The 55,849-nt window shown below is 66.9% G+C and carries 32 protein-coding genes and 1 tRNA gene (1 of these 33 only partly in view); 16 read left to right on the top strand and 17 right to left on the bottom strand.

Annotated features, from left to right (window positions below):
- The 3 genes from R5W23_RS27355 to R5W23_RS27365 all read right to left on the bottom strand — a co-directional run.
- Nucleotides 1-483: the start of an ABC transporter ATP-binding protein gene (locus tag R5W23_RS27355; RefSeq protein WP_320689099.1), read on the bottom strand. It extends 1,740 nt beyond the left edge of the window; only the first 483 of its 2,223 coding nucleotides appear in the window; the start codon lies at nt 481-483; its stop codon lies off the left edge, out of view.
- A 231-nt stretch (nt 484-714) separates the two neighbouring features.
- Nucleotides 715-1,995 (bottom strand): ABC transporter permease, encoded by a 1,281-nt coding sequence (locus R5W23_RS27360; protein ID WP_261186457.1) that lies wholly within the window; start codon nt 1,993-1,995, stop codon nt 715-717.
- Between the two features lie 165 nt (nt 1,996-2,160).
- The gene (locus R5W23_RS27365; protein WP_320689100.1) at nt 2,161-3,597 is read right to left on the bottom strand and encodes a hypothetical protein; all 1,437 of its coding nucleotides are present in this window, start codon (nt 3,595-3,597) and stop codon (nt 2,161-2,163) included.
- 342 nt (nt 3,598-3,939) lie between these two features.
- On the opposite strand from R5W23_RS27365, the gene R5W23_RS27370 reads away from it, so the two are divergent.
- The 3 genes from R5W23_RS27370 to R5W23_RS27380 all read left to right on the top strand — a co-directional run bounded on the left by R5W23_RS27370 (nt 3,940) and on the right by R5W23_RS27380 (nt 8,152).
- The gene (locus tag R5W23_RS27370) at nt 3,940-4,947 is read left to right on the top strand and encodes a hypothetical protein (protein WP_320689101.1); all 1,008 of its coding nucleotides are present in this window, start codon (nt 3,940-3,942) and stop codon (nt 4,945-4,947) included.
- A gap of 295 nt (nt 4,948-5,242) precedes the next feature.
- Nucleotides 5,243-6,610, top strand: a complete 1,368-nt coding sequence (gene thiC / locus R5W23_RS27375) for a phosphomethylpyrimidine synthase ThiC (RefSeq protein ID WP_407936168.1) — start codon at nt 5,243-5,245, stop codon at nt 6,608-6,610.
- Nucleotides 6,611-6,994: 384 nt separating this feature from the next.
- Nucleotides 6,995-8,152, top strand: a complete 1,158-nt coding sequence (locus tag R5W23_RS27380) for a hypothetical protein (RefSeq protein WP_320689103.1) — start codon at nt 6,995-6,997, stop codon at nt 8,150-8,152.
- Nucleotides 8,153-8,398: 246 nt separating this feature from the next.
- Here the strand turns inward: R5W23_RS27380 and R5W23_RS27385 are convergent, their stop codons facing one another.
- From R5W23_RS27385 to R5W23_RS27400, 4 genes are all read right to left on the bottom strand, one after another.
- Nucleotides 8,399-9,691, bottom strand: a complete 1,293-nt coding sequence (locus tag R5W23_RS27385) for a metallophosphoesterase (RefSeq protein WP_320689104.1) — start codon at nt 9,689-9,691, stop codon at nt 8,399-8,401.
- A gap of 232 nt (nt 9,692-9,923) precedes the next feature.
- The gene (locus tag R5W23_RS27390) at nt 9,924-11,516 is read right to left on the bottom strand and encodes a TolC family protein (protein WP_320689105.1); all 1,593 of its coding nucleotides are present in this window, start codon (nt 11,514-11,516) and stop codon (nt 9,924-9,926) included.
- Between the two features lie 215 nt (nt 11,517-11,731).
- The gene (locus tag R5W23_RS27395; protein ID WP_320689106.1) at nt 11,732-15,280 is read right to left on the bottom strand and encodes an efflux RND transporter permease subunit; all 3,549 of its coding nucleotides are present in this window, start codon (nt 15,278-15,280) and stop codon (nt 11,732-11,734) included.
- Nucleotides 15,281-15,418: 138 nt separating this feature from the next.
- Nucleotides 15,419-16,525 carry an efflux RND transporter periplasmic adaptor subunit gene (locus tag R5W23_RS27400; RefSeq protein ID WP_320689107.1) on the bottom strand — a complete coding sequence of 369 codons (1,107 nt, stop codon included), beginning with the start codon at nt 16,523-16,525 and terminating at the stop codon, nt 15,419-15,421.
- A gap of 1,065 nt (nt 16,526-17,590) precedes the next feature.
- Here R5W23_RS27400 and R5W23_RS27405 point away from each other — a divergent pair.
- The 5 genes from R5W23_RS27405 (at nt 17,591) to R5W23_RS27425 (ending at nt 28,558) form a co-directional block, all read left to right on the top strand.
- A complete protein-coding gene (locus R5W23_RS27405) occupies nt 17,591-18,175 on the top strand; it encodes a sigma-70 family RNA polymerase sigma factor (protein WP_320689108.1) in 585 nt (194 codons plus the stop codon).
- On the top strand, nt 18,153-20,351 hold the full coding sequence (locus R5W23_RS27410) for a serine/threonine-protein kinase (protein WP_320689109.1): 2,199 nt from the start codon (nt 18,153-18,155) through the stop codon (nt 20,349-20,351). The genes R5W23_RS27405 and R5W23_RS27410 overlap by 23 nt, the downstream gene beginning before the upstream one ends.
- Before the next feature lie 141 nt (nt 20,352-20,492).
- Nucleotides 20,493-21,800, top strand: a complete 1,308-nt coding sequence (locus R5W23_RS27415) for an efflux RND transporter periplasmic adaptor subunit (RefSeq protein ID WP_320689110.1) — start codon at nt 20,493-20,495, stop codon at nt 21,798-21,800.
- 30 nt (nt 21,801-21,830) lie between these two features.
- On the top strand, nt 21,831-25,190 hold the full coding sequence (locus tag R5W23_RS27420) for an efflux RND transporter permease subunit (RefSeq protein ID WP_320689111.1): 3,360 nt from the start codon (nt 21,831-21,833) through the stop codon (nt 25,188-25,190).
- Complete coding sequence (locus tag R5W23_RS27425; RefSeq protein WP_320689112.1) at nt 25,190-28,558, top strand: efflux RND transporter permease subunit; 3,369 nt, start codon at nt 25,190-25,192, stop codon at nt 28,556-28,558. Before R5W23_RS27420 ends, R5W23_RS27425 begins: the two co-directional genes overlap by 1 nt.
- Before the next feature lie 198 nt (nt 28,559-28,756).
- Here the strand turns inward: R5W23_RS27425 and R5W23_RS27430 are convergent, their stop codons facing one another.
- The 8 genes from R5W23_RS27430 to R5W23_RS27465 form a co-directional block, all read right to left on the bottom strand.
- Complete coding sequence (locus tag R5W23_RS27430) at nt 28,757-30,586, bottom strand: sigma-70 family RNA polymerase sigma factor (protein WP_320689113.1); 1,830 nt, start codon at nt 30,584-30,586, stop codon at nt 28,757-28,759.
- A 157-nt stretch (nt 30,587-30,743) separates the two neighbouring features.
- Nucleotides 30,744-32,057 carry a TIGR02996 domain-containing protein gene (locus R5W23_RS27435; protein ID WP_320689114.1) on the bottom strand — a complete coding sequence of 438 codons (1,314 nt, stop codon included), beginning with the start codon at nt 32,055-32,057 and terminating at the stop codon, nt 30,744-30,746.
- Nucleotides 32,058-32,119: 62 nt separating this feature from the next.
- Complete coding sequence (locus tag R5W23_RS27440) at nt 32,120-33,871, bottom strand: TIGR02996 domain-containing protein (protein ID WP_320689115.1); 1,752 nt, start codon at nt 33,869-33,871, stop codon at nt 32,120-32,122.
- Nucleotides 33,872-33,873: 2 nt separating this feature from the next.
- Nucleotides 33,874-35,580 carry a TIGR02996 domain-containing protein gene (locus tag R5W23_RS27445; protein WP_320689116.1) on the bottom strand — a complete coding sequence of 569 codons (1,707 nt, stop codon included), beginning with the start codon at nt 35,578-35,580 and terminating at the stop codon, nt 33,874-33,876.
- Between the two features lie 45 nt (nt 35,581-35,625).
- Nucleotides 35,626-36,012 (bottom strand): hypothetical protein, encoded by a 387-nt coding sequence (locus R5W23_RS27450; protein WP_320689117.1) that lies wholly within the window; start codon nt 36,010-36,012, stop codon nt 35,626-35,628.
- Nucleotides 36,013-36,252: 240 nt separating this feature from the next.
- The gene (locus R5W23_RS27455; RefSeq protein ID WP_320689118.1) at nt 36,253-37,329 is read right to left on the bottom strand and encodes a calcium-binding protein; all 1,077 of its coding nucleotides are present in this window, start codon (nt 37,327-37,329) and stop codon (nt 36,253-36,255) included.
- Nucleotides 37,330-37,619: 290 nt separating this feature from the next.
- Nucleotides 37,620-37,781, bottom strand: coding sequence for an RNA polymerase sigma factor (locus tag R5W23_RS27460; protein WP_320689119.1), 162 nt, complete (start codon nt 37,779-37,781; stop codon nt 37,620-37,622).
- A 312-nt stretch (nt 37,782-38,093) separates the two neighbouring features.
- Nucleotides 38,094-39,422 carry a nucleotide sugar dehydrogenase gene (locus R5W23_RS27465; RefSeq protein ID WP_320689120.1) on the bottom strand — a complete coding sequence of 443 codons (1,329 nt, stop codon included), beginning with the start codon at nt 39,420-39,422 and terminating at the stop codon, nt 38,094-38,096.
- A gap of 476 nt (nt 39,423-39,898) precedes the next feature.
- On the opposite strand from R5W23_RS27465, the gene R5W23_RS27470 reads away from it, so the two are divergent.
- The 4 genes from R5W23_RS27470 (at nt 39,899) to R5W23_RS27485 (ending at nt 46,990) form a co-directional block, all read left to right on the top strand.
- Nucleotides 39,899-41,344, top strand: a complete 1,446-nt coding sequence (locus tag R5W23_RS27470; protein ID WP_320689121.1) for a WD40 domain-containing protein — start codon at nt 39,899-39,901, stop codon at nt 41,342-41,344.
- Nucleotides 41,345-41,381: 37 nt separating this feature from the next.
- A complete protein-coding gene (locus tag R5W23_RS27475) occupies nt 41,382-44,708 on the top strand; it encodes a DUF1549 domain-containing protein (RefSeq protein ID WP_320689123.1) in 3,327 nt (1,108 codons plus the stop codon).
- A gap of 132 nt (nt 44,709-44,840) precedes the next feature.
- Nucleotides 44,841-45,920, top strand: coding sequence for a type IV pilus twitching motility protein PilT (locus R5W23_RS27480; protein ID WP_320689124.1), 1,080 nt, complete (start codon nt 44,841-44,843; stop codon nt 45,918-45,920).
- A gap of 86 nt (nt 45,921-46,006) precedes the next feature.
- Nucleotides 46,007-46,990 carry a histone deacetylase family protein gene (locus R5W23_RS27485; RefSeq protein ID WP_320689125.1) on the top strand — a complete coding sequence of 328 codons (984 nt, stop codon included), beginning with the start codon at nt 46,007-46,009 and terminating at the stop codon, nt 46,988-46,990.
- Between the two features lie 272 nt (nt 46,991-47,262).
- On the opposite strand, the gene R5W23_RS27490 is transcribed toward R5W23_RS27485, so the two are convergent.
- Complete coding sequence (locus R5W23_RS27490; protein ID WP_320689126.1) at nt 47,263-47,442, bottom strand: hypothetical protein; 180 nt, start codon at nt 47,440-47,442, stop codon at nt 47,263-47,265.
- A gap of 5 nt (nt 47,443-47,447) precedes the next feature.
- Nucleotides 47,448-48,071 carry a 5-formyltetrahydrofolate cyclo-ligase gene (locus R5W23_RS27495; protein ID WP_320689127.1) on the bottom strand — a complete coding sequence of 208 codons (624 nt, stop codon included), beginning with the start codon at nt 48,069-48,071 and terminating at the stop codon, nt 47,448-47,450.
- A gap of 117 nt (nt 48,072-48,188) precedes the next feature.
- On the opposite strand from R5W23_RS27495, the gene R5W23_RS27500 reads away from it, so the two are divergent.
- From R5W23_RS27500 to R5W23_RS27515, 4 genes are all read left to right on the top strand, one after another.
- Complete coding sequence (locus R5W23_RS27500; protein WP_320689128.1) at nt 48,189-48,545, top strand: hypothetical protein; 357 nt, start codon at nt 48,189-48,191, stop codon at nt 48,543-48,545.
- Between the two features lie 179 nt (nt 48,546-48,724).
- Entirely contained in the window at nt 48,725-51,571 is a 2,847-nt protein-coding gene (locus tag R5W23_RS27505; RefSeq protein WP_320689129.1) for an alpha/beta hydrolase family protein, read from the top strand.
- A 278-nt stretch (nt 51,572-51,849) separates the two neighbouring features.
- Entirely contained in the window at nt 51,850-54,594 is a 2,745-nt protein-coding gene (locus R5W23_RS27510) for a M14 family metallopeptidase (protein ID WP_320689130.1), read from the top strand.
- Between the two features lie 852 nt (nt 54,595-55,446).
- Nucleotides 55,447-55,535: transfer RNA gene (locus R5W23_RS27515), tRNA-Ser, on the top strand.
- The last annotated feature ends 314 nt before the right edge of the window (nt 55,536-55,849 follow it).

Below are 55,849 nucleotides of genomic sequence, written 5' to 3' on the forward strand. Positions count from 1 at the left end.
GTCGGAACTTTCGGCCTTATCAGCCCGTTCCGCGCTCGGGAGGTACGCATCCGCGGCGGCTTGGTTCACGCGCTCACGGAGCGTGAGGTAAACCCCGGCGTGCCATCGGGCGTCCCACTCGTCGGCGAAGAGATGTTCTTCGGCCTGCGACCGCGCCAGCGGCTTCAACTCTTCGTCGCTTTTGGCGGCGAGCCGCTTCACGCGCAGAGGGTCCGTACCGTTGAGCCGGGCGACCGCGGCGTTTCGGTCGGCGTCGGAGTGCTCCGCCCACTCGGCAGCGAATTCCTTCTTTTGCGCCGGCGTCAGTTGCCCGTAGTGCGGGATCTCGCCGCGCCACACCAGGAGGTCCACGAACAGGTACAGCAACAGCACGAGCAGGGCGCACGTTACGGCGGCGCCGATGGAACTCAGGACCGCGCCCCGCCGAGCCGCGGGGGATTTGACGAAATCGGTGCGGAGCCGGGTGAGTGCGTCGCCGTTCACGTGAGCCCTCGACACGGTGCTAAGGGTGTACCCGGGCGGGCGCCGCAGCCAGCACCCTTCCAGTCAGCCTATCACGGTTCGCGCAAGTGTGTGAGTGGCGGAACGACAGAAACGGCGAGCGGGGGGCACAAGCCCCCCGCGAAACCGTAAACCGAGTGCCTTACCGCCTGGACCGGGTGTGCCGGTTGCGATGGCACACTGTTCGATCGCTACGCTCCGCGAGCGCGCCGATCACGCAAGGTCGCGGTCTTCGAACAGCAGCAGGCCGCCGAGCAGTGCGATGACCGTGTAGATCAACGAGTACCCGGTAACGGTCAGGACGTACACGCCGAACTGCCACAAATCGAGCGGGCTCTCGCGGATGATCGCCCGCCCCATGTTGAACGATTCGAGGGACGGGAGTAGGGCGTCGAAGAGTTGCCCGAGGAACCCGATCAGCCGCACCCCGACCCCACCGCCTTGGGCCTGCTGCGTCACCTGCACGACAACGGGCGCGAGGTGGCCGAGGAAGTACAGCATCAGGCACAAAACGAGGTTCACGACGAACGTCACCCGCGTCGCCAGAGCGGACGCCACCGCGACCAGAATCATGACCTGCCCGAACCCGAGCGCCACCCCGAACGAGTGGGCGAGGGCGTCCGAGAACCGCAACCCCGCACCGGTCGCGACCGCCTTCCCCAGCGCGCTCGGCACGGCCGCCCGGAACGGCGGGACGACCGTCCGCTGGGCCTGGAACGTGAGCGGGTCCACAACCTTTTCGGCGGTGCCGAGCGGGTCCGCGGGGTCCGCGGTGTTGTTGATCGGGTCGAACTCGCGCATCGCCCGCAGCGCGTCGGTGAGCGTCCAGCTCAGGAGCAGCGACATCACCAGACAGGCCATCAGGATGCCGAAGAACTTGCCCAACAGGAACTGGCGGCGGTTCACCGGCTTGCTCATCAGCGTGACCGCGGTGCGGCCCTCGATCTCTTCGCTGATGGACATGCTGGCGGCCAGGACGCCGAACAGGGTCGCCGAGAGCATCACGATGTCGAAGCCGATCTGCTTCATCATCTTGTAGTCGTCGCCGAACGTGAAGTACGGGATCGTGATGGAGATCCAGATGGCGATGGCGGCGGCGCCGGTGATGAGCCAGAACATCGGCTGGCGGCAGCTCTCGCGGAACGCGGCGAACGCGACCACGCCCCCCTTGGGCCACACCATGATGAGCACCTGCGGCAGCAGGAGAAACACGGCGAAGATGAGCTGGAGGTGCAGGACCGCGCCGTAGATGTACCGGCCGTTCCAGGCGAGGACCGTGGCGTCGCCTTTGTAACCGAGGAAGGTGGCGATCCCGACCCCGGCCACCAAGAGGCCGAGCAAGACGTACAGGAACGCCATCGGGCTGCTGGACGCGGCCTTAAACCCTTTCGGGTCGATGGCCCAGAGCCACGGCAGCGCGGCGACGAACTGTACGGCTGCCAGCACCACACCGGCCAGCAGAACGGTGGGATCGTTGATCCAGGTCGAAAACATCGCGAGGCCCGCGGTGGGTCGGAACGAGTCGGTGCGTTACCCGCCATACGCCGCACGCGGTCCGGCGGTTCGCTGTCTGTGTAGGAGTTCCCGGACCCAAGTTCCAGATTCCGGCGCAACACGGAGCGCCGCCCGCGCCGGCGCAGGCGGCACCGGGAGCCCGGTTCACACCCACAACTCCAGCGCCCGCAGCACGACGCTCTGCCACAGGTCGAACGCGTCCTCGCCGTCCAGGTTGTCCGAAAGCGCGCTGCCGGTTTGGATGACCGGGTGCGGCCCCTTGACGACCAGTTTCGTCACCACCACCGTCTCCAGGTCCAGCGCGACCGGTTCGGTCGCGACGGCAAGACAGTGGACCTGCGCGCTCCGCGACAGGTTGCCCAGGTGCTTCTCAACCGCCTCCTGGTTGGGCAGCTCGAGCACCTCGCCGTCGCCGCGCTCGATCGGCTCGCGCAGCAGCAGCTTCAGCAGCGCCGCCTCTTCGGTCAGCGGGTTCTTCCCGCCCTCTTGCACGAACAGCACCTCGAAGCGGATGGCGTCCGTGCTCAGCCACTCGGTCAGCCGCCGCACGAGCGCCAGGATCGTGGCCTGGACCAAAACGATCCGCTGGTAGGGCAGTTCGGCGTCTTTGAAGCGGGCGGAAACCAGGTCCGGGTACAGCACGAACACGAACGCCCGCCGCCGCCGGAGGAACTGGTTCTCGTCGCGCGAGTAGTAGAACAGCTCGTCCCGCACGAACTTCATGTCGAACAGGTCGGGGCTCTCCGGCTCCATGTACGCCAGTTGCGAGTGCAGCAGACTTTCGATCGAGCCCTTCGTGGAGATCGACGTGTACCCGCCGACCGGGTACTGGTCCTCGTCCATCACGCGGGTCGGAACCTCTTTGCGGCCCGCGAGCGGCTTCACCGGGCGGCCCGGGAGCTTCGCTTCGAGCCGGGCCGTCGTTTGCACGATCTGCCGGTGCGCGACGTAGTGCGCCTTGTCGGCGATCGCGGTGCCCTGTTCGATCGCGAGGATGTCTTCGAGGGCCAGCACCTCGGCGGTGCGCCGCCCGGCCGCCACGAGCGCCTCGTAGAGCTGGACGAGCAGCGGGAGCGGGCCGTCGCGGACGAGCTCGTCGTAGGACGACTTGACGATCTCGTCGGGGTTCGTGGTCTGGAGGGACCGGATCACGGCCGGCGGGAGCAGCACACCGGGGAACCCGGCCCGGTCGCAGATCTGGCGCACGAGGTAGGCGAGCCCGCGGACGCGGTCGCGGTCCTTGTACTTCCGCAGCGCGTCGCCGGCGCGCTCGAACGTCCAGTCGGCGTAGAGCTTACCAAGGACATGGTCTTCGTAGCTGCGGCCCAGCGCCGGAGGCCACCCGGGCACCGGCTGCGCTTCCCGGACCCGCTGGTCCGCGTCCACCCCCAGCGCGACGTGCCCGACGTCGGCCACGAACCCGATCGGCGGGAGCGGGTCACCTTCGGACGCGATTTCCATCGCCCACTCGAGGGCGCGCCGGACGGTGTGGGCGGTGGGCTTGACCGCGCGCTGAAGCAGCAGCCCGTCCAGAATGTACCGGCGGGCCGCGTCCAGGTCGCGGAGTTCGGTCGGTTCCATGAAACCTTCCCAGGTGCGCAGCTTGTGCTGAACCACTTATAGCAGGTCCGGCCGGCAGCACCAAACCCCGTTACCCCTGCCGACATGGCGTCCGCGGCGGCCGGGCGTGAGGTCCCTGTGCCCGCACAATTCAGTTGGTGCGGCCGTTCGGCGGGATGGAGAGTGCCGCGGAACGGGCGCAATACAGGCGAGGCGCGCGACCCGCTTCTTTGGCATATTCGAATCAACCGTGCAGGTCGCTAAAGTTTGCCCGGGCGCGCGCCGATACTATTCGCGACGTGGGTCGGGATCGAGCTGTCTGCGGTCGCCACCTTCGTGTTCGCAAAGGCTTGCGAGGGGCGAATGACTAGCACGCGCTTCCTGCTGACTGGGTTCGTGGTGGCGCTGGGCACCGGACCGGTCGTCGCGCAGCCCCGAACGGCCGGGTTCGGGGACTACTCTTCACTGGTGCCATCGGTGCGGCCGGTTGCGGCTGCCGAGCCGGAGACCCCGCCCCCCGCTCCGCCCGTGCGGACGCCGGCGGGGGTGACAAGCTTGCAGCAGATGCAGGCGGCACCCGGGGCCGGTCCGGCGGGGTGGTTGGACGGGGAGTCGGCGGCGCCGCCCGCGTACCCGCCCGGCAGTTACCCCAGCCCATATTACGTTGACGGTCCGGGGTGCTGCGGCCCGCTCGGCCGCGCCGGCCGGGTCGGGTACGAACTGTACAGCTTCACCGGGCTGAACTTCACCATCGGCAACGGCCTCCCGGACCGACTGAACGCGGTCGGCTGGACGGTCGGCGGCGGGGTCCGCACGCTGTTCTTCGACGCTACCCACACCGCCGCGTGGACGATCGACCTCGGCGGCAGCTACACCTACAACCGCGGGCAGGGGGCGCAGTCGCCGACCAACCTGTTCCTCCGCACCCCTGCGGCGGACCCGAACCCGAACGACGGGCGAACGGAACTCCAGCCCCAGCCGGACCGGCTCGTGCTGAGCGGCATCCGGGGGATCCGCCGGTCCAGCTTCAACTACGCGTTCGGCCGCGACGTGTGGCTCCTGGGGAACGGCAGCGCCGGCGGGCAGAACGGGACCAACTGGCGGGTCGGCGGGTGGATCGGGGGCCGGTACGGCACCTCCTCCGTGGACGTGAACCCGCTGACCGAGGTCGACGGCTACGCCCGGCGGCAGAACGTGTTCCACGGCATCTACACCGGCGTCCACACCACCTTCGACATCCCGGTGGGGGCGTGGATCTGGACCAACGGGGTGCGGGTCGAGTACGGCCACGACTGGACCAACCTGGTGCCGCCGATCCAGGGGAACATACACAACATCAACATTCAGTTCACGACCGGCATCCGGTACTAAATGCCGACCGGTCCGAGTCGGGGTGTATGGGGGACGCCCCGACGCGACCCCGCGATGCAACGCATCGCGGGGTCGTTCTCATTGAACGGCCGGGGCAAACCGGCTACAACGAACCGCATCGCCGGGGGTGCCCGCGCCGGTTGCGCGGGCTGAGAGCAAACCCTTCGAACTTGGGCGGGTTATGCCGTCCAAGAAGGCGATAGTGGGCACGCGGGGCGCGGAACTCGGAGCGCAGGGTTCGGAGCGGGAGGCCGTTGGGCGCCCCGCTCCGCATCGACGTTACGGCTTCTATCGTTTGTCCCGCGTTCCAAATTCCGCACCCCGCATGTCTTCCATGACTCAACTGGAATCGGCCCGCAAGGGCACCGTTACGCCCGAGATGGAGTTCGTCGCGAAGCGCGAAGACCTCCACCCGGAACTGGTCCGCTCCGAAGTGGCCCGCGGGCGCATGGTGATCCCGGCGAACGTGGTTCACCTGTCGAAGAAGCTGCAACCGATGTGCATCGGCGTCGCGGCCAAGTGCAAGATCAACGCGAACATCGGCAACTCGGCCGTCACCGGCAAGGCCGCGGACGAGCTGGAGAAGCTCCGCACCGCCGTCGAGCTCGGCTCCGACACCGTGATGGACCTGTCGACCGGCGGGAACATCGACGGCATCCGGCAGGCGATCATCGACGAGAGCCCGGTGCCGATCGGCACCGTCCCGTCGTACCAGATCATCCAGCAGGTGAAGGACCCGCGCGACATCACCCCGCGCATGCTGCTGGACATGGTCGAGCACCAGGCCAAGCAGGGCGTCGATTACATGACGATCCACGCCGGCGTGCTGCTCGAGTACGTGGCGCTCACCAGCGACCGCGTGACCGGGATTGTGAGCCGCGGCGGGTCCCTCATGGCCGGGTGGATGGTGGCGCACCACCAGCAGAACCCGTGGTTCACGCACTTCGGCGAGCTGTGCGAGATCATGCGGCGGTACGACGTGACGTTCTCGCTGGGCGACGGGATGCGCCCCGGGTGCCTCGCGGACGCCAACGACAAGGCGCAGTTCGCGGAGCTGAAGACGCTCGGCGATTTGACGCTGAAGGCGTGGGAGATGGGCTGCCAGGTGATGATCGAGGGGCCGGGCCACATCCCGATGCACCTGGTGAAGATGAACATCGAGAAGGAGCGGGAGCTGTGCCACGACGCCCCGTTCTACGTGCTCGGGCCGCTGGTGACCGACATCGCGCCGGGGTACGATCACATCACGAGCGCGATCGGGGCGGCCCTCGCGGCCGAGGCCGGCGCGTCGATGCTGTGCTACGTGACCCCGAAAGAGCACCTCGGGCTGCCGAACAAGGACGACGTGCGCCAGGGGGTGATCGCGTACAAGATCGCCGCCCACGCGGGCGACATCGCCCGCGGCCGGAAGAACGTCCGGCAGCGCGACGACGCACTCTCGAAGGCCCGGTTCGAGTTCGACTGGAACCGGCAGTTCGAGCTGTCGCTGGACCCGGAGACCGCGCGCCGGATGCACGACGAGACGCTCCCCCAGGACGTGTTTAAGAGCGCCAAGTTCTGCTCGATGTGCGGGCCGAAGTTCTGCTCGATGCGCATCACGCAGGACGTGCGCAAGCTCGCCGCCGACGCGAAGAAGCTGAGCCTCGAACTGGCCACGGTGTGAGGGCTGTGAGGCGATAACCGGTTCGGCCGGGGGCACGTCGCCCCGGCCGACGCATACGCGACCGGCTTTTCGGACGCGCTGCGACTGTTATGGGGCGGTACCAACCGTTCCGCCTCGGCGGTCACGGCTCGTCAAGAAGCGTGACACTTCTGCCGTCCGCATGTGCCGGGGCGTCCCCCCGCCGTCGTCAGACGCGCGGCCTGCACCTGCGGTCGTACTTATTGAGGCTCCGATTTGCCCATGCGGTTGATCCGCTCCGTTGAGTTCTGCGGACGGCGGTGCGAGCAGCTCCACAGACGCGACCGAAAGCGGGGCTGAAACGACGCGCGCGGGGAGGCGTCCGTATGCTGTCTGCGGCTCTCGCGCGCCGTTTCGGAGTGTACAGTGGTAGACCTTCGCGCCCTCATATTTGTGCCCGCGCTGGTCGGCAGCACCCTGCTCGGGTTCTTGTTCTTGCTTCACGCGGCGAGTTACTACCTGTCGGTTTTGGAAGGCACCGCGGCCGGGGCCAAGGAGATCCCCTGGCAGAGCGAGGCGCTGACCGACAACTTCCTCAAAGTGTTCTACCTCGCGTGGCTGATCGGGCTCTGGGCCGGACCGGCGTACCTCATCGGCCGGGCGGTGGGGCCGAGCGAGCCGTGGCTGAAGTTCGTGATCCCGCTGCTGGTGATGTGGGCGCTGTACCCGGTGAGCCAGCTCACGTCACTGAGCGCATCGACCGCGTGGATGCCCCTCAACGCGGACGTGTTCGCCCGGTTGGTGCAGAAGCCGGCGGTAACGGCCGGTTTCTTCGCTTTGACTGTCCCGGTGTACGCGGTATTCGGTTTGGCCTTCAAGTGGGCGTTCCTGACGAAGGGTGAGTACCCGCTGCTCTTTGTCGGGATGCCGTTGCTGGCGGTCTCGATGCTCCTCTACGCCCGGCTGTTGGGGCGGTTGGCGTTCGCACTGCTGTTCACCAAGGATCTGCTCCGGCGCCGGAAGAAGAAGCCCAGACCGGAGCCGGTAAGGCGTGCGCGCGTGGAGGAGGCCGAAGAGCCGGCCGCGCTCGCTCCTCAGCCAAGTGACCTTCAGCCGATTAGCACGCCAGACGGCGAACTGGTGGGGTACAACGTGCTGATCGCGGACGACGACCCGCCACGACCGCCCCGCAAGCGGGTGAAGGCACAGATCGCGGACGACGGCCTTCCGGAACCGCCGCCCGCGCACGAACCCCCAGCGCCCGCGCACCGGCTCGAACGGGCGCGAACCTGGGCCGATGAGGATGAGGACGCTCTACCCTACGAGATGAAGGCCGCTGAGGGGAAAGAGCCGGAAAAGGCAACGCGGCCGTCCGAGGTGTTAAAGCCGCGTGCGGACGAGGTGGCGCTCCTCGACCGGCACGACGCACCGAAGGCGCCGAAACAAGTGTGGTCCGGTGAACTGTTCGTGTTTCTGGGGCAACCGGGCACGGTCTATGCCATTCTCGTGCTGACCGCGCTGGGCTTGCTGGCAGGAATGATGGTGCGGGTCGCTCGCACGTTTGATCCGACCGCCGGCGAGTGAATCCGAGGCGGCCGGCTCGGTACGACTCGCAACAAGCGGAGATCGTAACTGGCCTGCGCGAGCTAAAGCCCTTTGTGCCACGCAGAGGCGTCGGTATCAGGACGAGGCTTACTTAGGTCGCTGCGTGGCTCGTGCGGGCTTGACGGGCGTGCCCACGGTCGGACGCGGACCGCGGAACGGTTCGCGATCGGTCCAGCGGCGGCCCCGATTGCGTAATCGGGGCCGCCGCGACAGTTCGTTCGGCGGTCACTTACCTTCCAGATCAAAGGCGATTTCGTTTGCCCCTTCCTTGATTGTGGCCTTCAACGGGCTCGCGCCGGGGCGGGCGTATTTTGCGGGAAGCTGGTTGTTTTCCTTGGCGCCACGATCGACGAACCCCTTTGCGCTCTTGACGACGGTTACCGCGTATTCGCCCGACGGCGCCCCGTCGAACCGGCTGTAGGTGGTGAGGTTGAACCGACCGTCGGCGCCACTCAGCCCGTCGCACACGGCCGTGTACTGTTCGGTCGTCTTGTTGAACGTGTATAGTGTGACCTTCGCACCCGCGAGCGGCTGCCCATCGAGTTTGAGTTTGCCGGACACCGGGAAGGTGTTCCTCCGGTTCACCTGCTTGCCCTTTTCATCGCTGTCGGGCAGTTTGAGGTCGGTGGGGAGCACGCCGGCCAAGTCCACGTTCACCAGCACCGGCGCTTCCTTCTTCATGGTCACCAGCATCACCTGATCGAACTCGCCGTACTCCGTGCCGCGCATCCGGCTGGCCGCGCCGGTGGTGGCGAGCTGGTAGAACTGGGTGCCGTTGCGGTCGAACACCTGGTACCGGTGAACGTGACCGCAGAACACGTTGTGCTTGCGGCCGGCCAGCGCCTTTTCGACCGCCGCCCACCCGTTCTTCTCCCCGCCCTGGTTGACCCACAGCGGCCGGTGGAGGAACACGAACGTCCACTTCACGTCCTTGTTCGCGGCCAGGATCTTGGCGGCCCACTCCTGTTGTTCCTTGTCGATCGTGGCCATGCCGTCGCTTTGCGGGTTTTCGGCGCAGAGGCAGAGGAACAGCGCGCCGCGGTAGGTGAAGTGGTAGTACCGTTTGCCGTACCGCTCGCCCCACTTGCTCACCTGCATCTTGTTGGCGAGGTCGTGGTTGCCCGGAACGTAGAAGAACGGCATCTCGAACCGCTTCACGTAACTGTCGAACTCGTCCCACTGGTCGCGGATGCCGTTCTCGTCGGCCTTCGCCCCCTCGATGAGGTCGCCGACGGACATGACGAACTGGGGCTGGAGCCAGTTGATCTGTTGCACGGCCCGCGAGAACACTTTGTCTCGGTGCCCGCCGGTGCGGTCCGAGACGACGGCGAAGGTGAACTGGTCGGGGTCGTTGTTGAGCTTGAGCGAGGTCCAGGGGTTCTTGTCCCCGGCCTCGATCTTGACGGCGCTGTTGTCGTCGGCGCGGGGGCCGCTGTCGGTGGCGGTTCCGGCTCGCGAGAGCAGGACGACGCCGGCGAGCAGGCCGGCGGTGGCCAGACCCAGGACGAACTGTTTCATGTGCGCAGCGTTGGAAGCAGGGAGGGCGATGTAACAGGGATAGCTAGTTGAAGTGAGGCGTAGCAGCAATGCCTCGGGGCGGGCTTTACCCAACCTTCGCTGACCTGATCTCAAGGTTGAAGGCGCGCCACGTGTGCGGCCCCTGCGGCGGCCCTGGAGGTTCCTTCCTCCAGGGCCGCCGCAGGGGCCGCAAGCCGCCTTACTCAACGTAACTTGCTTGCCGGGGCCGTTTTCAACGTCGCGGGTGGGGCTGGTCCGGGAGCACCGCCGGCATCGACAGCGAGTTGCCGCCGCCGAGCGCCTGGTACGCGTTCACGATGGCGGACAACTGTTGGCGCTTGGTGTCGATCAGCACCGTTTGCGCTTCCAGTTGGTCGCGCTGGGCGATCAGAACCTCGATGTACTCGACGCGAGCGTTCTGGAACAGCTTGGTCGCGGCGTCCACCGACGCCTCCAGTGCCGTTATTTGCTGCTTCTTGAGCTCGATGCTCTTACTGTAATTGGATACCATCGCCAAGCGGTTAATGACCTCGGTGAACGCGTTAAGGATCACCCGCTGGTAGTTGTAGACGCTCTCCAACTGTCTGGCGTTGGCGGCCCGGTACTCGGCCCGGATCGCCGCCTTGTTAATCAGTGGTGCCGACAGCTCGCCGGCGAGGTTGGTCACGAAGGCTTCCGGGTTGAAGATGTACTTCGGGTTGAAAGCCTGGTAGCCGACGAAGCCCGTGATGTCGATGCGCGGGAAGAAGTGTGCCCGGGCGACCTTGATGTCTAACCCTGCGGCGGCCAGCTCGTGCTCCGCCTGACGGATATCGGGGCGGTTCTGAAGCAGTTGAGCGGGTACGCCCGCGCTCAAGGTGTTAATGCTCAGATCGAGGAAGCCCACCGAGTTCCGTTCGACCGGTTGTGGGTACCGGCCGACAAGGAAGTTGACACGGTTCTCGGCTTCGACGATCTCTTGCGCGACGATCAGCTTTTCGCTCTGGTTCTTGCGTACTTCTGCCTGAAACCGCTGGACGGCCAGTTCGGTGCCCCGGCCGGCCTCGAACCGGGCCTTAGCAATTTCGTAACTGCGCTGCTGGAGGTCGATGGTGCGGTCCAGCGTCTCGAGCCGCCGGTCGAGTGCCATGAGGGCGTAGTACGTCTCGGCGACATCGGCGATGAGGCGGGTCACGAACTGGTTCCGGCGCTCGACTGCGGCGTAATATCGCTGGATCGCTGCATCCCGGGTGTTCCGCAACTCTCTCCAAATGTCGAGTGGCATCAAGAAGTTAAGGCCGAGCTGAAAGTCCCCCGGGAGGGAAGGGAAGTGCCGGCCGGGCCGGTACTCGAGCTGTTTCTCGGCGGCGCCTTCGGGCGTAAAAACGCTGTGCTTGTCCATGCCCGCGGTGCCGCGCACACCGACGAGAGGGAGATATGCACCCCGTCGTGACAGGACCTCGGCCCGGGCGATCTGGACGTCCTCCTCCAAGATCTTCAGCTCTTGGTTGGTTACCAGCCCCTGATCGACCAGTCGGGTCAGTACGGGATCGTTGTAAAACTCGGCGACGCCGAGCCGGGCCGAACTGTCCGGTTGCGGCGGAACCGGGTGCGAGACACCGGCGACTGCAACAGCCGGCCCGCCGGCCGCCGCGATGGCCGCCGCAACGGGTAGGGCCTCGACCGCGGGGGTGTTAAACGCGGGTGGCAAGCTCGGACCGGCGTCCGCTTGGCGCAGGTTCGGGATGCGACAAGACGGCAGAACCAAAAACAGGCAGCACGAGACGGCCCGCGTCAAAACGCGGTACCGACGCGGTGTGGCCGCAGATTTCAGCACGCGGTTCATGCTCCTCGTCCTTGAGGGGGTTTACACACGTTGGGGTAATATCCGCTCTTATCGGCAAACCTGGTAGTTGCGGAATAGGCGATCTGCTCGTTTCAATCGGAGCGGCTGCCGCTCAAACGAGAAACCGTGTGAGGCCAGCCGACAACTCCTCCGGAATGCCACAGCGGCCCCCTCCCCGCCCCTTTGGCTGCGAGGAGGGGGCCGCTATCTGCCGGTCACACACCGGTCTCATCCGACGGGGGCGTGTGGTGCGGTGGGACGTCCGCGGGGCCGGCATCGAACGGCAGGTGTTCGGCTGGCGCGTGATGCCCATCCGGCGTGTGCTGGTGCTCCGTCGCGTGGTGCGTGAACACCTCGCTGAGTGGTCCGTCAACCTCGTCGGCGAGGAGCTTCCGGCCGTCGGCCATTCTGCCGAACAGGTAGTAGAGGCCGGGGATGACCAGAATGCCGATCACCGTGCCCACCAACATCCCGCCCGCAGCGGTGGTGCCGATGGTACGGTTGCCGATCGCACCGGCACCGGTCGCCACCACCAGCGGGAGCAGGCCCGCGATGAAGGCGAACGAGGTCATCTGAATCGGCCGGAAACGGAGCTTCCCGCCCTCGATGGCGGCCTCGATGAGTGACTGGCCTTCCTGGCGGCGCTGGACGGCGAACTCGACGATCAGGATCGCGTTCTTGCCGAGCAAACCGACCAGCATGATGAGGCCGATCTGGGCGTACACGTCGTTCGAGAGCCCCAGGGCCTGGAGGCAGAAGAACGACCCGAAGATGCCGACCGGCAGCGACAGGATCACGGCCATCGGCAGCAAAAAGCTCTCGTACTGCGCGACCAGAACGAGGTACACGAAGACGACGACGATCGCGAAGATGAGGATCGACGGGCTGACTTCCACGTGCAGCAGCTTCGGCACTTCGACCTCGATGCCCTTTTTCGACTCGTCGAACGACAGGCCCTCCCAGCCGATGCCGTAGCCGTAGGGGAGCGTTTCGGCGGCGACCTCCTGGATCGCCTTGATGGCCTGCCCGCTGCTGTAGCCGGCGGCCGGCGCCCCTTGAATGGCGGCCGACGGGTACAGGTTGTAGCGCGTGATCTCGTTCAGGCCCTGCTTCTTTTCGAGCTTCATGAACGCGGAGTAGGGCACCATGTCCCCTTCCACACGGACCTTGCGCGTCTCCCCTTTTTCGTTCTTGATCTCGACCTCGCGCTCGCTCTTCACGAACAGGTTGTCCAGGTCCTCGGGGTACCGGCGGAACTCCGGGGAGGACTGAACGTACACCTTGTAGAACTGGTTGAAGAGAATGAAGCCCTGCTCGTAAGTGCTGCCGATCAGAATGTTCAGGTTGTCCAGTGCCTTGCCGATCGACACGCCCTTCTGCATGGCCACGTCGTTGTTGATGATCAACTCGTACTGGGGGTAGTCCGCCGTGTAGAAGGTGAACAGGTTCTTCAGCTCCTTGCGCTTCTCCAGCGCGGCCATGAACTTCTCGGTCACCTCGCCGAGCCGCTGGTAGTCGGTGGTGTTCGTCTTGTCGAGGAGCCGCATGGAGAACCCGCCGGCGGCGCCGAAGCCGGGGACCGCCGGGGGCTCGAAGAACTCGAGCTTCACGTCGGTCATCTGGCGGCTCTTCGCCTCGAGCTCCTCGATGATCTCGCGCGTGGTGCGCTCGCGCTCGGACCACGTTTTCAGGTTGATGATGCAGGTACCGGCGTTGGACCCGCGGCCCTCGGTCAGCACCTCGTAGCCGGCCAACGAGGTGACCGAGGTCACTTCCTTGATGTCTCGGGCGATCGCCTCGAGGTTCTGCGACTTGGCGTTGGTGTACTCGAGGGTGGAGCCCGGGGGCGTTTGGATAACCGCGTAGATGATGCCCTGGTCCTCGCCCGGGATGAACCCGCTCGCGAGCTTCAAATTGACGCCCACGACGCCGGCGGCGAAGCCCCCGACGACGCCCATCGTCAGGACCCGCCGCGTAACGATCAGCCGCAGGACCCCGGCGTACCGGGCGGTGACCCATTCGACGGCACGGTCGAACGGCTTGCGGACGACGGGCAGGGCGATGAGCAGGAACCCGAGCTCGCCCCACAAGTGGTGGGCCAGGTAGACCATCGGCCCCAGGATCAGAACGGCACCGATGATGTACAGGATTGTAGTTTGCAGCGAGAACCGCTTTTTCGCGTGACCCGTGTGGCCGTGCCCGGGGGCGTGGCCGTGCGGCTTGAGGATCATCGCGCAGAGCACGGGTGTGAGCGTCAGTGCCACCACACCGGACAGGATGATCGAGGTCGCCATCGTGATCCCGAACTGCCGGTAGAACTGACCGACCGGCCCGGGCACGAACGTCACCGGGACGAACACGGACGTCATCACCAGGGTGATGGCGATGATCGCCCCGCTGATCTCGTGGAGCACCTCCATCGTGGCCCGGTACGGTGACAGGTGCTTCTCGGCCATTTTGGCGTGTACCGCCTCCACCACCACGATGGCGTCGTCCACCACGACCCCGATCGCGAGCACCATCGCGAAGAGCGTAATCAGGTTGATGGACATGCCCATCAGCTTCAGAACGAAGAACGTGCCGATGAGGGACACGGGCACCGCGAGGATCGGGATCAGTGTCGAACGGACGTCCCCGAGGAACATGTACACCACCAGCGACACCAGAATGAAGGCCTCGATCAGGGTGTGCAGCACCTTCTCGGTAGACGCTTCCAAAAATCGCGATACGTCGTAAGACAGTTCATATTTCATTCCCGGCGGGAACGACTCTTTCTCGATGCGCCCGAGTTCGGCTTTAATCTCCTCGATCACCTCGGCGGCGTTCGAGCCGGGGCTCTGCTTGAGAATGATGGACGCGGCGGGGCGGCCGTTGATGTCCGAGTAGATGTCGAAGAACTCCGACCCCAGCTCGACGCCCGGGGACTTCTGGACCTCTTTGCCGTCCTTGATCTCCTTAACCCCGCAGATGTCCTTGAGCCGCAGGATCTCGCCCTCCGCCGTCTCCCTCAAGATGATGTTCTCGTACTGCTCTTTCTTGTTGTACCGGCCGACATACGTGAGGACGTACTCTTTGGACTGCGAGGTGATCCCGGTCGCCTGCCCCAGACGCCCGGGCGAGCCGATCACGCTCTGCTTCGCCAGCGCTTCCATCACCTCGTCGGTGGCGATGTTGTAGCGCCGCATGCTGTCCGGGTTCAGCCAGATGCGCATCGCGAACGCGCGGTTGCCCAGGTTCCGGGGGATGCCCATGCCCTGGATGCGCTTGAGCCGCGGCATGACGAAGACGTTGGCGAAGTTGAACAGGTCCTTCTGGTCGGCGTTCGGGTCCTCGCTGTAGATGTTCACGTACATCAGCATGCTCGGCACCACCTGGCTCACGAGGATGCCCTCGCGCTGCACCAGCGGCGGGAGCCGGTTCATCATGATGTTGACCCGGTTCTGAACGTTCACGACGTTGATGTTGGGGTCCGTCCCCGGCTCGAAGTAGATGCGGATCACCGCCTCGCCCGCGCTGGTGGCGGACGAGGCGATGTACCTCATACCCTGCACGCCGTTGATGGACTGCTCCAGCGGGATCAGCACCGAGTCCACCAGCACGTTGGCGCTGGCGCCGGGGTAGGCGATGGCCACTTCGACGGTCGGCGGTGCGATGTCCGGGAACTGGGCGACCGGCAGGGTCTTGATCCCCAGAACCCCGAGGAACAGGAGGATGACCGAGATGACGATCGCGAGGGCCGGGCGGTAGAGGATTTGCGTGAACATAGTTCCGGGAGGGTCGGATTAAGTTTCGTGGCGGGGCGCGCCAAAGGCGCCCAGAAACGTTCGCCGGGGGCGGTCGGTCGCACGGACCGTCACGCCCCCGCATCGTCGTGTCGTCGGAACAACAGGGGCCGTTTTGTCCTACTCGGCGTGGTGCTTCTGGTTCGCGAGCACTTCTTCCGGCTTGCGGAACTCGTAGTGCACCTCTTGCCCGTCGCGGACCTGCCGGACGCCGTCAAGGACGAACTTGTCGGTCGCGCTCAGGCCGCTCTTGATCACGAAGATGTCGTCCATCTCGTGTGCGATCGTGATCAGGCGCTGGTGAACCTTATGGTCCTCGCCGACGACGAACACGTACCGCTTGTCGAGGGTTTCGAACGTCGCCCGTTGTGGGATCACCGTGGCGTGCGGCAGCACGCGGTTGATCAGTACGGTGCCGGTTTGGCCGTGCCGCAACAGATTTTTGGTGTTCGGGAAGTCGGCGCGGTAGGCGATGTTTCCGGTCTCGCTGTTGAACTTCCCCTCAATCAGAACCGCTTGGCAGTGCTGCGGGAACTTGCTCCCGTCGGCCAAAACGAGTTCGATTTGCTGACTGTTGAGCCCCTGGCCGGTCATGTCCGCCAAGTAGCGGGCCTCGGGGACGTTGAAGTACGCCCGCATCACGCCGTTGTCCGAGAGCGTGGTGAGAATGTCCTTCTTCTCGATCAGGCTCCCGAGCTGCTTGAGCTGGCGATCGACGATGCCGTTGAACGGCGCTTTGACGACGGTGAAGTCGACTTCGGCTTCCGCCAGCTTCACCCGCGCGTTCGCTTTGTCCAGCTTGGCCTGCGCCAGGTTCACCTCCTGAACGGAGACCACCGGCGGGGTGCTCTCGTACAGCTTCTTGGTGTTCAGGAACTCGATCTGTGCGAGTTGGGCCTCAGCCCGCTCGGCCGCCAGCCGCGCCTTATATAGGGTGGGGAGGATTTTGAACATCACGTCGCCCTGCTTCACCGCCTGACCTTCCTTGACCAAGATCTCTTCGAGGTACCCGTCCTGGAGGGCACAGACCTCGATGTGGCTCTGGGACCGGATCTGACAGACGTACTGCTGGGTGAGGATGACGTCCTTGGCCTGGGGGGTGGTCGCCACGATCTTGTGCTCGTCGTGGTGGTGCTCCCCCTTTTCTTCCGCGTGGGTGCGGTCGCAGGCCGGCAGCGACAGGGCGAAGGCGGCCACCAAGACGGCGTGCAATGGCTTGATTTTCATATTGATATTCGCTCGTTTGTTGGCTTGCTGCGTTCGTTCCGCGCGGAACAGGCCTTCGAAGGGATTGGACGGAAGTGTACTGCTCGACGATTCGTGATGCAAACAACATCGCTTAGGCGATTGCCGTTCGCCCCTGGGTTGGGCGTCGCCGGCGCCGGCCGTTGGTTTCGGACCGCCCCGGACAGCGGGGCACATGAACGAGTCAATATTGGGTGACATTCGTTTGCAACGCAACCTATCTACAGGGCTCGCGGCGCGAAGTACGCATTTCGGGACAGGTCGCGACGAGGTCCGGTCTCTTTTTGTTTCTCGTAGGCAATTCGCGGGCCAATTTGGTTCCGCCCCTTCACGCTCGACCGATCGATCCGGGCTCGCCCCTCAAGGTCTCCGTCGAGACCGTTCGCGGGCGGGCCGCTGGCGTAACGTTCGGCACAGCGGCCGTGGTTCGTGCCAGTGCGACGTCGGTCCGCTACTGGCGATGAAACACCCGCGGCGCGAATTCAGCTCCGATCCTGCAATTGCCCGTCGCATCCCAGTGAAAACAGGGCTTCGCTGTGAAAAGTAGGTCACAGAAAAGCGAAGGGGGTAAAGTTTTATAGAATGTTTGTTAATATGGCCGCTGTGTGCTGCCTCGTGTTCGTTCGGGGACCTCGAGGATGAGTTCGGGCTCCAAGTGTGATCCGTTCGGATGTTACCGGAGGGCACTGTTCGAGTCGGTTCGGGGCACAGTTTTTTGTAGAGGCGGGTAAAAACCGAAGTCCTCATCCTCGGGCGTGGTGCTTTCGGGGCTCAGACGGTGGCCGCTCGGCGATCAGTGTGGCACGAATGCGATACAAGCGGTGGTGACCGATAGCGGTGGGGGGCGGATATGGCAGCAACTCGTAGCCCGATGGGGCATTCGGTCGTGTCGTTCGGAACCTTGTGGCGCGATGGGGCATAAGAGGTTACGCCGAAAATGCTGTAGCATTCTGGTGTTAGCGCGTGTCGGCGGTCGGGTGGAGAAGGTACGGTTGCGCGGCCGCGCTTCATCTGCGGCGGTGCGGCATCTGAACGATAGGGCGGATTATGACGGGGCACGGCGAACTTCGACCGGTCGAGGCTTATGCCCAGTACCTCCGCCTGCTCGCGCGGCTTCACTTGGCGCCGCAACTGAAGGGCAAGATGGACCCGTCGGACGCGGTCCAGCAAACGATTCTTCAGGCGCACGCGTGCCGGGACCAGTTCCGGGGGCGGACCGAGGAGGAGTGGGTCGGGTGGCTCAGGGTGATCCTCGCCAACGTGCTCACCGCCGCGCTGCGAGCGTACGGGCGGAAGGCCCGGGACGTGGGCCGAGAGCGGCCCCTCGACGCGGGGCTGGAGGCGTCGGCCTCGCGGATCGAGCAGTGGCTCGCGGCCGAACAGTCGTCGCCCAGCCAGCGGGCGTCCCGGCACGAGCAGTTGGTGCGCCTCGCGGGCGCACTCGCCCGGCTGCCGGCGGACCAGCGGGAGGCGGTCGAGTTGCACCATCTTGGGGGCTACAAGATCGCCGAGGTCGGGGAGCTGATGGGCCGCTCGCGCGCGGCGGCGATGGGCTTGGTGTTCCGCGGGCTCGAGCGTTTGCGTGAGCTTCTCGGGGAGGGCGTCGGTAATGAGGATCGCACTGGGGGCTGACTCCGACGACCGCCTGAACGCGGTTCTGGTCGAGTACGTCGAGGCGGTCGAACGCGGGGAGCGCCCGGACCGCCAGCGCGTGTTAGCGTCGTTCCCGGAACGCGCCCGCGAGCTGGCGGCATTTTTTGCGACCCGGGACCGGCTCGAAGAAATTACGGCCCCGCTCCGAGCCGTGGCCGGGCCGGACCCGTCGCACGATACCGGTCCGGTACCTGCATTCGACGGCCCCGCGGCGACCCGGCCGGACGTGTCGCCGCGGGGAGCGGAACTCGGCAGCATCGGCGATTTCCGCTTGCTCCGCGAGGTCGGACGGGGCGGCATGGGGGTGGTGTACGAGGCCGAGCAGCTCTCCCTGCGCCGCCGGGTGGCGCTCAAGGTGCTCCCGTTCGTGTCCGCGCTGGACCCGCGGCATCTCCAGCGGTTCCGCAACGAGGCCCAGGCGGCGGCCCAGTTGCACCACACCCACATCGTGCCCGTGTTCGCGGTCGGGGCGGAGCGCGGGGTTCACTACTACGCGATGCAGTTCATCGACGGCCAGAGCCTCTCGCAGCTCCTGTCCGATCTGCGCGCCGCGGATGCCGACGCCAAAGCATCCGGCGCCCCGACCCCGCTCGCCGGCGGCCCCGTCTCGGCCGAGCGGGCGTCGCGCCGCCGCCAGTATTTCCGGCGGGTCGCGGGGCTGATGAAGCAGGCGGCCGAGGCGCTCGACTACGCCCACCAGGTGGGGGTGGTGCACCGCGACGTGAAGCCCGCGAACCTGATGCTCGACGACGCCGGGCGCCTGTGGGTGACCGACTTCGGGCTGGCCCAGATGCGCAACGACACCGGGCTCACCGCCACCGGCGAGGTGCTCGGCACCGCCCGCTACATGAGTCCCGAACAGGCCGCCGGGGAGCGCGGGGTGGTGGACCACCGGACCGACATCTACTCCCTCGGGGCCACCCTGTACGAACTGCTCACCCTGGCGCCGGTGTTCGACGCCGAGGACGGCCGCGCGCTGCTGTACCAGGTGGCGTACAAGGAGGCCCGGCCGCCGCGGGCGGTGGACCGTTCGGTCCCGGTGGAGCTGGAAACCATCGTGCTCAAGGCCCTGGCGAAAATGCCCGACGAGCGGTACCGCACCGCCCGGGAGCTGGCCGCCGACCTCCAGCGGTTCCTGGACGACCGCCCGGTACTCGCGCGCCGCCCCTCGTTCCGCGACCGTACCGCGAAGTGGGTGCGGCGGCACCGGGCGCTCGTGGCCGTCGCCGCCGGCGTGTTCCTGTTCGCGACCGTGGGGCTGACCATCAGCACCGCGCTGGTCACGCAGGCCTACCAGAGGGAGCGGGAAGCAAAGGAGCACGAGAGCCAGCGCGCCAAGGAGGCCGAGCAGGAGCGGACGCAGGCCGAGCAGAACTACCAGCGGACCCGCCGGGCGGTAGACATGTTCGTGGAGCTGAGCGACGAGGAGCAGTTCAACTTTTTACCGCTGACCGGGCTCCGGATGCGGCTCCTGGAAACCGCGATCGCGTACTACCAGGAGCTCAGCGACAGCCGCGCGGACCCGCAGGTGCGGGCCAGCCTGGAGGACATCAAGGCGCGGGTGGCCCGGCTGCACGACGAGCTGACCGCGCTCAACGAGGTGACCCGGCTGCTGCTGCTGGAGCAACCGGTCGTGTGCGCCGACCTTGGGCTCTCCCGAGAAGCGGTCACCCGGCTCACACCGGCGCTCCAACGGCTCTGGAGTTACCGGCAGGGGCCGGAGGTGCGCGACTCGCAGGAGGCGCGGCAGCAACCGCAGATCGCCGAACTGGCCGCGGCGGCCCGCAAGGAGGTTCAGGAAACGCTCACCGTGGCCCAGTATCAGCGGCTCCGGCAGATCTTCTTGCAGATCCCCGGCCCCCATGTGTTCGGCCGCTCCGTGCTGGACGAACTCGGCCTCGTAGACGCCCAGCGGGACCAGATCCGCCGGATCCGCTCCGCGGCGCTGCGGGACTCACTCAAGTTGTGGAGCACCGCCGAGACGCGGTGCGAGAGCCAGAGGGATTTTGAGGAGATGTGGAAGCGGACCAATAACAACATCGCCGCACAACTCAACCCCGCGCAGCTCGAGAAGTGGAAGGCGATGCGGGGGGCTCCGGCCCCGGCCGGCGTTCAATTCCCGTTGCACAACTCCACCCGCACCCGCACCCCCTGATCCGCGGCCGGGCGGCCGCCACAGAATCGGTCGCCCGGCGCGCTTCATTTCCCGGGCGCCGCCATCTTCACTTTCAGACCCGCTCCGTGCGGTCCGGTTTTGACCATCCTAACCCCCCCCCGATCACATCGAGGACGCACCGTGCGCTGCGCTTCGTGGTTCACCCTCGTTTTTGCGCCGGTGCTCGCGGCCGGTTGCTCCAAGCCGGCGGGCGGGCCGCCCGGTGGTCCCCCCGGTGGCCCGCCCGCCGGTCCCACCGAAGTCGAGGTCAGCGCGCCGGTCCGCGGCACGGTGACGGACGCCGAGGTGTTCACCGGTCGCACCCAGCCCGTCATGGCCGCCGACCTCCGCTGTCGGGTGTCCGGGTACCTGGAAAAGGTGCTGTTCCGGGAGGGCGACGAGGTCGAAGCCGGCGCGCCGCTCTTCCAACTGGAGCAGCGGCCGTTCGAGCTGGCGGTGCGGCAGGCGCGGGGGAACCTTGACCAGCAGAAGGCGCAACTGAAATTCAACGAGGTCAACTACAAGCGGCTGAACGACACGTACATGCAGGGGGCCGGCAGCGTCAGCGACCTCCAGCAGGCGCTCTCCGCCCGGGACGCCTCGTTAGCGGCCGTCGAGGCCAGCACCGCCGCACTGGAGACGGCAGAGCAGAACCTGCGCTGGGCGACGGTCCGCGCCCCGTTCGCGGGGCGCATCAGCCGGCGCCAGGTGGACCCGGGTAACACGGTCGCCGCCGACACCACGGTCCTCGCCTCGCTCGTCCAACTCGACCCGCTGTACGCGTACTTCGACATTGATGAGCGCACCGTGCTGCGGGTCCGCTCGCGTCTCGCCGCCGGAGCCGCCGACAGCCTGCCGGTTTCGCTGGGGCTGTCCGACGAGAAGCCGGAAGAGTTCTCGCGGTCCGGAACGCTCCAGTTCACCGACAACAAAGTGGACCCGAACACCGGCACGCTGCGCGTGTGGGGCACCTTCTCGAACGCGAAGCGGGACCTGCCGCCGGGGCTGTTCGTGCGGGTCCGGCTCCAGGTCGGCGCGCCGCGCCAGGTGTGGATGGTGGCCGAGGCCGCGCTCGGCTCGGACCAGGGGCGCCGGTACGTCTACACCGTCGACGCGGAGAGCCGCGCGGCGCGGGTGCCGGTCGAGGTGGGGCCGCGTGCGAACGGCCTCATCGCGATCGAAAGAGGGTTGACGGGAGACGAGCGGGTGGTGGTGCGCGGGCTCCAGAACATTCGCCCAAAAGCCGAGGTGACGCCCAAGGTGATTGAGATGCCCCGCGCGAAAGTGGGAGGGGCGCCGGGCGGGCCGCCGATCACGGGGCCGGGCGCGAAGAAGGGCGACGGCGGCCTGACGGGCGGGAACCCGTCGTCCGGCGAAACGCCTCCGGTACCGGTCGAGCGCCCCGCGCCAGCCGGCTCGGGTATCCCCAAGGGCCGCCCGGGTCAGTAGGCACCCCGGCCACACCGCACGAGAGCTCCCATGCTGAGTTACTTTTTCATCGACCGGCCGGTGTTCGCCACCGTCCTGTCGCTCGTCGTGACGCTCGCCGGCGGCGTGGCGCTCGTCAACCTGCCGATGACCCAGTACCCGCCGATCACCCCGCCGAACATCACCGTCGTCGCCAGCTACCCCGGCGCCAGCGCGCAGGTGGTGGCCGATGCGGTCGCGGCCCCGATCGAGCAGGAGGTGAACGGGGTCGAGAACATGATGTACATGTCCTCGAACTCGGCCAACGACGGGTCGTACAGCCTGACCGTCACGTTCAAGCCGGGCACGAACCTCGACTTCGCGCAGGTGCTGGTGCAGAACCGGGTGAACCTGGCGCTGCCCCTCCTCCCGGACGTGGTGCGCCAGGCCGGGGTGACCACCCGGAAGCGCAACCCGGACATGCTCATGGTCATCAACCTGTACTCGCCGACCGGGGAGTACGACCAGCTCCACCTGAGCAACTACTCGTCCATCTACGTCCGCGAGGAGCTCGCCCGCGTGAAGGGCGTGGGCGACGTGGGGCTGTTCGGGAGCCTGGACTACAGCATGCGCGTGTGGGTGGACCCGGACCGGCTGGCGTCGATGGGCATCACCGCCGGCGACGTGCTTTCCGCGATCCGGGAGCAGAACCAGCCGTTCGCTGCCGGGCAGGTCGGACAGTCCCCGGTCCCGGACGGGCAGACGTTCGAGTTCCCCCTTCACGTGCGCGGGCGGCAGTCCACGCCCGAGGAGTTCGCCGAGATCGTGATCCGCCGCACCGCCGACGGGCGCCAAGTGCGCATCAAAGACATCGGGCGGGTCGAACTCGGGGCCAAGAGCGTTGACACCTCAGACAAGCTCGACGGGCGCCCCACTGCGAACATCGGCGTGTTCCAGCTCTCCGACGCGAACGCGCTGGACGTGGCCGACCGGGTGCGGGCAAAGATGGAGGAGCTTAAGGAGGCGTTCCCCCCGGGGATCGACTACACGATCGCCAACGACAGCACCCCGTTCATTCGGGAGTCGGTGCGCGGGGTCGTTAAGACGCTCCTTGAAGCGATCGCCCTCGTGGCGGTGGTTGTCCTCCTATTCCTCCAGAGTTGGCGGGCCGCTCTGGTCCCACTCGCCGCGGTTCCGGTGGCCATCGTCGGGACGTTCGCGGCGATGGCCGCGCTCGGGTTCACCCTCAACACGCTCACGCTGTTCGGGCTGGTGTTGGCGATCGGCATCGTGGTGGACGACGCCATCGTGGTGGTGGAAGCGGTTCAGCACAAAATCGAACACGGGCAGGCCCCGCGCGAGGCCACGCGGCAGGCGATGGCCGAGGTCTCCGGGCCAGTGGTGGCGACCGGACTGGTCCTGGTTGCGGTGTTCGTGCCGTGTGCGTTCCTGGGCGGCATCACCGGGCTGTTCTTCCGCCAGTTCGCGGTGACCATCGCGGTCTCGACCGCGCTCTCGGCGCTCAACTCGCTGACGCTCAGCCCCGCGATGTGCGCCATCCTGCTGCAACCCGCCGGGGCGCGGAAGGATATCCCCGCCCGGGTGCTCGACTTCCTGTTCGGGTGGTTCTTCCGGTTATTTAACACCGCCGTGGTGCGCTCGACGGGGCTGTACGCCCGCGGGGTCGGGCTGTCGGTCCGGGTGGCCCCGCTGGTGCTGGTCGCGTACCTGGGGCTGGTGGGCCTGACGTGGTGGGGCTCCGAACAGTTGCCTACCGGCTACATCCCGAGTCAGGACCAGGGGCGGCTGATGTGCTCGATCCAGTTGCCCGACGCCGCCGCGCTTGAGCGCACTCAGGAGGTGGTGGACGAAGTGTCGCGGATCGCCCGTGAGACCCCCGGCGTGGCCCACACGGTCGCGGTTTCGGGCCGGTCGCTGCCGCTCGGCGCGAACGGCTCGAACTACGGCACGATGCTCGTCACCCTGGACCCGATCAACGAGCGCACCCATCCGTCGCGCTCGGCCAACGCGATCAGCGCCAGTCTGCGCAAGGCGTTTGCCCAGCTCCCGGACGCCCAGGTGACGGTCATGGCCCCGCCGGCGGTGCCCGGTTTGGGCTCTGCGGGCGGGTTCAAGGTGATGGTGGAGGACCGGAGCGGAGAGAACGACCCGGTCCGGCTCCAGGGGAACACCCAGCGCCTCATCGCGGAAGCCCGGAAAGACCCGCGGCTGGCCGGGGTGTTCAGCGCGTTCCGGGCGGACGCCCCGCAACTGTACGTGGACGTGAACCGCCAGCAGTGCCAGACGATGGGCGTGCCGGTCGGGGACGTGTTCGCCACCCAGCAAGCGTTCCTCGGCTCCCGGTACGTGAACGACTTCAACCGGTTCGGTCGGACGTGGCAGGTGATCGTTCAGGCCGAGGGGCCGTTCCGCAACAGCGTCGACGACGCGAAGCGGATTCGGGTCCGCAACGACCAGGGCGGGATGGTGCCGCTGGGGGCGGTGCTCGACATCCGGGAGGTGGCCGGGCCGCTCGTCATCACCCGGTACAACATGCACCCGGCGGCGGCGGTCATGGGCTCCACGGCGCCGGGCGTCAGCTCTGGGGACGGGATCGCGGCGATCGACCGGCTCGCGAGCCGGGTGTTCCCGGAGGGCACCGCTCACGAGTGGACCGAGATCAACTACATCCAGATCGACGCCGGGAAGAACGTCTGGAACAAGCTGATTTTCCCGCTGGCGGTGTTGTTCGTGTTCCTGGTGCTGGCGGCGCAGTACGAGAGCTGGGCGCTGCCGCTGGCCGTGATCCCGATCGTTCCGCTGTGCGTGCTGAGTTCGCTGGCGGGGGTGGCGGTCGCCGGGTCGGACATCAACGTGTTCACGCAGATCGGGTTCGTCGTGCTCATCGGGCTGGCGTGCAAGAACGCGGTGCTGATCGTCGAGTTCGCGCGGGCCTTGCGGGCGGCCGGCAACTCCCCGCGTACCGCCGTCGTCGAGGCGTGCCGGTTGCGCCTGCGGCCGATCGTGATGACCTCCGTCGCGTTCATCCTCGGGGTGGTGCCGCTGGTGTTCGCGACCGGGTCCGGGGCGGAGATGCGGCGGGCACTGGGCACCGCGGTGTTCGCCGGGATGATCGGCGTGACGGTGTTCGGCTTGCTCCTCACGCCGGTGTTCTTTGTGGCGGTCGAATGGTGCGCGGAGGGGCGCGCGTTTCAGGCACCCTGGTTGAAGCGGCTCGGGCGGGACGGACTGGACCTGATCCGGTTGCGGCCGCTGCGGGTCCTTGGGCGGGTGGCCGTGCGAGCGGTCACGAGCCGCATGAACGCGGCGCCGCAGGCACGCCGGCGGACCGAAGCACAAGAAATCGAGGTTACGGAACCCAACGGGACCGGTGCTCTCGCGCCGACCGACCACTCCGAGGTGGCATCATAATGTCGCACTTTTTCATCGGGCGGCCGATCTTCGCGGCCGTCATGTCGATCGCCGTCGTGCTGACCGGGGGTATCGCGCTGTCGACCCTGCCGGTGGCGCAGTACCCCGAGATCGCGCCGCCGACGGTCGAGGTGTCGGCCGTATACCCCGGGGCCAACGCCCGCGTGGTGGCCGACACCGTCGCGTCCCCGGTCGAGCAGCAGGTGAACGGCGTCGAGAAGATGCTGTACATGTCGTCGCAGTGTACCAACGACGGCACCTACACCCTCACCGTGACCTTCGAACCGGGCGCTGACCTGAACATCGCCCAGGTGCTCGTGCAGAACCGGGTGTCGATGGCCGAACCCGTGCTGCCTGATTTGGTGCGTCGGCGCGGGATCTCGGTGAAGAAGAAGTCGCCCAACATCCTGATGATGGTGAACTTGTTCACGACCGATCAGAGCGGCGACGCGGCGGCGACGAACCTGTTCCTGAGCAACTACGCCACGATCCAGATCGCCGACGGGCTGAAGCGCATCCCGGGGGTCGGCGACGTGACCTACCTGGGCCAGCGGGATTACAGCATGCGGGTGTGGCTGGACCCGCAGAAGCTGCAAGCGGTCGGTATGACCCCGCAGGACGTGATCGCGGCGGTCAACGAGCAGAACATCCAGGTGGCGGCCGGGCAGATCGGCCAACAGCCGACGCCGTCCGGGCAGGTGTTCCAGTACACGATGACCACGCTGGGTCGGTTGGAGAGCCCGGAGCAGTTCGGCGCGATCGTCTTGAAGCGCGGGACCGAGGGCACGCTCGTGTACCTGCGGGACGTGGCCCGGATCGAACTGGGGGCGCTGTCCTACGATCAGACCTGCACGCTCAACGGGCGTCCGTCGGTGGCGCTGTCGGTGTACCAGCTCCCGGGGTCGAACGCGCTGGAGGTGTCCGGCCGCGTCAAGGCGAAGATGGAGGAGCTTCGCGAGCACTTCCCGGCGGGCATCGAGTACGAGATCGTGTACGACACCACGCCGTTCATTAATGAGTCGATCCTGGAAGTGTTCCGCACCCTGATCGAGGCGGTGGTGCTGGTGGCGGCGGTCGTACTGCTGTTCCTCCAGTCCTGGCGCGCCGCGATCATTCCGCTCGCCGCGGTCCCGGTGGCGGTCGTCGGGACGTTCGCGGCGCTCACCTGCGCCGGGTTCAGTTTGAACACCTTGACGCTGTTCGGGCTGGTGCTTGCGATCGGTATTGTGGTGGACGACGCCATCGTCGTGGTCGAGGCTGTCCAGCACCACGTGGACCACGGGATGTCGGCGCGGGACGCGGCGGCGCGGGCCATGAGCGAGGTTGCGGGGCCGGTGGTCGCGGTCGGGTTGGTGTTGTCTGCCGTGTTCATACCGTGTGCGTTCCTGGGCGGGGTGACCGGACAGTTTTTCCGACAGTTCGCTGTGACCATTGCGGTGAGCACGCTGCTGTCGGCGTTCAACTCGTTGACGCTCAGCCCCGCGCTGGCCGCCCTCCTACTTCGCCCGCAACGGGGACGGCGGGCGGAGGCGCTGCCGCGCATTGGGTATCTGGCACTCGGTGCCGGGCTCGGTGCGACTGCTGCTGCGAAGTGGCCGGTGCCTGTTGGTGAAATCATCGGCGTGCCGCTGCCGGGGTGGGGGTGGCTCACGCTCGGTGGGCTCGCGGGAGCGGTGGTCGGCTGGCTCCTCGCGCGCCATGTGGACGCGGTGCTCGGATGGGTTTTCGTGTGCTTCAATCGCGGGTTCGACCGCGGGACCGACTGGTACACCCGGGTTGTGGGCGGCCTGCTCCGTGTTACCCCGGTCGTGCTGCTCGCCTACGGCGGGCTCCTCGGGCTCACGTACACCACGTTCACCCGCACCCCGACCGGGTTCATTCCCGCGCAAGACAAGGGCTACTTGCTCGTGGACGTGCGTCTGCCGGACGCGTCGTCCGCGCAGCGCACCGCCGAAGTGGTCCGGCGGGTGGAGGCGGTCGCGCGCCGCGCTCCCGGCGTGAAGGACACGATCGCGGTGTCCGGGCAGTCGCTGCTTCAGAACGCCGCCGCACCGAACTTCGGCTCGCTGTACCTGATGCTCGACCCGTTCGACCAGCGGCGGGCGCACGACCGCGCGGCCGACGCGATTGCGGCCGCGCTGCAGGAGCAGTTGCGGACCGAGGTGCCGGAGGCAGTGGTGGCCGTGTTCGGGGCGCCGCCGGTCGAGGGACTCGGGACCGCGGGCGGGTTCAAGATCATTGTTGAGGACCGGGCCGCGGGTGAGTTGGTCGACCTCCAGACTGCTGCCGATCGGGTGGTCGCGTCGGCGTCTGCCGACCCGGCGCTGCGGCGGGTGTCTACCAGTTTCCGGGCCGATGTGCCGTGGCTCGAACTCGTGATCGACCGGGAACAGGCTAAGGACCGCGGGGTGTCGATCGACGCGATCCGCACCACCGTGGAGGCGAGTCTCGGGCCGTACTACGTGAACGACTTCAACCGGTTCGGACGGACGTGGAAGGTGAACGTTCAGGCGCGCGACGTGTACCGCCAGGACGCGGATGCGGTCGGTCAGTTGAAGGTGCGCGGCGCGAGCGGGGGGATGGTGCCGCTCGGGTCGCTGGCGTCCGTGCGGCCGACCAGCGGGCCGACGCTGGTGATGCGTTACAACATGTATCAGTCGGCGGCGGTCAACGCGGATGCGGCCCCGGGAAGCAGTTCGGGCGAGGCGCTCGCCCGGCTGGGCGGGACCGCTCGCAGCGGATTGCCGCCCACCATGCGCGCCGAGTGGACCGAACTGGCCCTGTTGCAACTCCAGGCGGGGGACTCCGCCATGTGGGTGTTCGTGCTCGCGGTGGTGCTGGTGTTCCTGGTGCTGGCCGCGCAGTACGAGAGTTGGGCGCTGCCGCTGGCTGTGATCCTGGTCGTCCCGATGTGTCTGCTGTGCGCGCTCGCGGGTGTGCTGGTGGCCGAACTGGACATGAACATCTTCACGCAGATCGGGTTTGTGGTGCTGATCGGGCTGGCGTGCAAGAACGCCATCCTGATCGTCGAGTTCGCCAAGCAGAAGCGGGAAGAGGGGATGGACGGCCGGGCGGCGACGCTCGCGGCCTGCCAGTTGCGGCTCCGGCCGATCGTGATGACCTCGATTGCGTTCATCCTGGGCGTGGCCCCGCTGCTCGCGGCGGAGGGCGCGGGGGCGGAGATGCGGCGGGCGCTGGGGACCGCCGTGTTCGCCGGGATGATCGGCGTGACCGCGTTCGGGGTGTTCCTCACGCCGGTTTTTTACTACGCGATCCAGTGGCTCGGTAGTCGCGCGGTTTCGGCACCCGAGCCGGTCCCGGGCGGCGAGCATCTGACGGGTACGCAGAGCGGGCGAGATGCCGTCTGATTCACGGCCCGGTCACTGGTTTCCGTATTGAATTGATGCATTTGTGGCACAGACATTCCTGTCTGTGCGGCGCGAGAAGGCCGCACAGACAGGAATGTCTGTGCCACAAGTAATAAACACAGCAACTGGTCATTAAATAAACGCCGCTCGCCGTCTGGGTGGGCCGCCTGCCTGTGCCGGACGCTCCGGAAGGCGCTACTACTTCTTCGACTTCACGTAGATCCGGTCGCCCGGTAGCAATTGATAATTGGTATGGGTGATCCCCTTCGTCGTGATTCCCGACCAATCAACCGGTAGGATTTGAGGTTCTGTACCTTCTTTCCCTTTGCGTGCGACCCAGATCTTGGTGTCGGGCCGAATCGTGACTTGAACGTCTCGCAATTTGCCGAGCGCGTCAAGAACCGCATCCGAGCCTGTTATGGGGAACGGGTAGACGAGTTCAGCGGCCCCCTCGTCCACGATGACGTAGTATCTCTTGCTGTTGTACGCCACGACATCGACCATCACGACCAGTGCGTCCGTGATGTGCCTTTGGTCCTTGAGTGCGGCGTGAGCGGCCAAGCGCGAGCGAATCGCGGCGGCGGCTTCGTTCAGTGTCCGTCCGGCGACCGACACACTCCCCCAGACCCCGAGCCCCACGGTTCCGTCCATGCGGACCTGGAACAGCCCGCTGATCGGATGCAACGGGAGGCGCTCAGTGACCGGCCCCCCCACGCCCTTCCTCTGAACGACCACCTCGATCAGGAGCGTGTCCGGTGCCTCGATCACGTAAGGGGACAGACCGTCTTTTACCGGTATGGGTGCCAGCTCCCGAACGGGAAGAACCGGTGTATCGTTCGCCCGGGCGCGGACCGCGCTGGCAATTTCTTTTCTGACCGCTTCCGGGCACTCCGGGTCGAAATGAACTTTGAGCGTTTTGGGACCAGCGGGATCATTCCGGCTGCGCGACACGAACCGGGCGAGCATTTCGGGGCTCGTCGTCTCGACGCTTCCAACGCTCTTGCCGCCGGTCTTGAACTCGGTCACCATGATGCGTGGGGCCGGTCCGCTCCCCACCTCGATCAGCAGGCGCGGGGCGTTCTCCTCGGCCGCGGCCAAAAGGGTACGCTCGGTTTCCAGCTCCGCGACCCGGCGCCGGGCGGCCTCCAACTCTTGCTCCACCCGCGCCCGCTCGTCCGGCGGTTGTGACGAGGGACCGGGTTGAGCGCTCACCGGGACCGTTGGCCCGGCGAATAAGCCGGCACCGATAGCCAATGCTGCCACCGCCGCGACCGTAATGGCTACCACCGCGGCCAATTGCTTCATGCGGACCATATGAAGGACTCCGTTTGCCAAGGCGGCCACTGTCGGAGGGACGGCAGCGGCCGAAAACGATGTCGAATACTGGATTGCGGCTCGGGTCGTGGAGACGGCCAGCGCCGAAGGGACTACTGCCGGCGCGGCCGCGGCGAGAACGGCTGCCGGCTCGCGTCCGGCCAACCGGCGCCTGAGCTTCGCGAGCCCTCGCGCGACGAGCGAAGCCGCCGTACTTTCGGGGCATCCGAGGTGGTCCGCCAGTTCCCGGCGGGTCCACCCTTGGAGGTGACAAAGGATCACCGGCTCGCGGTACTTTCGCGGCAGCGCGGAGAGGGCGGCGTCCACGTCCAGCCGGGCGTCGGTGTCGGTCGGCCGGGCCGGGGTCTCGGCCAACGGGCCAACCGCCGCGAGCCGCACCGCGTTGCGCCTGCGGAGGCTGCGCGCCGTGAGCATGGCCACCCGGTGCAGCCACGGCCCGACCGGCCGCCCACGCACCGCGCCGGCCCGGCGCACGAGTACGATGAACGCGGCCTGAAACGCGTCCTCCACGTCGAGTGGGTCGGGCAGCAACCGGCGGCATGCACCGTACACCAGCGGGCCGTAGCGGGTCACGAGCGCGGCGAACGCGTCGTGGTCTCCGTCACGGGCGAACCGGCGTAACAGTTCGTCGTCGGGAACGCCGGCGGCCGGAACAATACCGATCCGCTTCCAGAGGTCGAAAAGGCGTCGCATGCACACATCATGTCCCGGTGAGGGCCGCACCGCGCACGATTTTTTCACGCCGGCCGACGGTCGAACGGTGTAGGCCGGTGGTCTCGCAGCATACGAAGGCGTAAGAGGTTTTTCGATATGGTTTTGTGTCGCGGGCGGGCTCTCGGAATGGTTGCGTTTACTGGGGCGGAGTTGGGGTTCGCTGCCGGAGTCGCGTCGGTTCGGTGACGCCGTTGAGCACGCCGGATAGGAGTTCTGCCACCGCGACCGGCGCGTCGCCGAGTGGTGCGGACTGGACGTTTTGGCTCACGTCGACTTGCACCGGCCGGTCTCCCCGGGCCGCCGACAATATGCCCAAGCCGACGCGGGTGAGCCGGTTGCACGAGAGGTCCAGCGCGCGGAGCTGGTCGAAGAGCCGACTGAGCCGCTCGTAAGACGCGTTCAGGCCCGCGTCGGTCAACTGGTTCCGCGCCAGTTGGAGCGTTTTGAGCCGCTTCAGATATGGGGATTGCAGCAGAGCACCGATTCCCGTGTCGCCGAGATAGTTGTGCGACAGGTCGAGATGCACGCACGATTTCAGTGCCGGCGAGGCCGCGAGCGCCGCGGCCCCGGCGTGCCCGATCGCATTCGCCCGGAGCACCAGCTCTGGGGACGCCGACAGCATCCGCCCGAGTAGCGGCGACCGTGCGAGCGCCGCGGCGCCGGCGTCACCGATCCGGTTGCTCGCGAGTCGCACGGTGCAGAGCACCGGAAGGCAACGGGTCCCGGCGAGCGCGATGGCGCCGGCATCGCCGATATCGTTTCCCGACAGGTCGAGGGCGGTGAGGCCGGCGAAGAAGGGCGACTGCGCGAGGCTCCGCACCCCGACATCGCTGATCGTGTCGTTGTCATTTAGTGCCAGCGCGGTGAGCGACGGAAGCTCGCTGCTGCGGGCCAACACATCGACCGCGGCGTCGTCGAGCTTGTTGAAGCCCAGGTCGATCGCTTCGAGGTTTTTCAGGTGCGGCGATTGGGCGAGTGCCTCGATGCCGCGCGGCCCCAAATCGCAGTTACACAGATCCAGTTCACGAACCCCGGCGAGCAGCGGGCACGCGGCGAGTTTCGGCAGGACCGGCGCGGCATCCCGAACGCTGAGCCGCCGTACCCGGAGCCGGCGGAACAGCTCGTCTCCGCGTTCGAGGAAGGTCGCCGCGTCCACCGATGCGGAGTCCGGGACGCCGCGCCGGAAGTCCACCGAGATGACCAGGCCGGCGAGGTGAGCGGTCCACGCGGCTCGGTTGTCGTGCAGCAGCTCGACTTGCCGGTCGAGGAGCGGCGGGCGCCGGGGGTCGTCTTCGGGCAGGTGCGCGAGAGCCAACTGCACGCGGATCAGCTCCGCGCGCTCCTGCGCGCCAGAATCGTCGAGGTAGTCGGCGTACACCAGTCGGGGGCGGTCGTCCGCGTACCGCTCGAACACCGCGTCGAGGAACGGCTGTTCGTCCGTGACGTGCATGTCCGCATCCTATCCCATCTGCCGCGCGGGGTGCAGCAAAAATCGCGGGCGGTGTCAAGAACTCAGGAACTCAGCCGCCGCCCGAGCCGGTCCGCGAGCGCGGATCGCACCTTCGAATCGCCGGCGTACAGCCCGCGGATGTCCAGTTCCGTTTGCGGCGACAGGTATTCTGACTCGGCGAGGGGCGCGAGGTCCGACACCCGGATGTCGTCGTTCGTGCCGATGTCGAGCACTTGTAGCCGGGCGAGTTGTGGGGCCGCAGCCAGCACCTCGACGGCGTCCGGGCGGAGCTGACAGTGGGACAGGCGCAACCCGCTGAGGCGCCAGTACGGTGAGTGTAGCAGCGCTTCGATCCCGGACGCAGTGATTCGTGTACCGCTGAGGGAGAGCACCCGGAGGTTCGCGAGCGCCGGGCACTCCGCCAGGGCGCGCAGCCCGGCGTCGGTGATCGAGTCGCCCGGTTCGGCGTCGGCTTGTTGGTACACACTGTTTCCGTTCAGATGGAGCGTGTGCAGCCGGGCAAACCGCCCGCTCCCCGCAATGTTCCGCAGCGACTCGTCCGAAAGATAGTTCTGCGACAGATCGAGGTACGTGAGGGACTCGACCCACGGGGCGGCGCAGAGCCGGGCGACACCGGTGTCGCGCATCGCGTTACCCGCGATGTCGAGAACCCGCAGGTGAGACGGCCCCGGGTTGCTGAACAGAGCGAGGAGCGACACCGGCGCTGCCTGATCCGCGGGCCGGCCGTTCTCATCGTAATCATTGTTGTTCGCCCACGCGCCCTGTTGCAGTCGCAGCTCTTCCGCTTGTGCCCAGAATCGCGACGCGGCGAGTTCCTCAACGTCGCCCGCCGCAAGGCCGGCCCGGTTCATGTGCAATCGGCGTAAGTCGCGGAGCGCGGCGCACCCGAGCAGCCGTCCCAGCGCTCCCCCGAGTTGGGTGCCCGAGATGTCGAGTTCGCGGAGCCGGAACGCGGCGGCGCGGAACGCCTCCCAGCCGTCGGCCGCGATCGGGTTGTCGCGAACGTCGAGCGCGGTCAGCGCCGTCAGTGCCGGTGCGGACAGCAGGGCGCGCAGGTCGTCGGCGTTCAACTGTGCCGCGACCGCGGCGAACTCGTCGAGCCGGCACGCCGAGCCCATCGCGCGGGCGAACTCGGCCGCGTCGAGCCGGCCGCCTTCGTACCCGGCCGCGCCGCACCGCAGCGCCTTCAGCCGGTCGCGGAACGGGGCGAATTCTAGCACCTCCGGGAGCGGCTCGAGTGGCCCACGGCCGGTCAGGTCGAGTTCGCGGAGCCGGTCGAAGGCCGACCGCGCGAGGAACCCGCTGATCTCGCCGAGGTCCGGGTACCAGCCGGTCAGGTCCACGGCTTCGAGCCGCGCGAACCAGCCGCGCTGTCCGGCCTCGCGCAGGTCCGCGGGGAAGTTGGTGCCCAAGTCGCCGGAGGTCACCCGCCAGCGGCGGACCGGGTGGGCGGCGCACAGGTTGGCGCCGGGACCGTTCATGAACACCGGGCTGGCGGCGACCTCGTGGACGAACCCGCGCTCGAACTCCCACTCCGTGAGTTCGGCCGTGTCGTCCGGGGGCACCCCGAGCCAGTCGCACTCGTGCTCGCCGAGAAGCTCGTGTTCGCGGTCCTCGAGCGGGCCGCGCTGGGGGGCGCCGTCGGGGAGTCGCGCCCGTTCCACCTGGAGACGAATGAACTCCGCCCGGGCCGAGCGCCCGTCTTCTTCGATGAAGTCGGCGTAGACGAGCCGCGGCGTGTCCTCGTCGGGCTGGTCGCGGATCGCGCGGAGCAGGGCGGCTTCGGTGGACATGGTTACCAGGTCTCGACCGTGGGGTGGTTCTCGAGCCGGCGCCCCAGCCGGGCGGCCAGCGCGGCGGCGACACGATCACTCACGTGGCAGTAACGCACGTCGAGCCGGCACAGCGGCGACAGGTGCGGGGATTCGGCCAGCGGTAGCAGGGCGTCCCCGCCGAGCGAGGGCGTGAACGACAGCGAGAGGGCGGTGAGCCGAGCCAGCGCCGGCGCCCGCGCGAGCACCGCGGGGAGATCGCTCCCGAGATCGTATCCGCCGAGTTCCAGGCCCGCGAGTCGGAGGTGGGGGCTGTTCAGCAGCGCCTCGACGCCGCGCGCCGTCACGCGCGTGCGGTAGAGGTTCAGGGACCGCAGCCGGGCCAAGTTCGGTGCCGCCGCGAGCGCCATCACCCCTCGGTCGCCGATCGCGATTGTACAGCCTTCGAGGTCCGGGCTGTTCACCCGGAGGTCGAGGTGCCGGAGGTTGGTGAACCGCCCGGAACCGGCCATGTCCGCGAGTGCGTCGTCGTCAACGGCGTTGCGCATCAGGTCAAGCTCGGTCAGCCCGTCGGCCCACGGCGCGTCGCAGAGTTTGAACACGCCGCGGGCCTTTAGTTCCGTCTCCCCCAACGCGAGCTTGCGTAGGTTCGGAGCCGGCGCCGCCGCGAGGGCCGCCATGCCCTTCACGCCCACATAACAGCGCGTCAGCCGCAACTCGGTGGCGCGTGCTAGGAAGTCGGTCGTCGCGAGTTCGCGTATGGCGGCCCCGCTGAGCTTCGTTTCGCCCAGGTCCAGTGCGGTCAGGTTGGCCGCGGCGGGGCTGGAAAGCAAGGTCGACAGGTCGAGCGCCGCGGGCTGTGTGCGGGTGCCGAAGCCGATTCGCTCGACGACCGGTCGTGCCTTCTTGGTCGTGAATGCCGGCCACAACTCCGGTCCGAGGCGCGGCCCTTCGAGGTGAACGCGCACATCGCCCGCGGCGAACGGGGACGTGAGAAGCGCGCGCAAACCTTCTTGTGTCAGCGTGTTTTGGCTGAGCTTGAGCAGCCGCACCCGGGAGCCGTTCAGGAACGGGAGCAGTTCGGCCGGGTCGCGGCGCCGGTCCCGGACGTGCAACTCTTCGAGGTTGGCGGTCGCGGGGCTGGTTGCGAGCAGGTCGGGTAGGATCGGGTTCGGCCCGTTCTCCCCGCTCGTGTCGAACCCGAGCGCGCGGAGCCGGGTGAGGTGCGGCGCCCGGAGCAGGGCTTCGAGCCGGGCGAACGTCGGCGCGGTGCGGCCTGTGTCGAGATCGCGAACGTGGGACCACCAGCGCGCCCTGACGAGCGACCGTTCTGAGCCGGTCCCTATCTCTAGGAGCCGCACCCGGCTGACCGGGTGAGCTTCGAATAGCGCGGCGCCCCGGTTGGCGAGCGCCGCGGCGGTGACCTGAACGGTGGTCAAAAAACCGCGCTCGAACCGCCAGCGGGCGAGTCCCCGGGCGAGCCGATCGTGGAGCGGTCCGATCCACACCCGTTCGTACTTGCGGAGCAGTTCGTTCTCGCGGTCCTCAAGTGCCGGCCGTTCCGGGGCGGTCTCGCTCAGCGTCGCCAGCCGAACCTGCATTCGGATGAACTCGGCGCGGTCCTTTTCGCCGGGGCTACCTTGTTCGTCCAGAAAATCGGCGTAAACGAGCCGGACAGTGTCATCGTCCGGGGAGTCGGTGATGGCGCTGAGGAACGCGGCGTGCGACATGCCGCCATGATAACAGCGGCGGCGGCGGGGCCAACTCCGGGTGGCTCACAACACACCGCGCTCTTTGGGATCGACGGCCAGCAGCCCCTTGAAGCTCTTCAGCACCTCGATCACCTTAAGGTAATCGTTGAAGTGTTCCATGAGCGGGTCCGGTACGTCGGTCCACACTTCGACGCGAGCACCGGCGGCGACGTATGCCGCGGCCTCATCGGGCTCGACGCCCGCGATGTGCCCGGCCAGTCCCTCGATTTCCTGAGCGACCCGTTCGTCGGCGGCGCGGGCCAGTGCGATCCACCAGTCCCCCCGGGTCACGTCAACGCGGTCGGCCGCTCGGTTGATGGTGAACCCCGGAAACGCCTGCGCAAGCCGCCTCTCGGCCTCGGCGATGGTGAAATCTGTATCGGGCTTGAGCAAACCGATCGCGCGGTACATGTAACACCCTGGAGCGAGTGGCGGGCGAGACCTCTCTGAGCGAGTGTACCGCACCGCGCGACCCGCGTACCGCTACGTCCGCGCTTTTCTCACTCACGATTCGACTGGTAATGCATGTTATTGTGGCACGGACCGGAAGGTCCGTGCCGCAGCGGCATAAGCCAAAAACTGCCACCAGTAATCGGGTCGTGAATCAGGGGCGAGCCGGTGTGCCAAGCCGGCTCGCCACGCCCTGGCGCGTTACCCTTGGACAACGCTTCCCGTGTCCTCGTCGTTCCCGTTCACACCGTGCGGGAGGTAGAACTCGTCCACGCCCCAGAACGGGTCGTTGTACCCGCCGACCCGGATGTAGTCCGTCATGGCCCCGCCGTCGAGCGAGTCGCTCCCGTCCCCGCCGAACAGGTAGTCGCGGTCGTCGCCCCCGCTCAGCGCGTCATTCCCCTTACCGCCGAACAGCCAGTCGTTCCCGGCCCCGCCGCTCAGCGTGTCGTTCCCCCACCCGCCGACCAGGGTGTCGTTGCCCGCCTCGCCGAACAACTGGTCGTTGCCGCCGCTGTCCAGGCTGACCCACTGGAGCTGGCCGTTCACCATCTGCTTCTGGGCGTGGTCGCCCCAGAGCTGGTCGTCACCCCCGCCGCCGCGGAGCGTGTCGTTACCCATGTTGCCGAGCAGAATGTCGGTGCCGCTGCCGCTGCTCACGAACACCCCGTTCGACCCCACCCGGTCGTCGCCCCACAGGTCGTCGTCACCGTTGCCGCCGCTGATGAGGTCGTTCCCCAGGCCGCCGACGAGCAGCTCGTTGCCCGACCCGCCGGTCAGGGTGTCGTTCCCCGCCCCGCCGAACAGTTGGTTTGCCGCGGTGTTGGTGGCCACCACCGTCAGGGTGTCGTTCCCATCCCCGCCGTTAACGGTGCCGCCGAACCGGGTGGCGTTGACCACGGTGTCGTTCCCACCGCTCGCGTTCACCACGACGGTGATGGTGCTGCCGGGGGCGAAGTCGGGCGACCCGCCCTGGAAGTTCCCGCCACCGAGCACCACGTCCACCCCCACCGGCCGGGTCTCGCCGGCATTCGGGTCGCTGGGGTCGGCGTTGAGTAACCGCTCGGTCAGGTAGATCTGCTCAGCGGCGTTCGTGCCGTTCACTGTGAACGTGCCGACCTTAGTCTGTGCGTTGTAGTCGAACTGCCAGGTGATGCCGTTGGCGATGGTGCCGGTTGTGACCGAGAGCATGGTTCGGTCGCCAAGGTCCTCGAGACCGAGGCTGGCCCGGCGGGCGGTCGGGGCGGCGGCCAACAGGTTGCGGAGAGAGGTCATCATCGTCGTCACCGTGTGAAGTGTGTTGCGGCGGCTGCCGCGGGAACGACATCTGTTCGGTCAGAGCGCCCCGGACCTAACAGCGACGGGCGGAATTTTCCGAGCGGTGCCGGGCGGGCAGTAGGCGAGGCGATCTCGGCCGGGCGTGCGCGTCTCGGGCAAATGAACACCGGGCGCCGTTGTCTGGCGCCCGAGCGTGAGAGGTCGTTCTTCAGTTGTGTCGGGTTGCTTCCGCCGACACCCGCGCGGTGTCGGCGTTCGCCAAACACATACCGGTTGCGTGGAGGAAGGGCTCACTGCGGCTCCGGTGCGCTCAGGTACAGCGCCACCTGGAACGCGTCATCGGCATCGGCGGAGTTGCCGAGGAGCCGCCGGCAGACGCCGTACACCATCGGTCCGTGGCGGTGGACCAGGGCGGTGAAAGCGTCCTCGTCTCGGTCGTGGACGAATGGCACGAGTCAGTCGCCGTCCGAAAGGGCCGGGCCGAATGTCGCCACCAATCGGGAAAGCGGAACGTTCATATCGCAGGGGAGTGTCCGGTGGTGAGGCGGACGTCGGAAATTCCTGAACGATTTCCGATACCGTAGCCGCGCCGGCAAAGAGAGCCATCGGCCGGCGGTCGCCCGTTTGTTCGGTGAGCAGGTGGGACTGCGATCAGAAGTGGTGCGGAGAACCGACCGGACCCGAAACGCCGTGAGGTCAGCGCGTCGTCACGTGCTGACCTCATGGCGCCGGGCCGCGAGAACGGCCACGACCGAATTCGTCCGTCAGGCCCGGACGACCTTCTCGCGCCCGCTGCTCACGGTTTTGGTGGCGTTACGGGTGTCGATCACGAGTTTGCTGTGCTCCACGATGAAGTCGTAGTCGTAGGCGGTGTGATCGGTGGCGATCAGCACGCATTCCTGCGCCGCGAGGTACTCGGGGGTGAGCGGCTGGCTCTGCATCGGCTCCAGGTGCGGCCAGTGCCGCATCCGCGGCAGCGACGGGATGTGCGGGTCGTTGTAGGTGACGCTCGCGCCTTTCTTCAGCAGCAGGTCGAGCAGCTCGAAGCTGGGCGACTCGCGCGGGTCATCGATGTCCTTCTTGTACGCCATCCCGAGCAGCGCGACCTTGCTCCCGCGGACCGCCTTCCCGGCGTCGTTGAGCGCGTCGGCCACCTTGGTAATCACGTACCCGGGCATCGCGGTGTTGACCTCGCCGGCCAGTTCGATGAACCGGGTGGTCATGCCGTGGTGCCGGGCGATCCAGCTCAGGTAGAACGGGTCGAGCGGGATGCAGTGCCCGCCCAGGCCGGGGCCGGGGTAGAAGGCCTGGAACCCGAACGGCTTCGTCTTCGCGGCGTCGATGACTTCCCACACGTCGATGCCCATGCGGTCGTAGAGCACCTTCATCTCGTTCACCAGCGCGATGTTGATCGCGCGGTAGGTGTTCTCCAGGATCTTGCACGCCTCGGCGACCTCGGGGGTCGAGACCCGGACCACCTTCGGCACGATCGCGGTGTACAGCGCGCAGGCGGCGTCGCCGCTGCCGTCGTCCAGCCCGCCGACCACCTTCGGGATGTGGCTGACGGAGTGGGTCGGGTTGCCCGGGTCCTCGCGCTCGGGGCTGAACGCCACGAAGAAGTCGGCGCCGGCCGTCAGCCCGGTCCGCTCCAGCACCGGGAGCATCACGTTCCGTGTGGTGCTCGGGTAGGTGGTGCTTTCGAGGATCACGAGTTGACCGGGGCGCAGCCGGCCGGCGATCGCGTTCGCGGAGTTCACCACGTAGGTGAGATCGGGCTCGCGCGCCTCGGTCAGCGGGGTCGGGACGCAGATCAGGATCGCGTCCGGCTCGTCCAAACGGTCGAACCGGTCGGTGGCCTCGAACCCCTTAGCGCGCATTTCCGCGACGGTAGCGTCCGGGATCTGTTTGATGAACGACTTGCCGGCGTTCAGCTTCTGAACCTTCGCCGTGTCGATGTCGAAGCCGAGGACGCGGAACCCCGCGTTCGAGAACGCGCGGGCGAGGGGCAGCCCGACGTAGCCGAGCCCGATGATTCCGACCGTTGCGGTCTTATCCCCGATGCGCGCAAGCAAGCTCGAAAGTAGCGCCGACATGCGACCCCCATCCGTCCCTGGACCGGGCGAGATTCCGTTCCGCTCCCCCCACGGGTGGGATGTTCGCAAGTTCGGCCCGCTGGTGTCAAGGTGAGATCAGTCGTTCCGAATCGAGCCCGGCACCGGCGACCGCCCGATTCGCACGGTGTTTTGTGATCGATCATTCAATTATGAGATTGAATCGGCTGAAGCGGAACCTGTCAGGCGGCGCTAAAGAGCTTTGACAGGATTAACAGGATCAACACGATTAGAACATGAATACAAGGGGCGCGCGGGGCGCTTTGGACTTTGAATCCGGTCAATCCTGTTGATCCTGTCAAAAGCTCTTTAAACCCCCCGTCGTCCGCCCCTCTGCGTGCGCGGATTCTCCAGAATCTGGAACTGGGCTGTTGCGTGCGTAATTGTTCCGTTGCTACACTGAGGCACCTGCCCACCAACCTCCGGCCCGTCAGGCCCTCCCGCCGAGGTTCGTCTTCATGCGGATGTTTTGCGCTCTTGTATTTGTTGCCCCCCTTGCTGCGGCGCAGCCTCTTACCGCACGCGCCGAAGAGCCGCCGAAGGTGAGCTATTACAAAGACGTGCGCCCCGTGTTCCAGCAGCACTGTAACGGGTGCCACCAGCCGGCCAAGCCGCTCGGCGGGTACGTCATGACCACCCACGCCGACCTCCTGAAGGCCGGCGAGCGCGAGAAGGTCGGCGTGGTTCCGGGCAAACCGGCACAGAGCTACCTCGTCGAACAGATCAAGGTCCACAACACCGGCAAGGCGGAAATGCCCAAGGGGCGTGACCCGCTCGGGGCCGCTCAGATCAAGCTCATTACCGACTGGATCGCGCAGGGGGCCGTTGACGACACGCCCGCCAGTGCGAAGGCTGCGGCTGTGGACGCGTCGAACCCGCCGAAGTACTCGGCCCCGCCGGTGGTGACCGCGGTCGCGTTCAGTCCCGACGGCGCGCAGCTCGCGGTCACTGGGTATCACGAGGTGCTGATTTACGACACCACAGAGCTCAAGCTGCGGTCGCGGCTGATCGGGATCTCGGAGCGGGTGCAGTCGCTCGCCTTCTCGCCGGACGGAAAGAAGCTCGCGGCGGTCGGCGGCGCGCCCGGGCGGTTCGGTGAAGTGCAGGTCTGGCGCCCCGGTGACGAGAAACTCCTGCTGTCGGCCCCGGTCACCTTCGACACGCTGTACGGCGTCAGTTGGTCTCCCGACGGCAAGACGCTGGCGTTCGGGTGCGCGGACAACACCGTCCGCGCGATCGATGCCGCCAGTGGTAAGCAGACCCTTCAGATGGGCACCCACTCGGACTGGGTGCTCGGCACGGTGTTCTCGCAGGACGGGGCGCACCTGATTTCGGTCGGCCGCGACATGAGCATGAAGCTGACCGAGGTGGAGACCCAGCGGTTCGTGGACAACGTCACCAGCATTACCCCCGGTGCACTCAAGGGGGGGCTCATCACCGTCGATCGGCGCCCGGTGAAGGAGCGGCGGGTGACGAAGGTCCCGCAGGATGAGGGCGGCAAGTTCATCGAGAAGGTGTACGACGAGGTGGTTGTCGCCGGCGCGGACGGGCGGCCGAGGCTCTACAAGATCCACCGCGAGGTGAAGCGGCAGATCGGCGACGACGCCAACAAGATCCGCGAGTACGAGCCGCTGCCGGGCCGCGTGTCGGCCGTGGCCTTCAATTCAGACGGTTCGAAGTTCGCCGCGTGTAGCAGTTTGGACGGGAAGGGCGAGGTGCGCGTCTACGACTCCACCTCCGGCGCGAAAGTGGTGTGCGAGAAGGTCACCGGTCCGGCCTATGCGGTCGCGTGGCAACCGGACGGCAAGCGGATCGCCTCCGCCGGGTTCGATGGCATCGTGTGGCTCCACGACCCCGCGACCGGCAAGCTCGTGAACAGCTTCGTCGCGCTGCCCAAGAAGTGAACGCTACCGAATCAAGAACGCTCTTCGAGACCTCCCCATGAAGCCCTTTCGATACGCCGCCGTTGTGCTCCTCCTCGCGCTCGGGCCGGCGGTCTTCGCACAGGAAAAGCTCCCGGACGGGGCGAAGGTCGTCAGACTCACCGCCCACCCCGCAAAGGTGCAACTCGCCGGACCGTTCTCGTACGCGCAGTTGCTCGTCACCGCCACGCTCGACGGTGGGGACGTGGTGGACGTGACCCGGATCGCGAAGGTAACGGCTCCGAAGGCCGCAACCGTCAGCCCGGCGGGACTGGTGCGTCCCGTGGCCGACGGCGCCGGGGAGATCGAAATTGCCCTGGCTGGGCAAGCCGTCCGCGTCCCGCTCGCGGTGACGGGCACGGCGGAGGATAAACCGGTCAGCTTCGTCACGGACGTGCAGCCGGTTTTGAGTAAACTCGGTTGCAATCAGGGCACCTGCCACGGGGCACAAGCCGGCAAGAACGGCTTCAAACTGTCGCTCCGCGGGTACGACCCCGTTTACGACTACCGCGCACTGACCGACGATCTTGAGGGCCGCCGGTTCAATCGTGCGGCGCCGGAAAAGAGCCTGATGCTGATGAAGCCGGCCGGCGCCGTGCCGCACCAGGGGGGCGTCACGATGGCCGCCGGTGACCCGTACTACGAGGTCGTGCGCCGGTGGATCGCCCAGGGCGTGAAGCTCGACCTGGACGCCGTTCGGGTGCGGTCGCTCGAGATTTTCCCGAAGAACCCCATCATCGGCCGTATCGGTCAGAAGCAGCAGTTCGCCGCCATCGCGACCTACGCGGACGGGCGCGTCCGCGACGTGACCGCCGAGACGTTCGTCGAGAGCAGCAACACCGAGGTCGTCACGGTGGACCGGGCGGGGCTCGTGAGCACCGCGCGCCGCGGTGAGGCCACGATGCTGGCCCGCTACGAGGGCGTGTACGCCGCGAGCACCGTGGTCGTCATGGGCGACCGGTCGGGGTTCGAGTGGAAGCCTCAGGCCGTTCACAACTACGTCGATGATTTGGTGGACCAGAAGCTGAAGAAGGTCAAGGTTCAGGCCAGCGGGCTGACGGACGACGCCTCGTTCCTGCGCCGGGTGTACCTCGACCTGACCGGCCTCCCCCCGACCCCCGAACAGGTGCAGGCGTTTCTCGCGGACGCACGCCCGCTGCGCGAGAAGCGCGACGCGGTCATTGACGCACTGGTCGGGAGCGAGCCGTTCGTCGAGCACTGGGCCAACAAGTGGGCCGACCTGCTCATGGTGAACCGGAAGTTCCTCGGGGACGTGGGTGCGACCGCGTTCCGCAAGTGGATCCGCGACGCCGTGGCGGAGAACCGGCCCTACGACACGTTCGCCTACCAGATCATCACCGCCAGCGGCTCGAACGTCGAGAACCCGCCCGCCGCGTACTACAAGACCCTCCGCGAGCCCGACGCGGTGATGGAGAACACCACGCAACTGTTCCTGGCGGTGCGGTTCAACTGCAACAAGTGCCACGACCACCCGTTCGAGAAGTGGACCCAGGACCAGTATTACGGTCTGGCCGCGTATTTCGCGCAGGTGGGGCGCGCCGAGGACCCGAAGTTCAAGGGGCAGAAGATCGGCGGTACCGCGGTGGAGGGGGCGAAGCCGCTGGTCGAGGTCATCACCGACAAGAAGGGCGGCGAGATCAAGCACGAGCGCACCGGCGAGACCGCGAAACCGTACTTCCCGTACGCGGTCGCCGCGGAACTGCCGAAGGGGGGCGTGCGGCGCGAAGAGGTGGCGCGGTGGATCACTTCCCCGCAGAACCAGTACTTCGCGAAGAGCTACGTCAACCGGATGTGGAGCTACCTGCTCGGCGTCGGGCTGATCGAGCCGATCGACGACATCCGCGCCGGGAACCCGCCCACCAACCCCGAACTGCTCGACGCCCTCACCGCGGACTTCATCAAGTCCGGGTTCGACACGCAGAAGCTTGTGAAAACCATCTGTAAGAGCCGGACCTACCAGCTCTCGCTGGCCACGAACAAGTGGAACAAGGACGACGAGATCAACTACTCGCACGCGCTCGCGCGGCGCCTCCCCGCGGAGGTGCTGTTCGACGCCATCCACCGCGCGACCGGCTCGCAGTCGAAACTGCCCGGGTTGCCCGCCGGCTCCCGCGCCGCGCAACTGGTGGACAGCAACGTCGAACTGCCCGGGGGGTTCCTGGAACTGTTCAACAAGCCGGTGCGGGAGAGCTCGTGCGAGTGCGAACGCGGCTCGGGCCTGAACCTCGGCCCGGTGCTCGCGATGGTCAGCGGCCCGGTGGTTGCGGAGGCGATCAAAGACCCCAACAGCCGGCTGAACCAGTTCGTGCAGTCCGAAAAGGATGACACGAAGGTGGTCGAACAGATCTTCCTGTCGGTGCTGAACCGCCGCCCGACGGCGAGCGAACGGGCGGCGGCGGTGGACGCCCTCCGCGGCGCCGGCGACTACCACGCCAAGATGCTGGCCGAGTACAAACCCAAGGCCGACGCGTTCAACGCGTACAAAGCCACCGTGGCCGCCAAACAGCAGGTTTGGGAGGAGGGGCTGCGGGCGCAGAAGCCGACCGCGTGGACCGTGCTCGACGTACGCCGCGCGCAGGCTCAAGCGGCAGGTACGAAGCTCCAACTTAGCAAGGACGGGGTGCTGCTCGCCGCCGGGCCGGCGGCCGAGACGGACTCGTACACCGTGATCGGACTTGTCGAGACGGATCGGCCCCTCACCGCGTTACGGCTCGAGGTTCTGTCCGACCCGACCCTGCCCGCGAAAGGGCCGGGTCGCGCCGAGAACGGCAACTTCGTGCTCAACGAACTGCGGGTGACGTACCGGCCGCTGGACAAACCCGACGGCAACCCGGTGCCGCTCAAGCTGACCGCGGCCGAGCAGGTTTTCGCCCAGAATGGCTTCCCGGCGGCGTTTGCGGTGGACAACAATCCGGCTACCGGGTGGGCAACCGCGGGGCGGCTGGGGCAGGACAATGCGGCGCTGTTCAAGTTCGATAAGCCGGTGAGCAGCCCGGTGGGGGCACAGTTCACCGCCGTGCTGGATCAGCGGTACGGGGGTAAGCACACGATCGGCAAGTTTCGGCTCTCGGTGACTTCGGACCCGAACCCGCGGCTCCAGAGCCCGCTGACGCCGCAGCAGGCGGCCCTGCTGGACACGCCGGCCGAGCAGCGCACGCCGGCTCAGCAGGCGCAACTGCGGCAGATGTACTTGGCACAGGATAAGGAGTACGCGCGGCTTGCGGCGGAAGCGGCCAGCCCCCCGCCGTCCGACCCGCGCGTGCTCGGCGCACAGGACGTGGTGTGGGCGCTGGTGAACAGCCCCGCCTTCCTGTTCAACCACTGATGTGACGGCCGGGGCGCCATTCTCGGTGCCCCGATCGCAGTTCGGAGACCGTGCGAGCGACTCATCATTTTTAACGCCGGCGCTTGCTATGATGCCGCGGTCGGGACCGGTCCGGACGCGGGGGGCGAAGGCATGGCGGCACGCATCGCGGACAAACTCCTTCAGTGGCTCGAATGGGCCGTGCAGGCCGGCGCCTCGGACCTGCACATTGTCGCCGGGCACCCGCCTGTTATTCGATTGCACGGTGACCTGATCGAGCTGCCCGAAGCGCTGCTCACGTCGGCCGACACGGAACCGCTGTTGCTCTCGTCGTGCCCGGAAGATGTGGCCCAGCGGCTTCAGGACAGCAAGAACGCGGACTATTCGTTCGAGTGCGAAATCGGTGGCAAATCGACACGGTTCCGCGCGACCCTGTTTCTGGCCGGTGGTGACACCGGGGGCTGCTTCCGGCTCATCCCGGATGCAATTCCCGATCTCACGTGGGCCGGTTTCCCGGCGGATCTGGCGGCTCGGCTCGTTGCGCTGCGCGACGGGCTGGTGATCGTCACCGGCGCGACCGGATCGGGCAAATCGACCACCCTGGCGATGCTGGTCAACCAGATCAACGAGGCGGGCGGGTACCGGATCATCACGGTGGAAGAGCCGGTCGAGTACCGGTTCCCGCGCGAGCCCAACTCGGTCGTCACCCAGCGCGAGGTCGGGGGCGATGTCCTCTCGTTCGCCGACGGGCTGAAGTACGGGTTGCGCCAGGACCCCGACGTGATTCTGGTGGGCGAGGTACGCGACCGAGAGACCGCGCAAATGGCGCTGAGTGCCGCCGAAACGGGCCACCTCGTGTTCAGCACGCTTCACACCCGCGACGCGAAGGGCGCGATCACCCGGTTACCGGACCTGTTCCCGCCGGATGCGCACTCCGGCGTTCGATCGCAACTGGCGATGAGTCTCCGGGCGATCGTCAGCCAGCGGTTGCTGCCGAGTGTGCAGAAGAGCGAGAAGCGGCACCTCGCGTTGGAGGTGCTGTGGAACACGCACCCGGTGGCGAGTGCGATTCGTCAGAACAAGGTCGAGAGCATCGACAACTGCATCCAAACCGGGCGCGAAGACGGCATGTGGACCTGCGACGAGTCGGTGCGACTGCTGTTCCGAACGGGCAAGATCACGCGGGCCGTCGCGGAGCAGAACGTCCGCGACGTGCGGTTCCTTCACCAGTGACAGCGTGACGGGCCTGGGTTAGCCGCATCCTGGCGCGAGCGACCCCTTGACCGGACGATCGCACCGGATCGTGCAAAGGTGCGTTGATGAAACTCGTCTACACCCGCCGGTACAACATTGGGTTTCTCGGGCTGGAGCGGTTGCACCCGTTCGACTCACGAAAGTACGGCCGGGCGTGGCGTGCCATCGGAAGTGTAGGGCGACGGCTGCGCGACCGCGCATGGGTCGGGGTTCCCGGCCCGGTGTCGGTCGCGGAACTCGCGGCCACCCACGATCCGGCGTACCTCACGCGGCTGAACGACCCGTGCGAACTCGCCCGGGTGCTGGAACTGCCACTCCTGCGCCGGCTGCCTGCGTGGGCCGTCTGGCGCGCGGTCCTCCGGCCGATGCGGTGGGCGGTGGCCGGGTCGCTTGTGGCCGCCCGCGAGGCTCTGACGCACGGCCTCGCGCTTAACCTGTCCGGGGGGTACCACCATGCACGGCCGAACGGCGGCGAGGGCTTTTGCGTCTTCAACGATGTCGCCCACCTCGTTCACGGGTTACGAACCGCCGGGGTACTGGCTGCCGAGGACCGAGTGGTCCACGTCGATCTCGACGCGCACCAGGGGAACGGCGTTTGTCACCACTTCCGCTCCGATCCCGGGGTCTTCTTGTACGACGCCTTCAACCCACACATTTACCCCGCACACGACCAGGAGGCCCGGCGCCGGATCGACTGTGCCGTTCCGCTTCCGGATCGCTGCACTGGGGGCGAGTACATGCGTCTGCTCAACCTGACGCTTCCGGGGTTTCTGGACTCGGTGCATCGGTCCGGGCGGGTCCGGCTGGCCGTGTACAACGCCGGGACCGACGTATTCGCCGGTGACGCGCTGGGCGGGCTGGGGCTGACGGCGGCGGACGTTCTGGCTCGCGACCTGTACGTGATCGAACAACTGCGGTGCAGAGGAGTTCCTACCATCATGTTGCTGAGCGGTGGGTACAGTCGCGAGAGCTATCGGTTGGTGGCGAACACAGCGATCGAACTGCTGCGGCGGTACCCAATCGGTCGGACGTGGGCTGAGATGGTGTGATCGCGTGTCGCACCGGCACGAAGCCGGTAGCCGGGCGTGGGTGACGTGACCCCTTCGCCCGGCGTCAACTCGCAGGGCTGTAACGGGAGTTACAGTCTCATGCCGGCTGCCGCCGACTGGACACGCGACGGACAACCGCCGGCCGTAAACTGCCGATTCACTGGTGTGTTGCTACCCTCAAGCTGCTGCTGGTGGGCGGTGGGGAATGCCGAATGTGCCGATAACCGCTCTGGGAACGGGCTATGTTCAGCCGCTCGAATCGGAGCACAGCATCAACGATTGGCCGGCTCCGACGGGAGCGCTTTCTGGTGGGTCTCGCGCAACTCGTCGCGGGTCGCCGGGGTGAGGCACCCACGGAACCACACGATCGTTCCCCAGCCGATCAGCCAGATCAGAATCAGCCGGAGCGCGACGGATTGCCAGAGCGGATTTTTTGGGGCGCGGTCGGACATGAGGCTCACGCCGCGCCGCGGCCCTTTCCGGTGATGGTGCGGACCTCGGTCAGCACTTGGTCCATGAACACGTCGTGCGCGGCGACCGGGATCTCTTCGAAGATTTGGCAGTCGAACCCGATCGCCACCAGGGGAGCGTCCGGGCGGGCGCGTGCGAGCAACCGGTCGTAGTAGCCCTTACCCTGACCCATCCGCCCGCCGCGCAGGTCGAACGCGGTGCCCGGAACCATCACGAGATCCAGTTCCTCCGGCTGCACCTTCTTCGCCGGGAGGTTCCGGAGTTCCTCTTTCGGTTCCAAAATCTTGTACGCCCCTTCGACCAGTTCGCTCATGTCTTCGAGCAGGAACAGCTCGAGTTCGTTCGTCTCGACCACGCACCACGGGACGACGACCCGCTTGCCGTGTCTGAGCGCGTCGGGCAAGGTGTGGCGGGTGCGCACCTCGCTGCCGGCGTCCACGTACCACATCACCGTTTTGGCCGACGCGTAAGCCGGTAGCGCGACGAACTTCGCGCAGATGTCGCGGCTGAGCGGATCCTTGTTCTTCTGCGCGACGCGGTTCTTGCGCGCCAGCTCGCGGATGAACTGCTTCAGCGTCTGCGCGTCGGTCGGTTGCGTCTTGTCGTCCATCGGCGCCGCTCCGTTTCGTGTTCAAGGAAATGTACCGGGCGGGCTACGGACATCCGTAGTGGACATCTGTTCGGATAAAATTACTTTCCCAACCCCAACAAGGACTTGAGGTGCTATGTGGTCAAGAAACAAGCGCCCGAGGCGCCCGAGCGATATGCGATTGTAACCGTTGTCCTGCCCGGGCCGGATCGCAAGCGGGCACCGGCCCCGTACCTGTTCCGCGTGACTTATCGTAATCCGGACCCGGACGAGCCCGGGTGCCTGATGACGTGGGTGGTATCCGGCGGGCGCGAGGAGTACCAGATCGCCGCCGAACGCACCGCCGACGGTTACCTGAACTGGCACTGTACCTGCCCCGACGCCGTGTACCACGGCGAGCACCGTCACGCCTACTGTTGCAAGCACGTCCACGGGCTCCAGGCGCTGTTCGATACGATTGGCCCCCCGGTCCGGCGCGAGCGCAGCGTGGCGTGAAGGGTCGCGGGGCGGTGGGCTCGTACGGGCAACTCGCCCTGCGGCGGCCTGAAATTATGAGAGCCCGATGTGAAGGAGGCGCTTGACGCGACCGCACGTCCGCCGGCGGGTACAACAGTGCTACCGCGGCCCGCACCTCTCCCCGAGCCGTTCCCCCACCAAATGCAAGGAACCGGACCATGCGAGGAACCTGCCATTTCCTCCGCCGTTCGGCCGCGTGCGTCGGGCTCATCGCCCTCGCCGGGTTGCTCCACGCCGAAGCTGCCGATATGCCAGCCGTAGAGCGGGCACCGGCTCCGCGGCTGATGGGCGCCCCGGCACCGACCGAGTTGACGCCGCTAAGCCGCGAGTCGTACCTGCTGCCGCCGAAAGACATCGCTGACGCGGTACTCGCGTCCCGTGGTGAAATCGTGGCGCTCACGAACCTGAGCCCCGACGGGCGAAAGTTCCTCGTCGTCAAGCGCGACGCGCTGCCCCCGGTCGAGCGCCTCGGCTGCCCCTGCGTCCACCTCGCGGAAATGGCGTTCGACCCGGTGGCCTGCCGCTCTCGCGACCTGTGGGTGAACAGTGCGGAGGCGTTCGAGCTGTTCTTTCCGGTCGAGAACCGCACGGTGCCCGTGAAGGCGCCCGCCGGTGCCCGGGTTGCGAGCCCGGCGTGGTCCCCGGACGGTTCCAAGCTCGCGTTCCTGGCGCTGTTCTCCGACGCTACCCACATCTGCGTGGCCGATACCGAGACCGGCGCGTGCCGCCAGATCACAAAGACGCCCGTTCTTGCGACGCTTGTAACTACGCTTCAGTGGACGCTCGACGGGACCCGGCTCCAGACCGTGCTCCTGCCCGACGGGGGCAAGCGCCCCGTGCCGCAGCCGGGTGTCGCGGACAGCCCCAAGGTGCGCGTCGCCCGCGACGGCAAGGACCCGTCGCGGACCTACCGCTACCTGCTCGAATCGCCGTACCAGATGCGCCTTTTGGAGCACCTGCTCACCGGGCAGGTGGCGCTCGTGCGCGTCGCGGACGGGTCGGTCACGAATGTCGGCGAGCCGGCGATGGTGCGAAGCGTCAGCGCCGCGCCGGGCGAAGGGGCGTTTCGCGTCTCGACGGTGAAGAAGCCGTTCTCGTACTACGCGCCGTTCCAACGGTTCGGCGCGCTGGAGGCCGTCTGGGACGGGCGGGGGCAGTCGCTCGTGACGCTGTCCGACCGGAACCTGCGCGAAGGGGAGCCCCAGCCGGCGGCGCCCGCGCCGACGGCCCCGACCGCCCCGAAAGGCGGGCTCACGAAGGGCGCCGGCGGGAAGGGCGGGGTGCCCGTGACCGATCCGACGCAACCTATGGTTCCGAACCCGACGCAGCCGGTGCCGACGAACCCCATGAACCCGGACGACCCGACGCCGGTGGCGCCGGAGCCGTTCGACCCGGACGCCAAGCGCGACCTGAACTGGCGCCCGGACGGGAAGGGGATGTCGTTCCTGCAATTGGAGCCGACCGGCAAGGACGACAAGAAGGACGAGGCCAAGAAGGATGTGAAAAAGGACGAGGCCAAGAAGGACGACACGAAAACGGCCCGCAAGGACCGCGTGATGCAGTGGCTTCCGCCGTTCGGTAAGGACGACGCGAAGGTGGTGTACGAGTCCCCGAACCGGATCACCGCCGCGCAGTATTCAGCCGACGGCAAGTGGCTGTTCGTGTCGCAGACGGTCGATTCGGCGCGGCAAATCACGGCGGTCGATCTGGCCGACCCGAAGAAGAGTTATGTGGTCTCGCGCGGCGGGACCGGGTTCGGCGCGCCTAAAAAAGGCGACGCACCGCCCAAAAAGAACGAGCCGGCCGAGCGCGAACAGCCGCCGGGGTTCCGCGGGGGCGCGACGTTCGGCGTGGGGCTGCTCTCGAAGCCGGTCGCCGGCGGGAGCGCCGTTCGCGTGTCGGGCGCGGGCGAGGTGTACCTGTCCGGGACCGAGCGCGGCCGCGGCGCGGGCGAGGCGAGCCAGCCGCGGCCCTACATCGACGCGATCAATATCACGACCGGCAAGAAGACGCGGGTGTTCGAGAGCAAGTCCGACCTGCCCGAAACGGTTGACGCCGTGGACGGGGACGACATCACCCGCGTATTTACTACGCGGCAGAACACGAAGGTCGTCCCCAACTGCTTCATGACCGAACCGGCGACCGGCAAGGTCACCAAGCTGACCAACAACGTGGACCGCGCGCCGTGGTTCCACGAACTGAAGACCGAGCGGTTCCGCGTGACGCGGGTGGACGGGTTCAAGTTCTGGGTCAAGGTGACGCTGCCGCCGAAGGCGGAGGGGAAGCTCCCGGCGCTGTTCTGGATCTACCCGCGCGAGTACACGGACCAGGCGGACTACGACCAGAAGGCCGGGCGCGGCGGGGCCGCGGCCGTCGGCCCGGGGCGGTTCACCGGCCCGACCCCGCGCCACGTCGCGATCCTGACGCTCGCCGGGTACGCGGTGGTGGAACCCGACGTGCCGATCGTGGGGCCGGCGGGGAAGATGAACGACAACTACGTCTCGGACCTGCGGAACGGCCTGTGGGCCGCCATCGACGAGTGCGACAAGCGGGGCCTCATCGACCGCGACCGGCTCGCGTGCGGGGGGCACAGTTACGGGGCGTTCAGCACCGCGAACGCGCTGACCCACACGCCGTTCTTCAAGGCCGGCATCGCGGGCGACGGGTGCTACAACCGCACCCTCACCAGCATGACGTTCCAGAGCGAGCGGCGGCAACTGTGGGACGCCCGCGAGACCTACCTGGAGATGTCCCCGCTGCTCCGCGCCAACCAGATCAACGGCGCGCTGCTGATGTACCACGGGATGGAGGACGCGAACGTGGGCACCCACCCGATGAACTCGGAGGCCCTGTTCGCCGCCCTCGACGGGCTCGGCAAGCCGGCCGCACTCTACATGTACCCCTACGAGGGCCACGGGCCGATCAGCCGCGAAACCAACCTCGACCTCTGGGCGCGGTGGATCGCGTGGCTCGACACGTACGTGAAGAACCCGAAGAAGAAGTAAAGGGGCAGAAAGACTCACCACAGAGGCACAAAGGAAACACAAAGGAGCACGAAGAGAAGTGCCACGTTCTTTCGTGGTACGTTAGTAACGCGAGGGGCGTTGCGCGGAGTTTTGACGTGCAATGTGTTCGCGCCCTGGCACCTCATTCTCGTTTTCGTCGTGTTCCTTTGTGTTGATCGTTCTCCCGCACGCGGGGCTGCTTCGTGGTGAGTGCTCTGTCTTCTGCCCACCGGGCACTCGCAACCCCGCCATCACTTCGCACACCGCCGAGACTCCTTATGCGTCGACTCGTCGCTCTCGCACTCGTGCTAAGCGGGACGGTGTTCCTGTCCCCGCACGAGGCGCTGCGCTCGGCCGAACCCGCGCCAGCGCCGAAGGTCACCGCACCGAAGGCGCACTTCGGTTTCAACCTGGGTGACGACTACTGCCTGGCCAACTACGAGCAGTACGCCGCGTACCTCGCGAAGCTCGAAAAAGAGTCCGACCGCATCAAGGTGGTGGACATCGGCAAGACGGCCGAGCAGCGCCCCCAACTGATGGCCGTCGTTACCGCGCCCGCGAACCACAAGCGGCTCGCGCGCTACCAGGCCGTCGCGAAACAACTCGCGAACGCTGAGGGGGTCACGCCCGAGGTCGCGAAGCGGCTCGCGGCCGAAGGGAAGGCGGTGGTGTGGATCGACGGCGGGTTGCACGCCAGTGAGACCCTGTGCGCCCAGGCGCTGGCCGAAACGATCTACCGGTTCGTGAGCGCGACCGACGCCGAATCGCTCCGCATCCTCGACGACGTCATCATCCTGTTCGTCCACGCGAACCCGGACGGGCACGACCTCGTCGCGGACTGGTACATGCGCGACAAGGAGCCCAAGAAGCGTTCGCTGGGCGGGCTCCCGCGGCTGTACCAGAAGTACATCGGCCACGACAACAACCGCGACTTCTACGCCAACACGCAGGCCGAGACGCGGAACATGAACCGCGTGATGTACCGCGAGTGGCTCCCGCAGATCGTGTACAACCACCACCAGACCGGCCCGCCCGGCACGGTGCTGTTCTGCCCGCCGTTCCGCGACCCGTTCAACTACAACTTCGACCCGCTCGTCGTCAGCGGGATCGACGCCGTCGGCGCGGCGATGATGCAGCGGTTCTTGGCGGAGGACAAGCCCGGCGCCACCACCCGCTCCGGCGCCCGCTACTCTACGTGGTTCAACGGCGGGCTCCGCACCACCGCGTACTTCCACAACATGATCGGGCTGCTCACGGAGACGATCGGCAGCCCCACGCCGTCGCGCATCCCGTTCAACCCGGCGCTCCAACTCCCTCGGGCCGACCTGCTCGCCCCCGTCGCGCCGCAAGAGTGGCACTTCCGGCAGTCCGTCGAGTACTCCGTGACCGCGAACCGGGCGGTGCTCGATTACGCCTCCCGGCACCGCGAGCCGCTCCTGTACAACATTTGGCTCATGGGCAAGAACGCGATTGAGCGGGGCGGAAAAGATAGCTGGACCGTGACGCCCAAGGTCGTGGCGGCGGCGAAGGGGGGCCGCGGCACGGACGCGTACCAGAAGTTCTTCCGCGACCCCGCCAAGCGCGACGCCCGCGCCTACGTCATTCCGTCCGACCAGCCGGACTTCCTCACCGCCACCAAGTTCGTCAACACGCTCACCGGTACGGGCGTGTCGGTCCACCGCGCGACCGGCGCGTTCACTACCGGCGGGAAGAAGTATCCGCCCGGTTCCTACGTCGTGAAGTCTGCTCAGGCGTTCCGGGCGCACGTGCTCGACATGTTCGAGCCGCAGGACCACCCGGACGACTTCGCCTACCCGGGCGCGCCGCCGACCCCGCCCTACGACGCCGCTGGGTACACACTGGCGTTCCAGATGGGGGTTCAGTTCGACCGCGTCCTGGATGCCGTGACCGGGCCGTTCGAGGAGCTGAAGAACGAAATACCACCGCCCCCGGCACAGGTAGTCGACGCAGACAGGGCGGTCGGGTTCTTCCTGCACCCGCGGACCAACGACGCGTTCCGCGCGGTGAACCAGTTGCTCGCCGCGGGGGAAGAGGTGCGGCGGCTGACGAAGCCGGTCGCGGTCGGCGGCGTGAAGCACCCGGCCGGGATGTTCTTCGTCACCAAGAAGGCGGGCACGCAGAAGCGCCTGGAGGTGATCGCGAAGGCCCTGGGCACCCGCTTCGTGGGTAGCCCGGAGGCCCCCGGGGTCGAGGCCGTGGCCCTCAAGCCGGCGCGGGTCGCGCTGGTGGACCGATACGGCGGGTCGATGCCGTCCGGGTGGACCCGGTGGCTGTTCGAGCAGTTCGAGTTCCCGTTCACCGTGGTCTACCCGCCGGACCTGGACCGCGGCAAGCTACGCGAGCAGTTCGACGTGATCGTCCTTGTGGACGGCATGGGCGGTGCGCGGGGCGGCGGGGGCGGCGGGGGCGGGGACCAGCCGCCGGAATCGAACGTGGTGGACGAACTGGGGCTGCCGGCCGAGTTCCGCGGCCGCCGCGGGAGTATCACCCCGGCCAAGACCGTGCCTGAGCTGAAGAAGTTCGTTGCTGCCGGGGGCACGCTGCTCACCATCGGTAGCTCGACCGCACTGGCCGGTCAGCTCGGGGTGAAGATCGAGAACCACCTCGTTGAAAAAGGCGCTGATGGCAAGGAAAAGGCGCTCGGGCGGGACAAGTTTTACGTTCCGCCGTCGGTCCTGCGAATGAAGGTCGACCCGGCGCACCCGCTCGCGTGGGGTATGGGTGATGAGACGGACGTGATGTTCGCCAACAGCCCGACCTTCCGCGCCCCGGCCGCCGGTTCGGGTCTGGACCGCGTGGGGTGGTTTGAGAGCAAGGCCCCGCTGCGGAGCGGTTGGGCGTTTGGACAGGAGTACCTCGACGGCGGGGCGGCGGTCTTGGACGCCGCAGTCGGTAAGGGAAGGGTGGTGGTGTACGGGGCGCAGGTGCTGTATCGGGCACAGCCTCATGCCACGTTCAAGTTGGTCTTTAACGCGATTTGCCGCGCGGGAACGGGCGGATGAGGTGCGTAGTGTGGAACACCACGCAATAAGAGGCGATTTGGTGCCCCCAAATGAGCCCGGGGGTGGGAGGGATAGATCGGCCGACAACGGGACCAGCGGATCGCCCTGACTCGGCTGGCCGTCCAACACGGCAATGGAGTACCGGCACGTTCGCCGTGTTTGGGTGGTCGAGAACCGGGAGCGGTGCTTGACCGTTCCTTGTCGGGTGCCGCTTTCGTGCCCTCAAGGAGACAGCCGGTGCGAGCCGTGTGTAAGTACGCCAGGGGAGCCCGCGGGCGCCTTCTACCGGTGACTGCGGGCGTTCGCCACGCCCGCAGTGTGTTTGTGAAATCGGAAGGCAAAAACGTGATGGTCCACCGGTCCGCCTCGCCGTGGGGCGAATTGGCCCGACTCCCGATCCACGCGGATGAGCGCCAGGATTGGAGAACGAGCTGCTTGCCGGGGGAATACGGGCCGTCTTGGGGAATCAACACGACCACACGAGCGTACGCGCCTTCGCACACCGGTGGCTGGATCGCGCCGCTTGGGTCCTCGAGCCTCGCGGAATGTACGGCCGTGAACGATTACCGTAATATTCTTTTGCGATGCACGGCACCCGTGCGAGGCCAGGAGAAATTTCACGTACTACTTCTTCGAGCGGTTAGGGGATTGATTCGACGCACGCGAACCAATAGACTTCCCCAAGCGTTACTTCACTCGGTTTAAGGGCCGAACAGGGTGCTCTCGAAAACTGAAATGTTTTGTGGCTGCCTGCTCACAACAACAATTACATTGCTGGTTGTGTCGATTTTAGTAATGCTGAACGTCGATGGAACACTGGAATTGTCTTGAGTGTTTGCTTTTGATTGTTACGGAGAGGTGGCTGAGTGGTCGAAAGCACCGCTTTGCTAAAGCGGCGTGGGGGTAAAACCCCACCGCGGGTTCGAATCCCGCCCTCTCCGCTCAAATGACACTTAGTGTCGCGAAAACCCCTGGGAAACCAGGGGTTTTCGTTTCCTGGACCTCCTCGCGCCCTGCCACTCCGAGCCCTCCCGAGACAAGGGTTGCCACTCCACAACGCCTAAAATTGCATGCCGGGTTGCATGCGGGGTGACTTGCACCGGCCGCACGAAAGGCGGTGCTGCGGTGGCGAGCCTGCAAGAGGTCCGGTACGTCTACTGGCTCGACGCGAACGACAGGCGGGTCAAGAAGGGGACGCCCGGAGCGCGGAAGCACACGTAACTGAGCACTGAAGTTCCCCACGAAAGGTGGACAG

It is taken from the genome of Gemmata algarum (assembly GCF_034097035.1).
Taxonomy (GTDB): domain Bacteria; phylum Planctomycetota; class Planctomycetia; order Gemmatales; family Gemmataceae; genus Gemmata; species Gemmata algarum.

Excerpts from the sequence above, each read along its gene's own strand:
- R5W23_RS27360 (WP_261186457.1), bottom strand. The coding sequence starts at position 1,995 with ATGTTTTCGACCTGGATCAACGATCCCACCGTTCTGCTGGCCGGTGTG.
- R5W23_RS27365 (WP_320689100.1), bottom strand. The coding sequence starts at position 3,597 with ATGGAACCGACCGAACTCCGCGACCTGGACGCGGCCCGCCGGTACATT.
- R5W23_RS27370 (WP_320689101.1), top strand. The coding sequence starts at position 3,940 with ATGACTAGCACGCGCTTCCTGCTGACTGGGTTCGTGGTGGCGCTGGGC.
- R5W23_RS27385 (WP_320689104.1), bottom strand. The coding sequence starts at position 9,691 with ATGAAACAGTTCGTCCTGGGTCTGGCCACCGCCGGCCTGCTCGCCGGC.
- R5W23_RS27390 (WP_320689105.1), bottom strand. The coding sequence starts at position 11,516 with ATGAACCGCGTGCTGAAATCTGCGGCCACACCGCGTCGGTACCGCGTT.
- R5W23_RS27395 (WP_320689106.1), bottom strand. The coding sequence starts at position 15,280 with ATGTTCACGCAAATCCTCTACCGCCCGGCCCTCGCGATCGTCATCTCG.
- R5W23_RS27400 (WP_320689107.1), bottom strand. The coding sequence starts at position 16,525 with ATGAAAATCAAGCCATTGCACGCCGTCTTGGTGGCCGCCTTCGCCCTG.
- R5W23_RS27405 (WP_320689108.1), top strand. The coding sequence starts at position 17,591 with ATGACGGGGCACGGCGAACTTCGACCGGTCGAGGCTTATGCCCAGTAC.
- R5W23_RS27410 (WP_320689109.1), top strand. The coding sequence starts at position 18,153 with ATGAGGATCGCACTGGGGGCTGACTCCGACGACCGCCTGAACGCGGTT.
- R5W23_RS27420 (WP_320689111.1), top strand. The coding sequence starts at position 21,831 with ATGCTGAGTTACTTTTTCATCGACCGGCCGGTGTTCGCCACCGTCCTG.
- R5W23_RS27425 (WP_320689112.1), top strand. The coding sequence starts at position 25,190 with ATGTCGCACTTTTTCATCGGGCGGCCGATCTTCGCGGCCGTCATGTCG.
- R5W23_RS27430 (WP_320689113.1), bottom strand. The coding sequence starts at position 30,586 with ATGCGACGCCTTTTCGACCTCTGGAAGCGGATCGGTATTGTTCCGGCC.
- R5W23_RS27435 (WP_320689114.1), bottom strand. The coding sequence starts at position 32,057 with ATGCACGTCACGGACGAACAGCCGTTCCTCGACGCGGTGTTCGAGCGG.
- R5W23_RS27440 (WP_320689115.1), bottom strand. The coding sequence starts at position 33,871 with ATGTCCACCGAAGCCGCCCTGCTCCGCGCGATCCGCGACCAGCCCGAC.
- R5W23_RS27445 (WP_320689116.1), bottom strand. The coding sequence starts at position 35,580 with ATGTCGCACGCCGCGTTCCTCAGCGCCATCACCGACTCCCCGGACGAT.
- R5W23_RS27450 (WP_320689117.1), bottom strand. The coding sequence starts at position 36,012 with ATGTACCGCGCGATCGGTTTGCTCAAGCCCGATACAGATTTCACCATC.
- R5W23_RS27455 (WP_320689118.1), bottom strand. The coding sequence starts at position 37,329 with ATGATGACCTCTCTCCGCAACCTGTTGGCCGCCGCCCCGACCGCCCGC.
- R5W23_RS27465 (WP_320689120.1), bottom strand. The coding sequence starts at position 39,422 with ATGTCGGCGCTACTTTCGAGCTTGCTTGCGCGCATCGGGGATAAGACC.
- R5W23_RS27470 (WP_320689121.1), top strand. The coding sequence starts at position 39,899 with ATGCGGATGTTTTGCGCTCTTGTATTTGTTGCCCCCCTTGCTGCGGCG.
- R5W23_RS27475 (WP_320689123.1), top strand. The coding sequence starts at position 41,382 with ATGAAGCCCTTTCGATACGCCGCCGTTGTGCTCCTCCTCGCGCTCGGG.
- R5W23_RS27480 (WP_320689124.1), top strand. The coding sequence starts at position 44,841 with ATGGCGGCACGCATCGCGGACAAACTCCTTCAGTGGCTCGAATGGGCC.
- R5W23_RS27485 (WP_320689125.1), top strand. The coding sequence starts at position 46,007 with ATGAAACTCGTCTACACCCGCCGGTACAACATTGGGTTTCTCGGGCTG.
- R5W23_RS27490 (WP_320689126.1), bottom strand. The coding sequence starts at position 47,442 with ATGTCCGACCGCGCCCCAAAAAATCCGCTCTGGCAATCCGTCGCGCTC.
- R5W23_RS27495 (WP_320689127.1), bottom strand. The coding sequence starts at position 48,071 with ATGGACGACAAGACGCAACCGACCGACGCGCAGACGCTGAAGCAGTTC.
- R5W23_RS27505 (WP_320689129.1), top strand. The coding sequence starts at position 48,725 with ATGCGAGGAACCTGCCATTTCCTCCGCCGTTCGGCCGCGTGCGTCGGG.
- R5W23_RS27510 (WP_320689130.1), top strand. The coding sequence starts at position 51,850 with ATGCGTCGACTCGTCGCTCTCGCACTCGTGCTAAGCGGGACGGTGTTC.